We start from the raw sequence: 57,671 nt of genomic DNA on the forward strand, positions 1-57,671 counted from the left end.
TGGCGAAAAAGTTCGCGTGATTACGTTTGATCCGGAATATTCCGTTGAACTTTGCGGTGGAACTCATGTGGACGCAACAGGGAAAATAGGCTATTTTCGGTTTACAAATGAAACATCCGTAGCTGCCGGTATTCGTAGGGTAGAGGCTGTTGTTGGCCAAAGTGCAGATAAATTACTTCGTGAAGAGCATTTACTTGTTGAAAGCCTGAAAGGACTTTTGGGAGATCAAGCTGATCCAAAACAAAGCGTTGAGGAACTTCTGGAAGAAAAAAAGAGATTGGAAAAAGAACTCAAAAAACTTCAGCATCAAAAAGCAGCCGGAAGACTTGACGAAATTCTTGAAAACGGCCAAGGTGTAAATGGCATTAAACTGTTTACTGGACAGCTGGATGGCGGTTCAATGGACCAGCTCAAACAGTCTGGCTATGATGCTCTAAATAAACAGGATGAAAATAGTGTAATCGTTCTGGCTACCGTCAACGAGGAAGAAAACAAGGTTTATCTGCTGGCTGCAATTACGGATGATCTTGTCAGTAAGGGAATGAAAGCCGGGGAATTGGTGTCTGTTTTAGGCAGAACCGTTGGCGGAGGGGGTGGTGGACAACCGAATCTTGCCACCGCCGGAGGGCGTTTTCCTGAAAAAATCTCAGAAGCTTTAAAGGCAGCAAAAGAGTGGATAGAAGATCAGAATTTGTAAAAACCTGTATCAACGAGTCTGTAAACTTCTGAAATTTTGGGTATATTTTGCAACTAATAGAAATTAGAACAGGACATTTTTAGCGAACGTTATGGCGAAGAAAGAAAAGGAAGCTATTTTTGCGCCCGTAGGCCTGAAGAATAGTAACAACGGTAAAATAGACAAGTCAGTAGATCTGCCGGATGTCACAAAGAAAAAGCATGATGATTTAGGTCTATCTGATGACGATGTCGTAGAGATGTTCGAATTGATGTATTTGCAGCGTCGGTTTGAAGAACGGGCAATGCAGATGTATCAGAAGGGTAAGTTTGGAGGATTCCTTCACCTATATATAGGACAGGAAGCGGTTTCCACTGGAACTGTGTTTGCTTTGAATGACGATGACGATATTATCACCGCTTATAGAGATCATGGATGGGGACTTGTCCGGGGTGTGACAGCGAAAGAGGGTATGGCCGAATTGTATGGTAAAACAACAGGTTGTTCGAAAGGTAAAGGCGGATCGATGCACTTTGCCAAAGCTGAAAATCATTTCTGGGGTGGCTACGGAATTGTAGGAGGACATATTCCCATAGGTGGTGGAATTGCTTTTGCAAATAAATTCCAGGAAAACGACCGCGTAACTGCTTGTTTCCTTGGAGATGGCGCCGTTGACCAGGGTTCACTGCATGAAACGCTGAATATCAGTCAGCTGTGGAAATTACCTTGCATCTATGTTGTGGAAAATAATGGATATTCGATGGGAACAGCCGCCCGAAGACATACAGTGGGTGAGATTCATGAACGGGCTAAAGGTTATGGAATGAAAAGTGCTGTCTTTAACGGAATGGATGCCTTTACTGTATATGAAAATATAAAAGAGATAGCTGAAAATGTTCGAAAAGAGGGCGAACCATATTTTGTAGAGATCAGAACCTACCGATATCGCGGGCACTCTATGTCTGATCCCGGCACATATCGAACCAAAGAAGAGTTGCAGGAGTACCAAAATGTGGATCCGATTGAACGAATGAAATCTTATCTATTGGATGAAAAAATCGTAAAGCAGAAAAAAATTGATGAAATCCAGGATCGAATAGAAGACGAAGTTCTTGAAGCGATTGATTTTGCCGAGGAATCAGATCTTCCTGAAGATGAGGCACTTTATGAGGATATGTTTACGGGTACGCCTTACATTCATGACAGACAGTAATGTTCATTAATTAATTGACAGCTAACCAACGATAATTATTAAGAAATAACAGAATGGCCGAGTTACAATTTAGAGAAGCAATCCGTGAAGCAATTGATGAAGAGATGTCTCAGGATGAAAATGTATTCATCATGGGAGAAGAAGTTGCTGAGTACGATGGCGCGTATAAAGTTACGGAAGGCCTTCTCGATAAATATGGTTTAAAAAGAGTGATTGATACCCCTATTTCTGAACTTGGATTTTCAGGAATCGGAATTGGGGCAGCTATGAATGGTTTACGCCCTATTGTTGAGTTTATGACATGGAATTTTGCTGTACTTGCTGCCGATCAAATTTTAAATCACGCCTCAAAAGTAAAATATATGCTGGGTGGACAGGTGAGTGTTCCAATTGTTTTCAGAGGGCCTAATGCATCCGCCGGACAGCTTGGTGCCACTCACTCTGTAGCGTATGACTCCATGTATGCTCAATTTCCCGGATTAGCCGTGATCTATCCCTCTGAGCCTGATGATGCAAAAGGATTGCTGAAATCAGCTATTCGAAGTGATGATCCCGTAATTTTTATGGAATCAGAACAGATGTATGGTTTGAAAGGGGAGGTTTCCGAGGAGGATGATTACACCATTGAAATTGGGAAGGCAAAAGTGAAGCGTGAAGGTGATGACGTTACTGTAGTTGCCACCGGAAAGATGTACCACATTGCAAAACAGGCAGCAAATGAGTTGTCAAAAGATGGTGTGGAGATGGAGATCATCGATCCGAGAACAATCAAGCCGTTCGATATTGAAACGATTATTCAATCTGTTAAAAAAACCAACCGGTGTGTAGTTGTAGATGAAGCACATCCATTTGGCGGAATGGCATCAGAAGCTGGATTTTTGATCCAGCGCGAAGCCTTTGATTACCTGGATGCACCAGTACAACGAGTAACATTACCAGATGTAAGTGCCCCGTTTTCTAAAAAACTGTTTGATCTCTGGTTACCTGATGCCAAGCAAGTGATTGATGCCGTAAATGCAGTTACGTATCGGAATTAAATTTATCATATACTTAAAGGATAGCGCAAGCGTCTCGCTTGTGCTCCTTTCCAACTTTTTGTTTGGCAACAAGCGGGACGCTTACGCCATCAAGAAATAAATTTTGGGATATTATGCAATCATTCATACTCTTTTTGAGATTTGAGATTTGAGATTTGAGATTTGAGATTTGAGATTTTTTTCGTGTTTTGGTGTTTTCGTGGCTATAAAGTAAGCGATATGTGATTCCACTTATAAATTGGCACAAGCGGGACGCTCGCGCCATTAATAATTAACACTTTTCACTTTTGCCTTTTGCGTTTTCACTTAATATTGTACCAGAAGAATTTAACACTGAGTTTAAATCGATACTAAACCAAATTTGAAGAACGAATACTATGGCTGTAAAAATTGAGATGCCTAAACTTAGCGATACCATGGAAGAAGGGGTTATCGCAAAATGGAATGTTGAAGAAGGGGACGAAGTAAGTTCCGGGGATGTAATTGCCGAGGTAGAAACGGACAAAGCCACGATGGAAGTGGAAGTGTTCGATGATGGCACAATTCTCAAAATTCTTGCCAAAGAGGGGGATGCTATTCCGTTGGGCGGATTGATAGCCGTAGTGGGTGAAGAAGGTGAAGATATCAGCGATATTCTTGACGAGGCAGAAGGTGATAAAGAGCCTGAAAAAGCTGAAGTTGAAGAGGAGAAAGAAGAAGTAGATGAGAAGGAAGAAAAATCAGAGAAAAAAGAAGCACAGAAAGAAGAAAAAGCACCACCGGCACCTACAGGGAATGGACGAATTAAAGCCTCTCCGCTTGCACGAAAAATGGCTGAAGATAAAGGTATTGATCTAAATCGTGTGGAGGGATCAGGTCCCGAAGGGCGAATCATCAAACGAGATATTGAAGATTTTAAGCCGGCTGCTGCTCCTGCTACTCAGATACAGTATACATCAGAGGAGGATGAGGACGTGAAGATCTCTCAGATGAGGAAGACCATTGCTCGTCGTCTTGCTGAGAGCAAATTTACAAATCCGCATTTCTATGAGACAGTTGATATCGACATGGAGCATGCCATTCAGGCCCGGGATCGTCTGAATGAGATCAGTGAAGTGAAGATCAGTTTCAATGATATCGTTGTGAAAGCCTGTGCAGCTGCCCTTCGAAAACATCCATATGTAAACTCATCATGGATGGATGATGTAATTCGACAGCACGGCGATGTAAATATAGCCGTTGCCGTTGCAATCGAAGAGGGCTTAATGACTCCGGTGATCAATCATGCAGATAAGAAAAATCTGCGTCAGATCTCAACCGAAACACGAGAGCTTGCCGGCCTTGCAAAAGAGAAAAAATTGCAGCCTGAGCAGATGGAAGGAAGCACATTTACTGTAAGTAATCTCGGAATGTTTGGAATTGAAGAGTTTACTGCGATTATCAATCCACCGAATGTTTGCATTCTGGCTGTTGGAGCGATTCGGGATGTTCCCGTTGTGAAAGATGGAGAAGTGGTTCCCGGAAAACGAATGAAGGTTACCCTTTCAAGTGATCACCGGGTTGTGGATGGAGCCAAAGCGGCCGACTTTCTGAATACATTACGGGAGCTTCTTGAGAATCCGTTGAGTATGCTGCTCTAATGTACGCCGGACAGCCTGTCCGGCACCACATCTGTTGTTCTGGCAAAGAAGGAAGTTTGAGGGTTGATTGATATTCGGCCATCCTGATTCACACCCATCAATAGGCATGAGTTAATCAGTAACGGGCAAGCTGCCCGTTGTACATTGTACGCCGGACAGCCTGTCCGGCACCACGATCTGTTGTTCTGGCGAAGAAGGAAGTTTGAGGGTTGATTGATATTCGGCCATCCTGATTCACACCTATCAACAGGCATGAGTTAATCAGTAACGGGCAAGCTGCCCGTTGTACATTGTACGCCGGACAGCCTGTCCGGCATCACGATCTGTTGTTCTGGCGAAGAAGGAAGTTTGAGGGTTGATTGATATTCGGCCATCCTGATTCATACCCATCAACAGGCATGAGTTAATCAGTAACGGGCAAGCTGCCCGTTGTACGTACGGACAGCCTGTCCGGCACCACCATTTGTTGTTCTGGCGAAGAAGGAAGTTTGAGGGTTGATTGATATTCGGCTATCCTGATTTACACCTATCAACAGGCATGAGTTAAACAGTAACGGGCAAGCTGCCCGTTGTACTTTATTAAAACGGATTTAAAATAATTGTTGAAACCGTATCCGTGGCTAAACTTCCGAAAACTCCAATCCCCCCTTCAACATTATAGATCAGGTTGGGAATTTCTCCGGGGGAGAGGGTGGAGCCACCCAGTTGAACGTTCTGCGATCTCACGAGATCAGCAATATTTTTATCGACGGATTGTGTGACAATTCGGGTTTCGCCATAAAAGGCAACTCCTATCCATGGGAACTTCAGTCGTATTGTTTCATCATCATTTCGGGAAAAACTCTCTTCATTGATCAAACCGGAAGAATTTACCTGGAAATCTGAAAGTTCAACATTATCATCATCTAAAGCTGCAAAATAAAAAGGTGTCATGTTATCCAATCTTGCATGGAGAGCTATAGCAGTAAACACAAATATATTCTGTGGTTGTGTTTTTTCAGTGGGTGAGAGTACTAATTCGAACTGACTACCCTGATAGACGATCGTTTCGGGAATCTCATTGATCACCTCAAAATCATCCGGTATAGTTGTTGATGTCTGGATGACTTCAGGCCGGTCATCAAAACTAACATCCAGCCGATAGGTTCGGGTTGGCAACATTCTGTGATTCTGATTTAACGGTACATACTTTTCCTTTTCATTATTAAAGTTATATCCAAAAACCTCTTCATCTGAATCACTATCATCAAGCAGAACAATTTGAACATCGGCATTATTGAGTACCAATTCGGATGCATTATACTCTTGATCAGTTCGGGCGGTAGTTCGCACAAATACATCCGGCAGTGAGTCATTCGCCACTGCATAACTTTCTACCACCACATACTCTTTAAAAGAGTCCTGTTCGTACTGTTCACAGGCAGAAATAAGTAAAAGTAATGGTAGGAGTAAGTAAAGCTTTTTCATTTGTTTAAAAATTTACAGTGTATGAAATGGAGGGTAAAATAGGTAACAGGGTAACCTCTGTTCGTTCAAGTGGATTCTCATCAAAATCGTAATTGTAAAACCACACATTTCGTCTTGAGTAGACATTTATCACCTGGAATTGCCACTCTGCTTCTCCAAGATTAAAAAATGTTCCCTGCCGGCTGAATGAAAGATCGAGCCGATGGTAGGATGGGAGTCGCGACGCATTAATTTTTCCAACCACAAAAGCATCTCTGTCTGAATTATCCCAGGGGAGATTTGCAAATTGTGTTCTGCCGGTCGGTTCGGTATAAGCCTGTCCGGTTGCATAGCTAAATACCGCTGTTGCTTTCCATCTCGAAGAGAGTTTCATCGATCCTGATATATTCAGATCGTGCGTTCGATCGTATTTCGGTGGATAAAATCGGGCATTTGTCGGATCATCCAGCACGGGTGCATTAAATCCCGGAAATTTGCGTCTTGTAATTCCATACGTATAGCCCAGGAAACCGGTAAAACGGCCCACTTTCTTTTCGAAAAACAGCTCGGCACCATATGCATATCCATCACCAAATCGGAACAGGTCGGGATAATCCTGACCGGCTGCATCATTCAAAAAAGGATCCAGTTCAAAAAGATCCCGCATGGTCCGGTAATAAAGTTCTACATCCAGTCCATAGCCTTCAAACGGAATGGTTTTGGCACCCAGCACAAATTGATCACCATAAGCGGGTGCCACGTCATCGTCGGAGGTTAACCACAGATCAAACCCGGAAAATGCTTCATTGGTAATAAGCGTGAGATATTGATTGTATCGGCCATAGGCTGCCTGAAGTCGAATTCGTGATGTGGGTCTGTATTCTGCGGAAAGACGGGGTTCAAGCCGAACATAATCACCTTCTGAAAACGCATTGAGTCGCACCCCGCCATTAAATATCAACTGGTCTGAAGGCCTCCATTCATCCTGTATAAATGCAGACAGGTAATTCGATTCAATTCGTTCCCGAAAGGTATCCACATTGTCGAACCTGTCACGGAATTTCAGAGTCAGGTTACCGGCCCAAATTCCTGTTTTAAATGTATGTTTTTCATTTGGAAGATATTCCAGGTCTGCTTTAAGGGATAAGTCATTGATATTGTTATTTCGTTCAAAGGGTGTTCCGGCAATTTTAAATTCAGGTTGATTAAAATATCGTGAACCGGTTGCTGTGAAGGAGCCAAACAACTTGTCGTTAAAAATACGGCGCCATTTTGTAGTAAGTGTTTGATTTCCATACTTGAGAAAAATCTTAGCATCTTCCTGAAAGGGAATCGTAACATTGTCATTTCCCGTGTAGAAAGCCAGTGATAGCCGATCGTTTGGAGTAGCATCAAAGTTGATCTTTCCATTTATATCGTAGAAGTAAAATTTATCAGGAACATTATCTACGGTTTGCCGAAGAGCAGCTAACAGCGGCTCCAGTGTAGATCTTCGAACGGCCAGCATCCATGATCCCTTACTGTATGGACCCTCAATCGATGCCCTGGAAGAGAGCAGGCCCAGGCTGACCGATCCCTCCGTTTCATTTCTATTTCCATCTTTGTTGAAAATTGTCAGAACCGAACCGATTCTGCCTCCATACTCAGCCGGATAACCTCCTTTGTAGAGTCGAACATCTTTTACGGCGTCGGGATTGAAGGTTGAGAAAAAGCCAAAAAAGTGAGAGGGGTTATAAACGGTGGTTTCGTCTAACAAAATTAAGGTTTGATCGGGACTTCCGCCGCGAATGTACAAACCGCTTGAAAAGTCTGATGCCGCTTTCACACCGGGCAGGAGTTGCACGGAACGAAAAACATCCGGCTGCAGTACCGAGGGCAGTTCTTTTACCATCTCAATATCCACTTGTGCTGTACCGATATTGCGTTGTTCCTCCTGCTCTGCATCGGATTCTACATAGATCGCTTCCATTTCCACACCTTCGGGAATGAGTTCAATATCCAGTCGAAGGCTTTCTCCCGCTTCAAGTTCAATCTCCCGGTTAAAACGCCGGTACCCGATGTAGCTGGCCGATAGAGTATAGACGCCGGGCGGAATATTGGTAATTGTGTAATAACCGGAGGTATTTGAAGAAGTACCTCGATTGACCTCCATCAGAGCAACATTTGCCATGAGCAGTGTTTCACCGGTTTCGCTATCGGTAATATATCCGTTCACAGAAGCTGTTTCTTGTGCAGATGCAAATGCACACGGAATAAATAAAAATGTGATGAATAGCAGTGCTTTTAACTTCACGAAGGGTATTTATATTTAATTTAGATCAATTCTCTCACACGTTTTACAACATAAAAAGTTTTTAGATAGTATCTGATTATTGGAATATTAATATCAGCGATTTCGTTTCCTTTTTTAGGATTTGGTTAATGGTTATTGGTATAATTGTTAATTGGGAAGAAGATGTAGATCATTAAAAAAATACGAATATTCTATGATACGATTAACGATTACACTACTACACAAATAACCAAATTTCTGAATACGATTCTCCATTAAAAACCGTTATATTGTGCTATGTCAGAAAGGAAAATGAAGTATTCCGATTTCTGATATTGTTCATTGACATTTTGGGGGTGTACCGGATTCGACGGGTTGAGTACAATTGCAGGCTGCATGCCGAGATTGACCGATGAATCTCGTAAAACATTCATCATGGATAAAAAGTAGTTGACAACAATTACTCATATAGATTAGCTGCGTAAGCAGCTTTTCCGTTCCTTTGGGGACTTGCCAGTAGGACCCATCGCGAGCGCCGATAAAACTGGCTTTTCCGAAGCGCATGTCTGTTGCGTGGCTGGAGAAACTTAATACAGAATAGGTTGAAGTTGCTTTGCTATTGAGCATTGCTTCATCCGAAACCTAATCAATAGCTAAGCATGTAGATGCTTGACGATTTACCTTCCCGGACCGGGGTTCGACTCCCCGCACCTCCACTCATTTAAAAAGCCCTCGCCAATAGTGAGGGCTTTTTTTATATAAAAAATTTTTGAAGAAGGCTTTTTATATTCTACGCATCCGAATTTTTTCCTTTGTTATCGTAAAAAAAATCAAAGGGTTATTATCTCTTTCGTACATTTTTAATGCTTTTCTAATATTTTTAAAAATCTCCTTATAATCGTTTTTATGATATCTTAATAGTATCACGGAACAACTGCGAATGTTATGTGCGAATACCAACTCTCCGAAGTCTTTATCTTCAGTTAGTAAAATGGCTTTATTTTTTTCCACAACTTCAATGACTTCTCTGTCATTGATACCGGGACTGTGATCTCTGATTGAATAGAATTCGTACTCAAGTCCATTAAGCATATTAATGAGTACCTGATCAACATTTTCATCAATCACAATCATAGTTCATGAATAAAATAATGACTATGATACAAGAGTATCCTCATTGGCAATAATTTCTGCTGCGTACTCCAAGGCTGCTAATATTTGCTCTCTTTTTAGATGTGGATAGCTTTTGAGAAGTTCTTCAATATTGTATCCTTTAGCCAATTTTCTCATGATAAGCTCAACAGTAATACGGCTTCCCCTGATGGTGGGTTTTCCCAACATCACTTCAGGATCTCTGACTATGTATTTTTTATAATTCATGGCAAGAATATTTTTCATCAAAGGATCAAGTAGTCAAAATATACATAATCATTATCTGAATACAACAAAAGCTCAACGAGAAGTTACACCGAAATAACTGTGTTCTGTTCTATAAAATATATGAAATCAACTATTTATATAAATTAACAAGTGGAAATTGATAAAACAGATTTAATCTTTTGGTCCATTTTGGGTCAAGCCAAAAGAACAAAGAACATGCAATAAGTTTATATCAAAAAAATGGTGTAAGTCCACCATCTGAGAACTGTTGGATACGAATTTAAAAAACGTTAATTTATTTTAATTATTTATCAAAAATCCCTCTCTATAATAATACAACGTTGGCATGGACAATGTATCTTTAAAAAAACTGAATGCTATTTTTTCAGCTTTTCCAACGGCTCTGGTTATACTCAGAGCTGACGATCCTGATTTTACGGTTGTGGAAGTAAACAATGCCTTTCTTGAAATGACCGGAATGGAGAGGAATACACTTTTGAATAATCCTTTTCTCGAAACAGTTAACAATTATTCAGAAGGAAGATTTGAACCAAATCTGGGTGAACTTTCATCGGCAGTAAAAAAAGTAGTTACAGAAAAGAAACTGATTGAGACTGATATTTTTGAATTCAAATGGGATGGAACGCAAGATTCTGCGAAGAAAAATATCTATTTACAGTTTAAATGTTCTCCCGTTAAGGATGAATATGGGGCCATTGATTCTGTACTTCTGGTTGTTGACGATGTGACCGGTCTGCTCACGGATAGCGAAAAGAGAGTTTCCGATACTGGAAAAATTAAAACCCGGAAAGAGCTGCAGAATCAGAGTGAAGATCTGGAAAAGAAAGCTGCTGTAAACAAAGCTCAATACAAATCGGCCAGCGAGGAACTGGATGATTTCGTGTACTCCGTCTCGCACGATTTACGCGCTCCGTTAAGAAGAATTGATGGCTTCAGTCAAGAGATATTGAATGAGTATGCGGACAAACTGGATGAAACTGGTGCTCACTATCTAAATCGTATTCGACAAGGGGCGCAGGATATGGGTCAGTTAATTGACGACCTGCTCAAACTTTCACGGATTTCCCGTAAAAGCGTTGAAAGAGAAGAAATTGATCTGGGAAATATTGCAAAATCTGTTTTTGAAGAATTGATGGAGTTGGAGCCAGAGCGAAATGTTGATCTTAAGATTGATGATGATTTGATAATCAATGCAGATAAGGGACTGATTAAAGCGATGCTTTCAAACCTGATATCAAACGCTTTGAAATTTACTTCAAACAGGGAAGTTGCCGAGATTCAGATTGGGTCTAAAATGTTAGATGGAGATAAAGTTTTTTATATTTCAGACAACGGTGTCGGGTTTGATCCGTCCTATAAACATAAGCTTTTTAAAGCATTCAGCAGACTTCATTCTCAAAATCAGTTTAGCGGAACAGGAATTGGTTTAGCTACTGTAAAACGAATTATGACACTTCACGGTGGGATGGTTTGGGCTGAAAGTCCTGATGAGAATGGAGCCATATTCTATCTAAAATTTTAATACGTATGTAACATGAAAAAAAGAGAGAACTACATTTTATTGGTCGAAGATAATCCCGATGACGTGGAATTAACTCTCCTCGCATTCAAAAAGAATAATTTTGCGAACGAGATAAAAGTTGTTGAAGATGGTGAGGAAGCAATCGATTTTTTACTTAATGAAAATGAGGAGGGAGTTTCAAAATTTGGCTATCCGGAATTGATTTTACTTGATTTGAAGCTTCCAAAAAAAAATGGCCACGAAGTTTTAAAAGAGATTAAAAGTGAAGATAAAACAAAAAGGATACCCGTCGTTATTTTAACATCGTCTCAGGAAGAGGAAGATATTATAAAAGGGTATGATTTGGGGGCAAACAGTTATGTACGCAAGCCGGTTGACTACAAGGATTTTGTGGATGTAGTCAATAATCTTGGGGTGTACTGGCTTGCTGTTAATAAGAATACACCGTAGAGTTTGTATTCTTTTTTTTGAATATCGGTCACAATGTAAGTATGGAACAACCTTTTCAAATTTTGCTGGTTGAGGACAACCGGGATGACGTGGAATTACTGCAGCTTCAGTTGAAAAAGATGGAGTTGGAGTTTAGTCTTGATGTCGTTGATCAAAAAGCAGATTTTATAACCTACTTCGAAAATAATGAGCCAGATTTAATAATCTGCGATTACAACCTTCCGGGGTTTACAGGAGTAGAAGCACTGGAATATGTGCGGAAACAGAATTTCGAACTGCCTTTCATTTTAATCTCCGGTTATATTGGCGAGGAGAAAGCCGTAGATGCCATGCTAAAGGGTGCGTCTGACTATGTACTCAAAGATAATATTAAAAGGCTGGCCCCGGCAGTAAAACGTGAGATTATACATTTTTGGGAACATAAAAAAACCGAAACAGAACGCGACCAGGCAATTCAGAATCTCAAAGAGCGTGTAAAAGAGCAGAAATGTCTTTATAATATTTCAAGCCTGGACGAGCAAAAGTTGAGCATCAGCGATTTACTTCAAAAGGCCGTTCGCTATCTTCCCGAAGGCTTCACATTTCCGGAGATTACGGAGGCTTCCATTGAGTATGATGGCAAATCTTTTCAAACCCCAAATTATTCAGAAACAGAGTGGTTTTTTTCAGAAACAACCGATAAAACTCAAAATATTTCTCTTACCATAAAAGTTGTTTACCTGGAGGATAAACCGGAATCTGATATCGGTCCTTTTATCGGTGAGGAGCAGAATTTAATCAATTCTATCATTGAAATTCTCTCTTTGAAAATCAATCGGATTCTCGACGAGCAGAAGCTTGACAGAAAACAGGATCTTCTCGAAAAAACATACAATCTGGCCCAAATGGGGAACTGGGAAGTAGATTTGGTTCATTCAGAAATACATTGGTCATTTACAACTAAAAGAATTCATGAAGTTCCGGAAGATTTCGAACCTGACTTAGAAACCGGTATTAACTTTTACAAGGAAGGAAAAGACAGAAAAAAGATTCGGCATTTGATAAACCGTGCAATCGAGAAGGGAGAATCTTTCGATACCGAGCTGAGAATTATTACGGCAAAGAATAATGAAAAATGGATTCGGGTAATCGGTGAATCTGAATTTAAAGATGGCAAGTGTATCCGAATTTTTGGGAGCTTCCAGGATATTGATAATAGAAAACGGGCGGAAATAGCACTACAAGAGAGCGAACAGCGTTTTAAATCACTTGTTCAGGAAGGGCTTGACCTGATTGCAATTATTGATATTGATGGAAACTATAAATATGTAGCACCAACCAGGTACCGCATAGATGAAATGGGCATGCAGCCTGAGGAATACAGAGGAAAAAATGCATTCGAAATTTTCCATGAAGATGATCATGAAAGGCTCAAAAGAGCACTTCGATCGATTCAGCCCTATGAAAGCACAGATTTGGCACCATTCAGGTATAAAACCGATGAGGGAGAGTGGCGATGGATGGAATCAACAATTACAAATTTGACAGAGAATCCAGCCGTAAATGGATTTGTTACCAATTCCAGGGATGTAACGGATCGTATTGAACAGGAAAGAAAACTGCGTGATATTGTAGAACACAGCACGAACATGTTCTACCAGCATGATACAGAGGGCGTTTTAACATATGTAAGTCCGCAATCCAGTGATTTTTTGGGATATTCACCAGAGGAGGCGATTCGGAAATGGACAGATTTTATTACTGATCATCCGCTCAATAAAAAAGGGGAGCAGATAACTCAGCGGGCTATCGATACAGGCGAAATTCAGGAACCTTACGAATTACAATTAAAAACAGCTGATGGGCGGATTATATGGGTTGAAGTAAATGAAGCGCCATTGATTAAAGAGGGAAAAGTTCAGGGTATTGTTGGATCACTGACGGATATTACGGAAAGAAAAGCAGCTGAAGAACTGATTAAAAAGTCAAATGAGAAGTTGAACACGGCCCAGGAGATCGCCAAACTTGGATATTTTGAATTTTATTTTGAATCGGATGAGATCTACTGGTCTGATCAGTCGTACAAGATTTGGGAGTACGACCCCAATGAGATTGAACTCACACTGGATCTTATTTTTGAGAGAATGCATCCTGAGGACAGGGACTATTTTATTAAGCAGCATGAACAAACCGTGAAAACCGGTAAAACATTAAATCTGGAACACCGAATTCAATTTCCGGATGGAAGAATAAAATGGGTTCGGGTGATTGGTGATTTGAAGAGGTCTTCGGAAGGAAAACCTGTTGCAGTAGAAGGAACCGCACAGGATATTACAGATAAAAAATTAGCCGATCTGGAACTCGAAGAGGCATACAATGAGATAGAAACCATTCTTGAAAGTATCGGTGAGGCATTTTTTGCTGTGGATAAAAACTGGACTGTGACCTATTGGAATAATGTAGCCGAAGAGGTATTGCATAGACCCCGAAAAGAAATTCTCGGAAAAAATCTTTGGGATGTATATGAAGATGCCACGGAACTGGAATTTTATACCCAATATCATAAGGCTGTAAACGAAAAAATTACCGTACACTTTGAGGAATTTTATCCAACTCTTGGAAAATGGTTTGAAGTAAGTGCATATCCTTCCGAAAATGGATTGTCTGTCTTTTTCAGAGATATCACAGAGCAAAAGGAAAACCGTGAAAAAATAGAGCGTATTAATGAACGGTTTGAAAAAGTTACGGAAGCCACCAATGATGCGATCTGGGATTTTGATGTTATAGATGATAATCTCTATTGGGGCCGGGGATTTGAGACACTTTTTGGATATGACCTGGATGAAATTTCACCGGATATGGAATTTCTCATTAGCCTGATTCATCCGGAAGATCGTGAGCGAATTTCCCATAAAATTCAGAATTATATGAAGCCGGGTGGAGAACAGGACTGGTTTGAAGAATATCGATTTCAAAAAGCCGATGGAACCTATGCCTATGTGATGGACCGCGCCGTATTTATACGTAATAAAAACGGTAAGGTCACTCGTGTTGTAGGTGCCATGACCGACCTGACCCGTCAAAAAGAGATTGAAGAATCGCTCAAGCAACTCAATATTGAGTTGGAACAACGTGCTGAGGAACTGACTGCCTCGAATGCCGAATTGGAGCAGTTCGCCTATGTAGCTTCCCACGATCTCCAGGAGCCGCTGCGAATGGTTACCAGTTTCCTCACTCAGCTTGATAAAAAGTACAGTGGACAGCTCGATGAAAAAGCTAATCAATATATCCATTACGCCGTAGATGGTGCGCAGAGAATGAGGCAGATTATTTTAGATCTGCTGAACTATTCGCGTTTGAACAGAGATCAGCAGAAGCACGTAGAAACCGATTTGAATGAGATTTTTCAGGAGGTTCAGGCATTAGCACGTTCACGAATTAAAGAAACCGGGGCAACTATTGAATCAGACAGCTTACCGACCCTCGAAGTAAATCCCGTTGCAATCAAACAGGTACTGCAGAATTTACTGAGCAATGCGCTTAAGTACCAAGAGGGTGATACTACACCCCAAATCAATGTGCGTGCGGAGGAGCTGGACACCCACTGGAAGTTTAGTTTTGAGGATAATGGTATTGGTATCAATCCCGAGTTTAAGGATACCATTTTCCAGATTTTTCAGCGTCTGCATACCCGGGATCAATATTCGGGAACCGGAATAGGCCTTGCCATCGCCAAAAAGATCATTGAACGGCACGGCGGCGAAATTTGGGTAGAATCGGAAGAGGGAGAGGGGAGTACCTTCTATTTTACGATTGAGAAATAGTTAGGGAAAGATCCGAGGCTGTCCAAACAAGGATGTCATTCTGAACTTGATTCAGAATCTCCTGTCATTAATAAAGGCTGGAGATACCGGATCGGGGTCCGGTATGACAAAATTTGATTTTATATGCTTTTACTTGTTCCGAAGGTCTCCTTCGGAACACTGTTTTTGGAAGCTCTGCTTCTGATAAAATGGTTGGATTGCTGTTATATTGTTATGACGAGTGAATGGAAGCGGAGCTTCAGACCTGGCGTACCGAAGGAGGACCTTCGGTACGAGTAAAAGAAATCCCCTTAGAAGGGGGACTTTTAAAACTCTGAGAGCGAAAAAAAATTACGATTTACATCTATGAACCTATTTAAAAGAATATGGAATTCTTATCGGAGAACTATTATCCGAAACTGCACTGACTTTCAAGCTCCCAGTACGTCATTGGAGTACTGGCAGAACCGGTTGTTTTCGGCTTCGGTGATATTTTTAATTCCATTAAGTGTTGTTGCCGTTGTGCCGGGAATTTATATGGCATATATCACGGATCTTAAGGGCCTGATTGCTGTAGATTTTCTTGCCATATTTACAATACTTGGAATTGCATTCCTTCCGGGTTTAACCGTGTATCATCGAAAATTGATCTTCAATGGAGTTTTGTATGTAACATCGGTGACTCTTCTGCTATACCTGGGCACTGTTGGCCCCGGACTGCTCTATTTGCTTGGCATTACCATTTTTATTGTATTAAGCCTGGATAAAAAATTCGGATACCTGGCCGTTGGCCTAAATACATTGATCTGTATAGTGGTTGGATTTATGCTATATAATGAAATCGGAAATTTTTATATCATGGCAGAGTACGGACTGGGAAGCTGGATCGCCGTCTCTTCAAACCTGGTAATACTAAGCGCAATAACAGTTTTACTCATTCCCATTCTTTTTGAGGGACTTCAGAATGCACTTGTGGAGGAGAATAAGCTCAAATCTGAACTGGAGATTGAACAGAAAATACTGGGAGAGACCTTAGAAGAGCTAAAATCTAAAAACGATGAATTAGAGAGATTTGCCTATACAATTTCGCATGACCTGAAGGAGCCGCTGCGGATGGTTCGAAGTTTTATGGGACTGCTCGATAAGAAGTATGCACCTCAACTCGATGAAAAAGCAAAGAGTTATATTTACTATGCAGTAGACGGCAGCCGCAGGATGACTGAATCTATCGATGATCTTCTGGAGTACTCGCGGATTGGCCGGATGTATACAAATGCGGAGAAGCTGGACCTTAACGAAGTGGTGGAGGATGTTAAAAAGATCTTTTCGGGAGAGCTTGACCGTATGAATGCTGAAATTAATACAGCCAAACTCCCGGTGATAGAGGGCGTCCCCATTACCCTCAAGATGTTATTTCAAAATTTGATCTCCAATGCACTTAAGTACCAGCCGGAAGGAGGAAAACCCAATATTGAAATCGGCTATAAAGAACTCGATTCTCATTGGCAGTTTTTTGTGAAAGACAATGGAATTGGAATTGAGCAGGAGTATAAAGAGGAGATTTTTAGAATATTTCGCCGGCTGCATACCAATGACCAATATTCCGGAACCGGGATGGGGCTGGCCATCTGCAAGAAAATTGTAGAACAACACGGTGGTGAAATTTGGGTCGAATCAGAAGAAGAGGTTGGAAGTACGTTCTTTTTTACGGTTGAGAAATAGATTGGTAAGATCCGCGAAGTCTTTGAAAGACTTCGCGGATCTGGTAAACTGAGAACCTGATATATCTTACTTGAGGCTGTCCAAAAAGGATGTCATTCTGAACTTGATTCAGAATCTCCAGACTTTAACTATGTATGGAGATACCGGATCGGGGTCCGGTATGACAAAATGAGAATATTTGATTTCTCTCACATCCCTTTTGGACAGCCTCACTGCCATTGGAAGCTCTGCTTCTGGTAAAACGTTTACAGAGTATGGAGTACCGATATGCGATTGGAGATATACGGTCTCAGATATACGATCTGAACTTTTTTTAACGTGAGTTCGAGATAAAGATGAATCAACTGATGCCCCCGCCTGGCGCAAGTGTTAAGCGAAGCGTCACTTGTGCCACCTTTTCTTTGTAAAAAGCTTGGCACAAGTGACATCCTCGGCTTACTGATTGTAGAAAGAATTTTCCAGCAAAAGATTATCTAACTTTATTCCAAGTTATACTTTGAAATACCGGATTTAACACTTGCGCCAGTTTGGGGCTTCGATGCCGGTGTACGTGTCCTTAAGGGGGCAATGGGATGAACTCTTGTGCTTCAGAACCAAGGAGGACCTCCGGTACGAGTAAAAGACCAAATGGAAGATATTTATTACCGTCTGCTTTTCACGCCGGTAGGCAGATGCCTTTCGCAAGCTGACGGTATTGGAAGGCAGGAAAAAAGGGCTTTAGCCACATTAAGTTTAGGGCTAAAGCCCTACTAAGGTATCAGATTTTCTGCCGTTGTTTTGTGGTTTATGGAAGGATATTGTTATTTCAGACCATTAATCGTTTTGCCCTCACCCCTTCGCCTCCTCTCACCACGGGAGAGGGCTCTTCCAGCCGCTTGCAGGCTTGCTGATAGGTCGAGGCAGATACCTGGGGTTTCATCTGCCCCACCACCATTGCCGTTTTTAACATCCTGCGGAGTGATCCCAAAAATTCATTGCCTTGACCGGGATACTGATCATTGGCCTGACTGATGGCTTTCAGATGGTGTGCATAACATTTTTGCTGCAGTGGGTTCACATCATCATAAATATTCAGACAATCACTGATCAAGACTCCTTTATAATCGGTGCCGATCACCTGGTGAAGTTCCTCACGCCCGCGACTTCCGGCCACTTTATACAGCGTTTGATCGGGATTTGTAAACACCCATAACCAGCTTTTGGGGCTGCCCATATACCAGGAAGTCTCATCGCAGTGCAGATAATCGGACCCGCGGGCTTGTTCAAGCAACTGCTGATAGGTCTGCTGGCATTTCTGACTCATCCGCCAACACGCATAATGCCATCCGGCCGGGCTGGCCGACAGCCCACAAACCTGCTTCATGACCGCCTGAGTCTTACGTTTGCTCAATCCATACCCATAGTTGAGTTTCAAAGCAATGGCTTTGGCACGCGGACCCAATTGCACTTTCGCCGCTCCCTGCCCATCGGAGGTTTTCAGCGGATGGGTCGATTGAACAGACCCACACTGCGGGCACTGTCCACGATAGGTGGTCAGCTCATATCGGCGAGGGGTAATCGGTGGAATCTCTTCGATAATTTGTTCGATGGGGTGTACATTCCTTACAGGCCCTCCACAGCTCGGACACCCTTCTAATGGAACCTCAATCTGCTCGTCAATACAAGTTGGAGGCTGGCGCCATGTCCCTTCGTGGCCCGCCTTGCGACCCGGTTTGGTCGGTTTGGATACTTTTTTATCCGCTTTCCGCCGAAAAGGGGCTGCCTGACGATGCCCGCTGCGCTGCAACTGCTCGATCTGTTCGGTAAGGGTGGTGATTTGCTTGTTGAGCTGGTCCACCTGCTCAGTCAGTTGACTGATCCGCTCGGCCTTTGGGGAGAGGGCGGAAACAGCGGGCTGAGCCAAGAGAATAGCTTTTTACAATTGCCAGTTCGCTAAACACGTACGAAGCCAACGGTCATAGATATTATCGATACCTTTGGAAGATTAAAAAATTAAAACCCAATTAGATTAACATGCCATTTACAGCAATCAGTAAGTTTGAAGTTCGAAATAATATGGAGGATGAGGTTCGTGAAGCGTTCAAGAACCGTCCTCATTTAGTGGATGATGCCCCGGGTTTTATCGGCCTGCAAGTGCTTTCACCCAAAGAAAATGATGCAGAATTCTGGCTGATTACCCATTGGGATTCTGAAGAACATTTTCACGATTGGCACGATAATCACAGGAGCGAAGCGCACCAGGGAATTCCAAAGGGGTTAAAATTGGTTAAAAGAAGTTGGGAACTTACTTTTTATGACCTGATCACTACTTAGTGTCACTAAGAAAACGACAATCTCTGCGTTCCGCTTGTTCAAAAAATGCTCATGTACACGTAGTACACTGCGCTTTTTTGACCTTCGCGCGCCTTGATCTTGACGTTTTCTTAGGACACTATGAGTTTTCATACAAACACTACTTAAATTGGCTGATATGAATTCAGATCTTAATTTCGAAATTTTACAGCTCGAATCGAACCGGGAAAAACTGGCGGAGAGGATTACGGATCTGCACTTTAAGAATAATCCTGACCTGGAAAAACGATACGGTGAAAAAGGCCGGGATTACTGCTACGAAGATGCACTCTATCATCTCAATTACCTGATTGAATCACTGCGGATTGAAAGTCCCGATATGTTTAATCACTACCTGCAGTGGTCCTGGCATATGTTAAAGGCCCGCGAAATTCCTAAGAATGATCTGTTGCACAACCTGGATTACATGGAAGAAGCCATCAGGCAGGAATTGATGAATGCCGATATGGAAATTTCTATTGAATACATTCGAAAAGGCAAACATTACCTGGAGAACCTGAAGCCGGTCGAAAAACATTATCTGAAGACAGAAGAGCCGTTGTATGAAGAAGCCAAAGAATATCTGAACCTGTTATTAGACAGTAAGCGGCAACAAGCCGGACAATTAATTGATGAACTGGTGAAACAGGATATCCCTGTAAAAGATATTTATGAACACATTTTTCAAACCACACAATACGAGATTGGTGCTCTCTGGCAGCGAAATGAAATTACCGTAGCCCACGAACATTACTGCACAGCTGCCACTCAGTTAATCATGTCGCGTTTATACCCTCTGATCTTCTCGACCCCTAAAAAGGGGCAAAGGATGGTAGCCTGTTCGGTTTCCAGCGAACTGCACGAGATTGGCATACGCATGGTTGCTGATTTCTTTGAAATGGACGGATGGGATACCTATTACATGGGCAGCAATATGCCGGACAATCACCTCATTCAATCCATAAAAGAACACCGGGCGCAGCTTTTGGCCATATCGGTTACTCTGCCCATCCACATTCAAAAAGTAACATCGCTGATAGAAAAAATTCGGAATATGCCGGATATGGATGATCTGAAAATTATGGCAGGCGGTTACCCGTTTTCCATAATCCCCGATCTTCAAAACCGGATGGGTGCAGATGCCACCGCCGTGAATGCACGAAAAGCGATTGAAACCGCCAATCAGATTGTAAACTGAGATGACCGAACTGACTGAACATATCAAAAACGGGATTTACCTGAATTGTAATAAAGAGGGGAGAATCACGGATGTATTGTTTGATGATCTCGATTTGGTAGAAAAAGAAAAACTACCGTTACCATTTGCAGATATTGTTTCGAAAGAAAGCCTGGGAAAAGCCTCCGATTTCTGGGAGGATATTCGAAACCGCGACATTGTATTTGATTACGAATTGTATATCAAAACCGGCAATGAACCCATTCCTCTGAAATTCACGGCTGCGTGGTTCCGCAATAAGATCTGGGTAATTGGTGCCATCCGTAATGAGATGATGGAAAAGATGCTGGATGAGATGATGCTCATCAACAACGAACAGCAGAATCTGATTCGCCAATCTGAGAAGAAACTCAGTGACCTTGAAAAACAGGGAAAACGCCCGCCGATAGATGCATACGAAGAAATTTCGCAGGTAAATAACGAATTGATCAATGCCCAGCGAAAGCTCATCAAACAGAATGAAGAGATTTTAAGACTGAATAATGAGCTGAAGGAAACCAATCAGGAGTTAGAACAATTCGCATATTCGTTATCGCACGATTTAAAAGAGCCTCTCAGGATGATACGATCTTTTATGAGTCTTCTGGAGAAAAATTATGGGCCCGAGTTGGATGAAAGAGCCAAAGAGTATATCCATTATGCTGCAGATGGTGCGGAAAGAATGAATGGATACATTTCTGATCTGCTTGAATATTCCCGAATTGGGCGCAAAAATACTACGGTTGAAAAGATCAGCATCCGGAATGTGCTGGATAAAGTTATCAGGTTACATGCATCCCTTATTGATGAATCAAATGCAGATGTTGAAACAGGTGAAATGCCGACGATAAATTGTCAGCGAGTGCGGATTGAGCAACTGTTTAATAACCTGTTGGGAAATGCTCTCAAATACAGGAAACCGAATGTTGATCCAGTTATAAAAATTGAGGCCAGGGAAGAAGATGACGCCTGGTTATTTTCCGTATCAGATAACGGAAAGGGAATTCCGGAAAATCTGCATTCAGAGATATTCAACTTATTCAGCCGCGGTGAACCCGATAATACTTCCGGATCAGGTATGGGCCTGGCCATTTGTAAAAAAATTGTAGAACAGCATGATGGGAAAATTTGGGTAGAATCTGAGGAAGGAAAAGGAAGTACGTTCTTTTTTACGATTGGGAAATAGATTGGAAAGATCCGCGAAGTCTTTCAGAGACTTCGCGGATCTCGAACATAGAGAAACCAGCAGACCCCGCCAGATTGCGGACAAACCATCGGCTGGCGATTGCAGTTTTCGCCTGCCGAATCATTCGAGATCTACACAAAGTCGGTGAGCCGATGTGGGCTCGGCAGCCGATTTCGTTACGTAAATAGAAATTAAAAATGATGATTATTTTCATTATTTTTCTGCAAAATAAAAATATACAATTACAGGTTTTGCTGCTTGAGTTATAGATTTGTTAGCGGTGTCTTCCGAACAGCTACTCTAATTAAATGGGGCAAAAAAAGAAATCATAAAAATAAGGTAGCTGTATTTATATTTCTAAATACATAAAGCAATAAGAACCATTATGAATCCGGAAGAAATACAGATCCTGCTCGTTGAAGATAACGAAGGAGACATCGTACTGACAAAAGAAGCCTTTGAAGAGGGTAAAATTAAAAACAATATTTCTGTAGTACGAGACGGATGGGAAGCGATCCAGTTTCTTGAGCGGAAAGAAGGGTATGAAGGTGTTCAGTTACCGGACCTGGTGCTGCTGGATATCAACCTGCCAAAATTGAATGGTCATAAAGTGCTCAAACATATCAAAAACCACCCGGATCTGCGTTATATCCCCGTCATAATGCTCACTACATCTTCAGACGAAACGGATGTCATAAAATCGTACGATAATCACTCAAATTGCTACATTACCAAGCCTGTTGATATTAATAATTTTCTAAAAGTGATCTCTTCTATTGAGGATTTCTGGATCTCGATTGTTCAGCTTCCTCCACATAAAATGTAACGAGTATTCCAATGACAGCAATGCAAAAAAATCTCCGGATTCTGGTAATTGAAGATAATCCAGGGGATTTTGTGCTTATTCAGGAGTATCTGACTGAGGGCATGGAGAGTCCTGAAATTGATCGTGCAGATACATTTTCCGAAGCCAAAAAGAAACTCACCAACTCCACACAGTACGATTCTATTTTGCTGGACCTTTCTCTGCCCGATGTGAGTGGTGAAGAACTTGTAAAAAAAATTATATCGCTGGCCGGGAATACTCCGGTTGTGGTTCTGACGGGGTTTGAAAACCAGGAATTCGGGCTGAAAACACTTTCCTGGGGAGTCTCGGATTATCTTCTGAAAGATGAGAGTAACTCTTTTGTGCTTACCAAGGTTGTAACCTACAGTATTGAGAGAAACCGAATTCAGAAGACCGTAAAAACATCTGAAAAAAAATACCGCGATTTCTTCAATTTGAGTCCGATTCCCATGTGGGTATATGAACTGGAAACCCTCCGGTTCTTAGATGTTAACCAGGCAGCCATCGATCAATATGGGTATTCAAGAGAAGAATTTTTGAATATGACCATAGAGGAGATTCGGCCGAAGGAAGAGATCAGTACTCTTTGGGAAATCATAGAATACACAAAAGAAAATGATCTGTCTGTTTGGGAGGGAGAAGTGAAACATCAAAAAAAAGACAAAACAGTCTTCGATGTTCTCATTAAAAGTATTTTAATTGATCATAATGGCAGAGAAGGTGAATTAATCGTTGCCGAAGATATAACCGAACAAAAGTATTACAATCATCTTGAAAAGCTGGAGCGCGATATTCTGGAAAAGAATTCGCTGAATGAGTTGAATATAAAAGAGCTGGTTGAGGAATTTGTTTTAGGAATCGAGAATCTTCATCCCGGAACCCGATGCTCAGTTACAAAAATTGTCAATAACAAGCTGAACGAATTTGCATCTCCGTCACTTCCGGGTGAATTTTTAAAGATGCTGAATGGTGTGGAGATTGGTCCGAATGCCGGATCTTGTGGTACGGCCGCATTTCGGAAAGAGCTGGTAATATCGGAAAATATCTTTAAAGACCCATTATGGAAGAACTATAGATCTCTTGGAGAGAAGTTTAACTTTAGTGCATGTTGGTCTCAACCGGTGTTTAATAATAAGGGAGATGTTGTAGCTACGTTTGCTGTTTATTATGAACGTCCAAATAAGCCGTCTGACCTCGAAATAAATACCGTAGAGCGGGCAGCCCACATATTACGTATTCTGTTTGAAGGTCATGAAAAAGAGATAGCCGAAGAGAAGCTGGCACTCAGCGAGAGCAAATACAAAGCGATTGTACAGGATGGAGCAGAACTGATTGCTATTTTAGATGAGGAGGGAGTGTATAATTATGTATCACCAAATACACTCGAAGTGATGGGGATTCCTCCTGATGAATTTATAGGTGAAAATGTATTTCCATATCTGCATGATGATGACAGGGAACGGATTGAAAAATTACTTGGAACGTTAGATAAAGGTGAAAGAAAACAGATTAAACCTTATCGGTTTAAATTAAAGGATTACAAAGAGTTTTGGATTGAAACAACGGTAACCAATTTGTTAGACAATCCTTCGATTAATGGATACCTGGCAAATTCGAGGAATGTTACGGAACAGATTGAGAGGGAACACAAATTGAAAGAGCTCTCCCTGGTTGCTTCAAAGTCAACGGATATTGTTATTATTACAGATGAAGAAGGATATATAACCTGGGTAAATAAAGCCTTTGAAGAACTGACAGAATATATGCTTGATGAGGCTGTTGGAAGGAAACCGGGGACTTTGCTTCAGGGGCCTGATTCCGATCCCGAAATGGCAGAAAAACTTTCTGAAGCGGTTCATAATCACCAATCCATTGACACCACAATTCTGAATTATTCTAAAAGTGGCGATGAATACTGGATCAATATGAGCATTGACCCCATTTTTGATGACGAGGGAAATTGTACTCATTTCATTGCTATTGAAAGAGATGTAACGAAAGAGATTGAAAAAGAGAAAGAATTGAAAGAGAGCCTGGAACGGTACGATATCGTATCGAAAGCTACCAGCGATACGATTTGGGATCTGAACCTGGAAAACGACCAGATGGTGTACAACAGCAATATTTACACCATGTTTGGTTATAAAGAACAAGAGGTAAAAAATATTGGAAGTTGGTGGAGAGATAAAATTCACCCGGAAGACCTTGAAAAAGTAGAACGTGCACTGGCAAGTGTATTGAAAAAAGGTACAGAACGTTTCCAGATGGAATACCGCTTTAAAACAGCGGATGACACGTATAAATATATTCTTGACCGCGCCTTTGCTCTTAAAGATGAAGAGGGAAAGCCTGTGCGAATCATCGGGGCCATGCAGGATATTACCCGGCAGCGCGAGGAGGAAGAGAGGCTTAAACTTTATGAATCAGTGGTAACCAATACACAAGAGGCTGTCGTAATCATGGAAGCGGAACCTTCTGAACTGCCCGGCAGAAAAATACTATATGTAAATGAAGCTTTTACGGAAATGACGGGGTATGAGAAGGAGGAGGTTTTAGGAAAAACTCCCAGTTTTCTGAATGGTCCGAAAACCGATCAATCATTGAGAGAGAAACTGCGCCATTCAATGAACAAATATGAAACCGTTGAAGTTGAGTTCATTAATTATAAGAAGAGCGGAGAAGAGTTCTGGATAAACATCTCGATGGTTCCAGTAACCAATAATAAAGGAAATTACACGCATTGGGTATCAATCGGGAGAGACGTGACAGCACGGCGAAATTACGAAGAGGAGATTCAAACCTCACTTGCTGAGAAAGAGATGCTTCTTTCAGAAATTCACCATCGGGTGAAGAATAATTTAGCGGTTATTTCGGGTATGATGCAGTTGCAGGCGTTTGAATCGACTAACCCGGAATTACAAGAGAAGCTGTTTGATAGTGTCTTCAGAATTAAAACAATGGCAACCGTTCATGAGCTGCTCTATCAAACAAATAGTTTTTCAAATATTGATTTTACCAAAGCACTTACATCATTAGCCAAAAACGTATCAGATACTCTTGAATCGGATTCCAATGTGGAGATGAAAATCAACAGTATGCCGATTCGACTGAATATTAACCAGGCTATACCGGTTTCATTGATTGTAAATGAAGTGATTACCAATGCTTATAAGCATGCATTTGATAAGCAGAAAACAGGTTTGATTGAAATTGATCTGCAGGAAAAAGATGACCAGGTTGAATTGCATATTTCAGATAACGGGGTTGGCTTGCCAGAACATTTCGATAAAAATGATCTGTCATCTATGGGGCTTAAGCTCATTAATGTACTATCTGAACAAGTTGGTGCAAGCTTTGACTACAATGGCCTTGAAAGGGGAACTCAGTTTTCGATCTTTTTTGAAAAGGCTGAGATAAAAGGAACCGGTAATGTTCATATGGTTTAATCTAAAGTGGTTTAATTCCCCCTTTGAAGGGGGAAGCGAACGAAGAGAGCAGGGGGATGACTATTTGAGTCTTAAATTGATTATATGTTGGTTCTGAAGTATTACACCCCTCCCGGCTAAAGCCGTACTCCCCTCAAGGGGAGATTCATCATCCCCCATTGCCCTCCCGAAGCCACGGGACAGGCTCCTCGAAGGGGGACACTCACCAATATCCGCATACTTTATCAAAGAAATTATGGGTTAGTGGATACCTCGTGGGCTCTGCCCCAAGGTAGTTCATTGTTCAGTTGCGAACCATTTCTATCAACAAAACCCAATCTTCGCCTGGTGCTGATGGAACCGGTCCGGGCTCGATTTCCAATCCGCCTTCCACCGAGATTGATTCACCTTCAAATTCACCACTTCTTGGATTAAACCATCGCAGAGAAATCTCTCCGCTCAGATCACTGAGATCGATGGAACCCGTAGACTCTGATACCGGATAATAAACGGCGTAAATCTCTCCGGGTTTGGCAAAAACCTGTGCTCCCATTTCGGAGGTAACACCATCACCTTCGCCCACTGTTATCGTAGATTCATTTGATACTAAGTGATCCATCGGCTGCATTTCATGAAAAGGGAGATTCTCCTGCATAAACGACCTGGCATACCAGGTATAATCCCAAAGTGCATCTGCCTCCGGCTTTTTAAAACTATCCACTTCAAGAAATCCCTCGAGGATAAATTCAATCTGACCGCCAGACATATAGGTAGGCCACAATTTTTGTTTTCGCTGAAGATCGGCATCATCTATTGGAATCCAGGAACGATTGTCACCAACATCAACAGTAAACTCATCCATCGATGCGGGGATTGGACGGCCGGCTCCTGCTGTAGCGTTGCGAATGGCTTCTGTAACTTGATCAATTCTGCGCTGATTGAGTTGAACGGATGTAGTGCTGAAACGAGAATCTCCATAGATAAAAGCCAACTCTTCAACCGGATCACCTGCGGTATGAACGGTTATCGGGTGATTGTAGGGATCCGTCTGCTGAATATAGGCTGCAAACTCCCGAACCCTTTCAGGCCCTAAATCAAATTTCAGGTTAAATTCTTCGCTTATATTCCATTGAAGAGCAGGGTGGTGGGCAAAACGAGCTATCATCTCCCTGTAGAATAATTTTCGCTCCGTTCCAAGTTCGCCATTATCAAGTTCGCGTTTGTTGGCCTCTTCAGCCTCATTCAAAACAGCATGAAGTGCAATCCCTTTTTCCTGGGCGTATTTTAAAACAGTTTCCCACTGATCAAGTTTGCTAATATCGTAATGCAGGTTATCATTTTCAGGACTGCCGGAGGGATCAGGATTACCAATCCAGGGAAATACATCCTTGCCATCGCCGCCAATGTTTTGAAGCAAAAAATAGATACTGTTCACATTTTTTGATGAGAGATAATTTAAAGCACCAATAATTCCCTTGCCATCACCATCTCCCCAATCCGGATCGCCGGGTTGCCAGTCTTCCACATGGGCTGAATAGGTATGAAGGGCCGGCAGGCTTTCAAGACCATCGTAATTCTGAGTACTTCTCGTGGTATTATCGAAGCCATCGTAAGCCAGAAAATTCTCAGGACTATCCGCTCCTCCCTTTATCCAATAATCTCCATCATTAAATTTTAAATAGTGTTCACCAACATATTCCAGCCGGCCCCATTTGTAGAATCCATCGGCTGCGGAATCAGCGGGAGCCACCTCAAAACTTCCACCTGCACCATCAAAAGATATAGGTTCGCCTGCATCCATTGGATTTACAGCAATTTCTTCACCTTGTAAAAAATGTGCTCTGTAGAACCACGTTCCCGGTGCATCCGGTGAGAAATGGACTCTCCATATATTTCCTGTACCACTGCCGTTACCATCGCCGGCAAAAAATCCCGGTACAAGATATGTATTACCACCTGGGCCAATAAACTCAACTTCAAGACTGTAATCAAGAAAGGGGTTCGGACTACTTTGATGTTCTGAGGCCTGCGGACCTTTAAAATCAACTGTGACTTTATTCCATTTTTCAAGGGTTCCGCTAACTTTGCCGCTGGAACCAGTCTGACAGTTTGCAATTACAACAAGAAGAAAAATTAGAAACAATAACAGGGAAAAATTCTTGAGAGATTTCATATTGAGACTGTGTGTTATGTTTAGAGATCAACATATCATAAGAATATAAAGGTTAAAAACAACCCTGAGTAATGAGAAGTTACCTCTAAAATTATTTCATATGAACTATATGTTATTAATAATCAGATAGTTAACACTTTATATAAATGGAAATATATTTTTTCTTGTTTCACTGCTCTGCTGTGAAACAGAATGCAGGTAGTGCTCTTCTCCACCCTTTATTGGCTTAAACGGGCAGCAGAGCAGCCCAGACTACCATCTCGGAGCAGAGCAACGAGACGAGAGTAAGTTGCAGTTCGTTTTGTAGAGGGCTTTGCAAAACCGTGGTTATTGGTCAATCTGAACTCGATTCAGATTCTCCATTCGTCTTTATAGTCAGTATCTGGAGATCCTGAATCAAGTTCAGGATGACGGTCAGAGTTTTGCAAAGCCTTCTTGTATTAAAAATGGGATAAGTCCTCTTAGTAATATTTAGAAATATGGAATGGTCGAAATTCAACCCGCTATGAAAATGAGGAGAATCGTTTGTCTATCTATTCGCACAAAAATGATGTAAATAGCTTTAATATTGAACCCCATTCGGGGTTTCCATTTTGTTTGTTCTTTGTACCCCAACACGCGTACCTGTTTAGCGATCTGACAGAAAAAAAGCCAATCTATTGGCACAGAACGTTTTTCGCCCTCACCCCTTCGCCCCTCTCCCCGCGGGAGAGGGGTTGGGGGAGAGGGCGAAACGATGAATGGCCTGGAACAAGGAGTTCGCTCGTATTACTGAAAACGTGACGCTTGAAGGACTTTCGCTACGCTCCAGACGCTTCAAGGTCACTTTTCAATCGCTAAACAGATACCCACCCTCCGGTGGATCATGTTCTTGAATAGTTTTGCCGAACTCTTTATCAGCACCTCAAAATGAAAACCTGCCCTGATTAGTTTAAAGCGGTTATTCAGAATAGATATTTAAGAGATTTAAGTATTAAAATATCTTAATAATCACTATATTGAAAGTGTTGGCACAAAGAGAGGCAGTTTTAAATCATAAATCAATTCTAAAAAAGGATGTACAACATGAGTCAAACCGTTCGAATATTGTTAATTGGGGATGACAGCACTGAAAGGGAAAAAATTTCAGACATATTACAAAAACTCTATAGTAACGGCCGTGTTGACCTGATTGATAGTTTCAAAAGTCTAAAAGACTATCAAAACCTGAACGATTTCGATATTATCATCTGTGATTTTAACCTGTCAGATTACAATGGTATTGAAGTTCTCTTTTATGTGAGGGAGCGTGAGCTTCAGTTGCCCTTTATTTTTATATCAGATACAGTATGGGAAGATTCAACAATAGATACTCTGGTGCTGAACGGTGCATCAGATTATGTATCCACGGATAATCTGAAAGAGCTGGAATTTGTGGTAAGGAGAGAGATTAACCGCTACAATCATGTTCGAAATACGAAATTAAAATTACAAGCCACAGAGTATCGTTTTCGTTCGCTGGTTCAGTCAATTAATGGGATTGTTCGGGAAATTGACCTGAAGACACTAAAAAACGTTTATGTGAGTCCACAATCGATGAATATTTTGGGCTACCCGGCATCCGACTGGTTAGAAAACAGGCATTTTTGGCTGGAACAGATTCATCCTAAAGATCGCAATGGGTTGATATCAAAAGTAAATGAGATGATAATTAAAGGGGGTGATCATACCCTGGAATACAGAATGATTAGCTCTCAGGGGGATGTCGTGTGGATCAGGGACTTGCTAACTATACGCGAGGAAAATGGAGAACCGGTTAGTCTTGATGGATTAATGATCGACATCACAAAAGAGAAGGAGATTGAGTACCAGCGCGATTTTGCCATGGAAAGTGAAAAAAGACGCATGAAGGAACAGAAATGTCTTTGGAATATTACCAATCTTAACGAACAGGATTTTACGATTCCCCAGCTTTTACAGCGGACATTAATGCACATTCCAATCGGTTTCCAATTTCCGAAACTGATTGGGGCCCGAATTCAGTATGGAAATGAAGAGTTTTCAACCAGCAATTACGAAGAGACTGACCTATCTATATCGTCCCAAAATCTGAAATTGAAAAATGCTGGCCTCGAAATACAGGTTGTTTATTTAAATAGTGAGCCATTCCATAATGGCACAACACCATTTTTGAGGGATGAAAAACATCTGCTGGATACGATAATTGATATCCTGGCCGTAAAAATTGAAAAAAAACAAAGTGTCGACGATCTGAAGAAGCACGAGCAACTGTTGATAAATACCTATGAGCTGGCTCAGCTTGGAAGGACAATTTAGAGATCATCCATATTATTCAACTGTCCAGGTTTCCGGACCGCGAAGCAGTTCATCAAGATCTCCAACACCTTTTCTCTCAATCACTTCGTTTACCTGTGCATTCACGCCATCATCATAAGTAGGACGATCCACAGCAAACAAAACACCAAAGGGGCGTGGAAAATGATCTTCCGTTTCATCCCGAGGCTGATCAAAGAACCTGGAAAGGAGGTAGGCTTTTGTTTTATCGGTTTCATCATGAACCCAGAGATCGTCTTTGCTGTATTCTCCATCAGCAATAGATACAATTTCAGGCTTTAAACCATCCAGGCGAATTCCTTTATCATCGTCTTTTCCAAAAACAAGCGGTTCGCCATCTTCAAGATAGATCGCTTCGCTCGGGCGTGATTTTTTGTCCGTAAAGAGTTCAAATGCTCCATCGTTAAATACAATGCAGTTCTGATAAATCTCCAGCATGGAAGTACCCTGATGTTCATTTGACCGTTGCAACATCTTTTGAAGGTGTCGTGGATCTCTGTCCATTGTCCGGGCCACAAATGTTCCGTCTGCTCCCATACTTAAAGAAAGAGGGTTGAAAGGATGGTCAACAGACCCATATGGTGTGGATTTAAAGACCGAACCTTCCGGTGAAGTTGGTGAATACTGGCCTTTTGTCAATCCGTAAATCTGGTTATTAAAGAGCAATAAATTTACATTTACATTTCTTCGAAGTAATTGTACGAAATGATTGGCGCCAATGGATAAAGAGTCGCCATCACCGGTAATTATCCATACGCTTAGTTCGGGCCGTGAAACTTTTAAACCTGTGGCAATAGCCGGGGCACGACCATGGATGGAATGCATTCCAAATGTATCCATATAGTAGGGGAAACGGGCGGCACAACCAATCCCGGAGATAAATACAATATCCTTCTTTTCCACGCCGATTTTCGGCATGGTTTTTTGTACTTGTTTTAGAATGGTATAGTCACCACAACCCGGGCACCAGCGGACATCCTGGTCTGAAGAAAAATCTTTCCCGGAGTAATTCATCTCCTCCGGATCTCCATTTCCATTATTAATATGTTTGTCAATTTCTGTGATGAGTGACATTAAGATTCTCCGTTTGTATTGGATGAAATAGAAATAGCGTCGTTAATTTTTCGTTTTAGTTCGTCCACAAAGAAAGGCCGCCCCTTCACTTTGCTGATGCCAACAGCGGATATCATAAATTTATCCCGAATCAGCCGAACCAATTGTCCGCTGTTCATTTCAGGAATAAGAATTTTATCAAAGCTGGAAATAATCTCTTCAAGGTTTTTGGGAAATGGATTCAGGTATTTAATATGAGCATGCGAAATATCCAGTCCCTCGTCCCGAAGTTCTCCAACCGCTGTTCGGATGGCTCCGTACGTAGAACCCCAGCCCAAAACCAGGATTTCTCCTTCATCATTTCCGCTGTCTATGGTTTGAAGTGGAATGTTATCAGCAATTTTTTCGACTTTTTCCTGGCGGATCAGTGTCATTTTCTGGTGATTTTCAGGATCGTAGGAGACATCACCGGTCAGATCTTCTTTTTCGAGTCCGCCAACTCTGTGTTCAATTCCTTTTGTTCCGGGAATGGCCCATCTTCGAACCATCCGATCGTCTCGTTTATAAGGAAGGAACTGATCTGCTTCATCACCAGTTCTGGCTGGCTCAAAAGAAACATGAATTGATTCCAGATCTTTTTGCCGGGGGAAATTCCAGGGTTCCGAACCATTCGCCAGGTATCCATCCGATAGGAAAAATACGGGCACCATATGCTCAAGGGCAATTCGGCATGCTTCAAAAGCAGCGTCAAAACAGTCGGCCGGAGTGGAAGGAGCTACGATAGCCGCCGGACTTTCTCCGTTTCGGCCATACATCGCCTGCATTAAATCGGCTTGTTCTGTTTTGGTTGGCATCCCTGTTGAGGGACCGGCCCGCTGAATATTCAAAATTACGAGTGGGAGTTCCAACATCACTGCCAGCCCGATCGCTTCACCCTTCAGAGCTACTCCGGGACCGGAGCTGCTGGTAACTCCAAGACTTCCGCCAAAGGCTGCACCGATAGCAGAAGAGACAGCTGCAATCTCGTCTTCAGCCTGGAATGTACTCACACCAAAATTTTTTAATTTGGAGAGTTCATGAAGCACATCTGAAGCGGGCGTAATGGGGTAGGAGCCAAAAAAGAGGGGTAAGTTGCCTTGTCTTGTAGCTGAAACCAACCCTAAAACAGTGGCTTTATTTCCGGTGATACTCCGATACTCACCGGGGCCAATTTCTGCTTTGTGGACAGTATATTTTTCAGAAAATATCTCTGCCGTTTCGCCAAAGTGATAGCCTTCTTTCAGTACTTTTATATTGCCAGCGGCAATTTCGGGCTTGTCGGCGAATTTCTCTTCAAGAAACGATATGGTTGATTCAAGAGGCCGGTTGTACATCCAGTAGAGCAGGCCCAGGACAAACATATTTTTCGACCGTTCAACTTCTTTGTAGGATAGATCCGTATCGGATAAACTTTCCTTAGTAATTTTAGAAATATCAATTTCATGAACGGTATATTCGCTCAGAGTACCGTCTTCAAGCGGATTATTTTCTTCGCCGTATTTAGAAAGATTAAGATTTTTTTTATCAAAACCTGCAGTATTGACGATAACCGTTCCGCCTTTTTTTAACATCGAAAGGTTGGCTTTTAAGGCTGCGGAATTCATCGCCACAAGAACATCACAGGCATCGCCGGGTGTTAATATCTCCTTGCTTCCAAAATGTAGTTGAAAAGAGGATACACCGGGAACAGTACCAGCCGGAGCACGAATTTCAGCCGGAAACTCGGGCAGGGTTCGCAGATCATTTCCTTCAAGTGCGGTAGTATTTGTGAATAGAGAACCGGTGAGTTGCATGCCATCGCCGGAATCGCCGGCAAAACGGATGATTACCTGTTCACGTACAAGATTTTGTACATCCATTAGAGTATGTTACGGTATTGAATAGGTAGCATTAAGATAATAACGGATTCGTGTATCCGAAATATATTGAGAAATAAAATACTATGCAGTCTTTAAAGCCATCCTTTTCTTTTAAAATAGAATCCCATAAGAATCGAAAGAATTATCATAACCACCCATGTTGCAGGGTATCCATAATACCAGTTTAATTCCGGCATATTTAAAGGGCTTGTTTCGGGGTTAAAATTCATCCCGTAAATGCCGGCTACAAACGTTAGTGGCATAAAGATAGTGGCTATAATCGTCAGAACTTTCATCACCTCGTTCATGCGATTGCTGAGCCCGGACATGTACATATCGTAGAGGCCAAACACCATCTCCCTGTTGGTTTCAATGATATCAATCACCTGGATCAAATGATCATAAACATCCCTGATAAAGACTTTTACTTCCTCGGAAATAAGAGGAGATTCATCCCGAATGAGCGAGTTCAAACCATCACGAAGAGACCAAACCGACTTTCTGAAATGCACCAGGTTTCGTCGCATCGCATGAATTTTTTGCAGATGTTTCTCTTCCGGTTCTTCAAGAATCATCTCCTCTAACTCTTCAATGGTCTCGCCGATCAAATCCAGGGCGTGATAATAGTGATCGACTATAGTATCGATAAGGGCATATGCAAGATAATCGGGGCCAAGCTTCCTGAGCCGGGTGCCTTCCATTTCCAGCCGTTTAATGATCGGATCGAAAACGGGGTCATCACTCTCCTGGAATGACAGTACATAGTTCTTTCCTAATACAATACTGATCTGTTCTGTCTGCAGATTCGGTGAGTTTCCGTTTTCATTTCTGCTTGTAATCATTCGCATAACTACAAAAACAGCATCGTCATACTCCTCAATTTTAGGGCGCTGAGACATGTTTACGATATCTTCCTGGATCAGCGGATGAAGTTCAAAATAATCCCAGACTGTTCGGAGTTTTTCAACATCATGCAGTCCCTGAATCTGGATCCATGTTTTTGATTCAGACTGCAGGTAAGACTCTGAAGATTCAATTTTATTAATTGGGATGACATCATGATGTTGTTCATCAAAATCATGAACAGTCATCTTAACTTCATCCAGTTTTTGTACTCCTGTATAAACGGCTGTACCAGGTTTTTGTCCCGGCGGTTTATGGTAGGAGCGTTTAAATGGATTTTGAACGATGGTACTTTGAAGTTTTCTGGCTACATTTTTTGCCCGTTCTTTCATAGACTATTTTATTAGATTAGCTAAATGATCTATTCTTTTAAACAACGAACAGATCGTCCAAACGCCTTATTTCCCGCAAATGTATTGCTTCCCTCACCGATTGTTAGTACCTCTCCGCGTTTGTTACTGAATTGATCGGAGGCCCAGTAATTCCCGGATTCACCGCGAAGTTGCAACGAACCATCGAATGATTGCAGGTTTCCGGCAGCATGAAGTTTTAACTTGCTGTTAAATGCAGATGTCCTGTTCCCGTCGCCCATACCGCCTTTGTCAATAGGTGCCGACATGAAAGCACGAAGTTCTTCAACTGTCGGCAATCTCCAGGAATCTCCCAAAAGAATCCGGCAAGGATCATTTTCAATTCTCCATCCCGAATCCTCTATAATTTCATTTGTAGTCCAACTGGGTGTTAAATTCGATCCGTTGTGATAAAAAGCTTGTTTCCGGTTGAATTGAAAATACCAGCCTGCACTGTCATTGCTGTCGTCAACTGAGTTTTCAGGCGGTGCTGATGCCCCCAAATTTACGGCAAGCCAGATCTTATCTCCTCCGGGCCCGTTCCAGTTTGCCTGTACCGTTGGATAGGTGCGCTCATTATAAAGTGTTGCGTTTGAAGGTGTAACACCCTGAACATAACTATGGGATACAAGTTTTGGGCCATCATAATCTCCCAAAAACCATGAGCAGGAAGCGAATACAAAGAGCCCAAAGCCAATAAAAAGTGCATTAAATAATCGTTGCATACGTACTATCAGAAACTATTCTAAAAATTTCTTTAAAATAGGCAGATCGCAGGTGAAATCACAGATTCCTGAAAATATTCATACATCTGTGCAAAACGTATAAAATCCCTTTCAGGGGTTTGAGTTTTCCCTCTAATAAATATCTTCTTATAAGAGGGCTTTGCAAAACCGTGGTTACTGGTCAATCTGAACTCGATTCAGATTCTCCATTCGTTTTTATAGCCTGTATCTGGAGATCCTGAATCAAGTTCAGGATGACGGTCAGAGTTTTGCAAAGCCTTCTATAAAGATGTAGAAGACAGATCTGTTCTCTTTTTTAAATGTTTTGGACAGTTTTGCTCTGTTATAATTCTTATTCTGTCTATTAACGCATTTACCGGTTATCCTAAAAGTGTCCTTGAAGCGTCTGAAGCAAGCGTCACGTCTTCTTATAGCAAATACCCAAAAAGGACGCTTCCCGCGATCGATCACTTTGGGGAAGGACCTTTAACCGGTAAGCGGAAATTTGTGTAAAACGGTGATAAGTAATAAAATTGATTCAGTATGTATCAGAAAAAAAATTATATAGAAGAAGATGATTCAGCTATTTTTGATTTTATAAATGAGCATCCGTTTGCCACATTTGTACTGAAAGGAGATCGATTACTGGGGACACATATCCCGGTTTTAACTGAAGGAGATTCCAACCAATTCAGGCTATTTGGGCATATTTCGAATCATTTTAACGAACAAAAAGAATATTTGACCGATGATGCAGAAGCATTGCTGATATTTCATGGGCCAAACGCCTACATCTCATCATCCTGGTATGAAAAGAAAAGCATTAGTACGTGGGATTATTCAGCAGTTCATGTGAACGCCCGAATTAAAGTACAAACAGATCAGGAGCTTGAGAGATCACTGGAAAAATTGGTCCATCATTTTGAAAAGAATCAGGAAAAACCTCTCTATTACGATAAGATTCCCGAAAAAAAGATTGAGAATCAGTTCCCTCATATCACCGGATTCTGGGCTGATCCGTTTCATATCGAGGCGGTTGCAAAACTACACCAGGGATATAAGAAGGAAGATGTTGAATCCACAATCAGGCATTTGGAAAAACAGGATGCCCCTGAAGCCCAACGATTAGCTGAATTGATGAGAAAGGAGCATAAGAAATCCGGTTAACCTCAGATCCGCGAAGTTTCTGTACATGTTTAGCGGTTTGAGTCAAACAACCTGACAGAGCACCGCGCTTTTCGGTTCCTGTCAGAGTTGTGGGATAAGGCATTCCCCTCAAAAACCGACCCACGCGACTCTGGCAGGAGCTATCGCACTCTGCCAGGACGCTAAACAGATACAAGTTTCTAAAACTTCGCGGATCTTCAAGATATCATCACTTCTCCGACTTTCTTTTCCTATTTTTCAGATATCCATACAAAAATTCATCTTAACTATTACTTGTAACATTATGCGTACCAATTGGCTTTCTCTGTTTCTCGTACTTTGTCTCTTACCTTTATTCTCAAATGCCCAACCACATCCTGACCAAGTCTATGAACCGGACTTTCTCCCATTTTCAGTTTGGTACAGCGGGGGCGATGCACGGGCTCCGATGCTTTCTGAGATTACTCCGGAATCAGAGGAACAATGGCGGGAAGATCTCCAACAGATTAAAGATTTGGGGTTCAATACCGTGCGGACTTGGGTAGAATGGCAGCGGGTTGAGCCGAGAGAAGGGGAGTATCATTTTGAAAATTTGCGTTTGCTGATGAGGCTGGCGGATGAGGTGGGTCTGAAAGTTTTTATCCAGGTGTATGCGGATTCAGCTCCTGAGTGGCTTGGGAGGCAATATTCGGATGCAAAGTTTACAACTCAGAGCGGTGTTCAAGTAGAACCCCAAGCGGCCCCGGGGTATTGTGTGGATCATGCCGGAGTGCATGAGGCGATGATGAATTTTTATACAGAGACTGCCAAAGTTGCCAACGAATACGACAACTTTTACGGCTGGGATCTGTGGAGTGAACCGCACATCATCAACTGGTCGAATATTGATTATGTTCAGAATGCACAGTTCTGTTACTGCAGTTATACACAGGAGAGATTTCGAAACTGGCTGAGGGATAAATACGATTCGCTGGAACATTTGAATACTGCATGGCATCGAAGTTTTAACTCATGGAATCAGGTCAGCCCTCCGCGATTCAGCACCATTTTGAGCTATACAGATTACATTGACTGGAAGACATTTATTTATGAGAAATTACAGCAGGATCTGGCGGATCGATACAATGCAGTTCGCCGGGCCGATATGACCAATGTAATTACCTCTCATGCAGCTGTTTCGTCGATTATCATTTCGCCGCATATGGGATTAGGTGCTACGGACGATTTCCTGATGGCTGATGCTGTGGATTATTACGGAGTGTCGATCTATCCGAAACACAATCACCCTGAACGGCACTGGCCGGCCTGGCGTGTGATGAACATGATGGATTTCTCCCGAAGTGCCAATATCGACAATAATGGCTGGTATGTTGGTGAGATGCAAGCCGGGAAAGGGACAATTGCACTGCTTGTTGGTGATCCTGTGACGCCTGGCGATCACAACGTTTGGGCGTGGACAGCGATCTCAAAAGGAGCCAGGGGAGTGAATATTTATGCCTATCACCCGATGTCATCCGGGTATGAATCGGGCGGATACGGATTGATCAACCAGGATGGCAGCCTGACGGATAGAGCTTATAATGTTGGTGAAATTGCTCAAACCGTAACGGAGAACATGGATCTGTTTTTGAAATCCAAACCGGTTCCCGCGGAAGTAGCGATTGTGTATAATCCTCTGTCTCAGATGGTGGGCGGTGCACAGCGTCGATCCGATTATCCCGGAGGACATCATGATTCTTTGATCGGATACTACCGCGTGTTTGCTGAGAATAACATACCGGTTGATTTTATCCATCGACAGGATCTGGCAAATAAAGATCTTTCACAGTATAAACTGGTAATTTTACCCTGGTCAATGATGCTGACCGATGATGCTTCTGACGGGCTTAAACAGTTTGTAGAGGAGGGCGGTTATGCTGTAGCTGAGGCTCGAACGGCGTGGAATGATGAAAGAGGATATGCCTCCGAACGAATTCCGGGAATGGGACTGGCCGAAGTGTTCGGCGTGTACGAAGACCAGGTTTGGATGCGCGAAGAGGATCTGGATTTCCCGGTGATCGATCGGCAGCATCCAGCAACTCAACTACTTCAGGCCGGACGAAATCTGACCGGAACTCTCTATGGAAGTAGCTTTAAACCCTATTCAGGATCAGAAATCCAGATCCTTGGTACGTTTGGCATGACAGGAAAACCGGCCATCACCGTTCACAAATATGGGGAAGGCGAAGCGATGATGATTGGAACCTTCTTAGGATTAGCGAACTATCCGGATCTCAAAGAAGGAAACTCATCATTTATAAAAGGACTGGCGGATTGGGCTGACGTTGAACGAAAAGTCACAAGTTCTCACGACGGCAGCGACTCTGCTATTGTGGATATCCAACTCCAGGAAAATGAGGGTGGCTATTTGCTGTTTGCCATCAATCATGCTGAAACGGAAGAAGTGGTGAGTATTTTCTTACAGGTTGATGAGGACGGAAGTTATTCTTTGATAGAGCTTACCCACGAGAAAGAATCAACTCTGGAAGCGGAAGATGGAGTTTTGGTGATTGAGACAAATCTGCCTGGACGAGATGCGAGAGTTTGGGAAATAGAGAAATAATTCTACCTTTGAGTGGAGTCTACGATTTATCGGTGGGGGTGTAATTCCTCTTGGCTACTCGACTCCAGGAATATTTTCTCACAGATTTGCTTAAATGAATAACAGAGTTTCGCTGATCAGTGAGATTTATTGAAGGAGTTTTAAGAGCTTTTAAAATAGACTATAGCCTGAACAATTATCCAATGATTTTTCACAGATTAGATTTACAGATTCATAAGGGGAGATTTTAACGATTAAATCATAAACTATTTTTGCAGTAATTCCCAGAATCCTCTTGGTGAGATAATCTTGAGCTTTGAAACGTTTTTTGAGATATCCAAAAGGTCTTTATCACCTGTAACTAATATATCAGCTTTTGCCTTTATAGCTGATTCCAATACCCATCGGTCATCTTCATCTCTGACATGTATCCGGGAAGGTTCGTCCGGGATCGGTTCTATATAATGTTTGCGAAGAAATTGAATAACAGCGGCAACTTTATTTTCAGGAACATTAAGCTTTTTGGTCAGCACTCGTTGTAGTTCTTGCAGTACAAATTCACCCGTCATTAATTGGTGATCTGCAAGGATTACTTTAAGCAGATCCGCACAAAGTCCTCTTGCCGTGAAAGCGCTGACCAGAACATTTGTGTCAGCAAAAATCTTCATGTGATTTCACTAAAAACATCTTCATCTGTCAGCCATCCCTGTGCTTCGCCATAGGGTAGAAGTTCTTTTCGCAACTGCTGAAATGATTCGATGTTTAATTGTCGTTTTAAAGCCTGTCTGACCAACTCACTTTTAGACCGGCCGGATCGTCTTGCTGATTCTTCAAGAAGTTGTTCTAACTCTTTGTCAATTCTAATTGTGAGAGTTGTATCCATAGCAATATTTTTACTTTACTGTGTTGCAATGTAATACAATTAAAACGATGGGACAATTATAATCGTATGTTGATTGAGCAATTCGGTCTCGATTCTGATAACAGGAGAGTAAAACACATTGCTGTCATCGAGACCAATTCCCTGTGCAAGATATTTGAATTTTGGAGCTTAGATAATATTCTACACTCGTGGGAGGTGTGTTCACGTATTCGAAGCAAACCACCCCACGCTAATCTACTAAAAGCAGTTTAACTTTACCCACCCAAAAGGGAAAATTAAAAACTCTGCGAGAAGAAATCAGGCTATTCCCGAATAAGCCCACCCGGATAAGAAATCACACTTTCGTACCCATTTTTTCCAACGGAGGAAACGCCAAACAGGTAGTTGTCAATGACGATTCCTTCCAGAGTAAATTCACTGACATCTCCAACAAATCTTGAATTCGTCCAGAGCGGTTCCGTCGTCATGCGCCAGTAGATTTTGTACCCTTGCACCAAGTCACTGTCCGGGTTTTCCCAGCGGAGAGTTGTGGAGGGCTGAACGGCACCGCCAATTTCTACATTTTGTGGGGCAGGCGGTGCTTTCGCTAACGATGCCAGCGCAACCGCATTGACCGCCGTCAGTTTTTTGGCGTATTCAAAGTTCACTTCTTCGATCATATCTCCATACTCAATACCGTTTTCTGTTCGAATATCCTGGTGCTGTTCGGTGTAATCTTCGTGGGCTTCCATGATTCGCACACCCGCAAAACCTGCTTCGTTGAATGGCCGGTGATGTCCGCCGCGTCCAAACCGGTCCAGTCGATAAATAAGCATCGGATTCATCTCCGGCATATAGGCTTCTGTCGTTTCATAAATATACCGCGCAAGCTGACGAGAAATGCCGTCATTCTCTCCGCCATAAAATCGTTTCAGTTGGAGTTCTCTTTCCGTAGCCTGGGCGGAATAGGGTTCTGAAAAAATTCGAAATGTCCGATTGTCAATCACACCGTCCACTCCTTCGATATTCCCGATCATATCATTGTTCAGCACACCAATAATCTCCCAGCCTTCCTCGACAGCTTTTTCTGCGAGGAATCGTCCACCGTACAATCCTTGCTCTTCGCCGGAGAGTCCCGCAAAAATGATGCTGCTACCAAACTCATACTGCGAAAGAACACGTGCGGCCTCAATCGTTCCGGCCATTCCCGAGGCATTATCATTGGCTCCGGGAGCATCGATCGTTTCATCCATCACATCTGAGGCTCGGCTGTCAATATCCCCGCTCATAATCACATATCGATTCGGATGCTTGGTGCCTCTCAAAATCGCGTATTCGTTTACTACCCAGGTATCCTCATCAATTCGGGTTGTTGAATCACCTTCGACAAGTGTTCGTTGTTCATACACTTCCAGGCAGCCGTTGCATTCAGCACTGATCGATTCAAATTCCTCTTTAATCCACCGCCGCGCCGCGCCAATTCCTCGCGTGGCTGATGTAGTATCTGACATTGTATGCCGAGTTCCGAATCCGGCCAGAGTTCGGATGTCTGCTTCGATCCGATCTGCACTGACCGAGTCGATGATTGCGTACATTTGAGGATCATCGGGCATCTCCTGTGCGTTTGCAATGACAGTGAAAAGGAGGGCGCATGCAAAGAGTAAAAGTTGTTTCATAAGAGGTTTTGGTTATTGGTTGTATGAATTTATCGGCGGAAACTTTTTAAAAGATGGCGTTATTTCAACTGCTGACTTGATTCAGGTGGGTTTTGCCGAACGTGCCACACGGTTTGAATATAAACAGCATTTTCTTCTTGCCGAACTCTGTAGATGATTCGATAGTTGCCATAAATAATTTCTCTCAGTGTTGGCTCATCATACTCTGGAACTACGCGACCAGAATCTGGCTGATCGATCAATTGATCTGTCCTTTCAATCAATTTCAGCGCCCAACTCTCGGCGGTTTTATAATCATCCCGGGCAATATAATCGACAAACTTGTTCAGCTTTCTAACAGCTTGATTCGTCCAGATTACTTCCACTTGGCGAGATTTTCTTTAATCTGCTTTTTTGCTTCTTCATTTGAAACAATTTCTCCCCGTGCTATTTGTCGCTCAGCCTCAATCAATTCCTCCATCAAATCAATTTTGTCGATCATGCGCTGATATTCTGATACATCAACCAAAACAGCGGCACTTTTGCCGTGCTGTGTTAACACAATGGACCGCTTTTGCTTTTTAATGCGCTCGATAAAATCCGCAGCATGTTTTCTAAATTCGGAAAGAGGTTGGATATCTTGGTCTAATTCTATTCGTGCATTGGGCATAATCAGTACATTAAAATTACTTTATTGTGTATTGAAAATATACAAAATTAATACAAACCGAGTTTAGAAAAGGGGATGTGGTTCGAGTGTATATACGCAAATGGATTTATGAATCGATAAATTTCGATTAAAAAACGAAAGTCTGATTTGAACCTTTCTCACAGTCATATTCATAGGCTGATATTTATTTATTCCGATTTCTCATACAACCGAAGAGTATTAGAATGGCTGTTCTCCAGAAAGAAAAGTGAACGCTGTCGTTGATTCCCTTTTCTCATTTAGCCCAGTAATCCACCACCATCACATCTTCAAGATGAGGCTGTAATATCTCACCAAACTCTTTATGAGCCGGATGAGGCAGGTAGGTAGCTCGTCCCTCTTCGCTGTCAAATGTGAGAAGAAAACAGTGAGTAAACCCTTTATTCAATCCTTCAGGGCTATTATTCAGTCCCCATTCAAAATCTTTAATCGTCTCTATCTTTGAGGGCAATGCTAAAAAAGCTTCTTCAACCTCTTTAATATCAGCTTCGGTCGCTGAATCTTTAAACTTAAATAGTACCACGTGGCGTAATTGCTCAGACATTTCTTGTACTTCGTTGTTATTGGGAGTGTTGTTTTCAGCCGTATCTGAATTTGAACAGCTTGTAAATAATAGGAATGAGAAGAGTATCAGGAATATATATTTCATGCTTGAATACTTTTATTTTAGTTAGTTTCGAAGAGAAATAACAATAATTTTGGAGAATTAGAAAATCGCTTATCTATTTTAATTTCAAAGTTGTTCAGATTATCAATTATATACAAGAGGGCTTTGCATTACTGCCCGTCTGCACGCTGTATGTGCGGGCTGACGGGTTGGGGACACCCATCAGCCGGTAAAAACAACCGACAGATGGGTATTTCAAAGCCTCCCACAAGATTAAAATGGTGTTTATATCCACTTATGACCTTAACTTTTTATCCGGTTATGTAAAGAAGTGACCTTGAAGCGTCTGGAGCGTAGCGGAAGTCCTTCAAGCGTCAAGCCATTACCAGCAAAAGAACGCTTCAAAAACCTAATGGACGCTTGAAGGTTCTTAAACCGAAAAATGCGTTAATATCTTAATCATTCTTTTTAAGAGGCGTCTTCAACATTCCGCCAACGGTCTGATCTTTCTCATCATCGTACTCATCCAGTCCCAATTCAATCTCTTCCGGTTTTTCTCTGAGGCGGAAAGTTTTGGCGATACGATCCCAAAACGAGAAGAGTGAGCTATAGTTGGAATCGGTCTCCGGTTGCCAGCGGGAGTGGTGAACGCGATGCATATCCGGTGTAACGATAATCGCACGCAGCATTCGGTCTATGTTGTGAGACAGGCCAATATTTGCATGGTGGAATTGAACGACCGTAAACATCACAATTTCGTAGAGAACCAGCTCCCAGAAGTAGATGCCAAACAGGGCAATAATTGCGATTCTGAAGAGCTCCAGAGAAGAAGATTTCTCCAAAATGAAACCGGCTGGCGGTGGTGACGTCCATCTTATTATCGGTGTGGTGGACTTTATGAAATCTCCAGAAAAACGGCACTTCATGATTGATGCGATGCCAGGTGTACATCCAGGCATCAAACAGTAAGATAGCGCCAATGGCATGAGCCCAGGTGGGGAGAGCCAACAGATCCTGCAGCCAGTGCATCAATCCAAAGCGGGCTTCATCAGCCCAAACCGAAACGGCCAGCCAAAGTGTAGCGAAGATCAGGCTTCCGATCAGTGCATTGATGATCCCCATAACCAAATTTCGAAAAACATGCTTCCCGCGATCTTTCCCTCTTCCTTTAAAAAATTCATAAAACGGGTGAAACGATTCCCAGGCAAAGAGAAGAACCAGCACGCCGAGCATGGCGATGACCTGTGTTTGTTCTAATGAGGCGATGAGTGCATCCATGGGCATAATTGAATTACATGATATGGTTACCCTGTAAACTACACAGAATTAGAAATAGTTTACTATTTAAGCTGGATATAGAATTAAGAAGAAAATACTCTCTTCGAAGGATTGTTATACCTGCTTTTGTTTAAAAGCATCTTTTACAACATCGGCAAACGAACCCTGATCTTCCAAAATATCTTCCGGTTGTAAAACCTCCAGTTTTCGTGATCCGCGATAAAAAAAGTAAAGGCTGATTGCCATAACGGTATGAGCCAGATCAAGATGATTAAACCATGTGTGCAGGCCAATTTCAGATGTATAAAAAAAGGCGGCCAGTGTGGCAAAAATAACGGATAGAAAGATAATACGGCTTCCCTCGTTTCGGGATTTCCAATACACCCAAAAATGGAGTGGGAGCACAATCAAACCTAAACCGTATGCAGAGTGAACCTGGATGAAGAAAAAGTTGAGAGTGTAGAATGATATAACGGCAAAGGTGAGAAGCTCAATGATGTTCGCCACACCTAAAAACTTCGCAAACTTCTTGTTGATGATAGGGGCTGCATGCATGATGGACGCGCGTTCGATTGACATTACCGAAAGCATACTGATGAGCCAACCGGGGAGTTTCCATGAGAGCCCAACAGCATATTGAAAAGCATGCCCCAAAAATCCACCCAAAAAAGTTGCCAGCGCCATGATGATAAAATAGTAGCGCATCAGCCGGTGCACTTTCCCTTGTTTATCGAGTTTTACGAGCTTTATAAATGCATAGACGCAAACGGCGGTAATCCAAAGGTCGGTAAACGTAACCATCGGTTCCATGACGGTAACGCCGAAGATCTCGATGGATGGCTGAGTGGGTGTAGTAGATGTCTGCATAAGTGAAGCTAATACACCAATTTTCAGGGAAAGAAGCAATTAGGAATTGGTTAAGATTCCACTGAAGAACGGAAAATCAAAGAAGATTTTATTATAGAGAGTAGATTTGAGACTTCTTAAAGAATGAACCCAAACAGTGATTTATAACTACAGCAAAAATGGTTTTCAAGGTGAATACAATATTATGCCTTTGTGAGCTTCTTTGAAATGGTTTTGAGGAAGATGCTGGTATCCCCAACTTCTGGAGACGTTGGTATGTTGTCGGTTTTTTTTAAAAACTGTATCAAGAGTTTATTAAAGATAAGTTTTATCGGATTCTCCTTTAACCGGACCTACAATTTCATCGGTAATCCATCCTCCATAAAATCCACCGGGTTGCGGTCTTACCTTTTTACCATCAACAAAACATTGCACTTTTTTAGGGTAAAAACAGAAATATCCTGCAATATCTTTGTAATCATCAAATGGGTCTTGGTATGACCAGGCCGCATTGATAATTTTATCCTCATTTAAAAGAATATCCCAATACATAGCTTTTCCTTTCCATTCGCATCGGCTGGTTTTATCTGTTTTTATCAATTTATCGAGATTGACATCCTGGGGTGGTATATAAAAAGTGGGTGGACTCGCTGTCTCCAACAGACGAATCGTTCTTGAGCTGTTTGCTATAATACTATTATTCCATTTCACAACTACATCTCTTTTATCAGGGTCAAGAACGGGGGGACGGGGATAATCCCAGACTGATTCCTGACCTTTTTTCGGTTCTACAGCAAAAGATGGACGTTTTTGTCCTCTGTATTCCCATTTGTCTCTGTGATTAGCCGCCCAATTGGGTAAATTCTTCATATTTGATTGATTTTCTGTTGATATGGATTTTTTTAACAAGAAATGAGATCACTTCTCTCCCGATAATTATTTAATTACTTGAAGGCTTTGCAAAACTCTGACCGTCATCCTGAACTTGATTCAGGATCTCCAGATACTGGCTATAAAGACGAATGGAGAATCTGAATCGAGTTCAGATTGACGCATACCCACGGTTTTGCAAAGCCTTCTACTATTTATTTAAATTTTATCGAATCTGAAAGATTCATCGTGAGCCTGAGACTCTAATTTTTCTAAAAGACTTTCAAGATTGTCTTCAAATAGAGCTTTCAATTTTGGCCGATCTGTTTCAGAGTTGAACTCTACAGGTTTTCCAATTTTCAAAAACAGTTCCGGTTTATCATAATTTGCTGTAGTAAAATAAATTCCAATGGGTACCACATCAGCGTCCTGTACACGATTTGCAATCCATGCAAGACCGTCTCGAAATTGAATATTTTTTGTTGTAAATGGATAAATTTTTCCTTCGGGGTAAATAAAAAGTGATGAATTTTCACGTTTCATCGATTCAGCCGCATAGCGAAGAGATCGAACCGCTGACCTCGGATTTTCGAGATTGACTGAAAACGCACCAATTCGCTTGAAGAGTCCGTGCTCCCGCATCTGCTTATCCTCCATCATCGCGCGGGCATTTTGCCGAAACAGTTTTCTGTTGAGCAGGAGGGGAATCAGGCCATCCCACCAGGAGGTGTGATTTAGATAGTAGATCGTTTTACTGGTTTTTGATGGTTGATATTCCTGGTCTACCCAAACGTTTTTAAATCTTCGCCAGAATAGCGAACGCATGTACAGGTCAAAAATAAAAATGAACCAACGTGATTCCTGCGCCGGTATGAATTCGGTTTTGGATTGTTTCAAAAGTTAAATATCTGTTAAGATCTAAATGAGTTTTGTCATTCCGGCCTTGAGCCGCTCATTTTTTGAACGCGAAAGCGAAATCGCCAATTGTGAAGAAGTTAGGGGATTCTGAAACAAGTTCAGAATGACTTAAAATCTTATATTTGGTACAAAGTCATCTTAAAATAAAACATGAAATTGATAAACAGAGAAATAGCAGAATATACAGAATCGTTCACATCCAAAGAGTCAAAAACACTAAAAGAGCTGGTTCGGGTTTCTGAAAAAGAACTGGAATTCATCGATATGCTCAGTGGCCCTCAGGTGGGAAAATTATTGAATATGTTGGTTCAAATTTCTGGTGCGAAACGAATTCTGGAAGTCGGAACATTCACCGGGTATTCGGCGATTTGGATGGCTGATGCTCTTCCAGACGATGGCACATTAATCACTCTTGAGATGAATGAACGATATCGGGATATCTCAAAACCATTCTTTGAACGGGAATCCTATCAAAATAAGATTAAACAGAAGATGGGAAATGCTCTGGAAGTGATTCCAACACTCTCAGGGAAATTTGATTTGATCTTCCTTGATGCTGATAAAATCAGTTACCCGACTTATTACGAAATGCTCAAACCAAAACTGAGATCGGGTGGAATTCTTGTAATTGATAATGTGCTTTGGGATGGCTATGTGCTACGGCCTTCATCTGAAAAATCCAGAGCTATTCACAAACTGAATAAAATGGTTCGGGATGATAAAGATGTGGAACAGGTGATGATTCCGGTGCGAGATGGAATTACGATTGTGAGGAAGAAGTAGAGCCACGAAAACACGAAATCAGAAAAATTTCAGTGATTTCTTGGCAAATGGAAAGGTTCGAAAAACTCACTGCCAGAATCGTTGAGTTAATTTTTGTGAATTTCACTGAATGGAAGCGGAGCTTCCGATAATTCATTGCGAAGGAGACCTTCGCAACGAGTAAAGGAAAAAATGAAAAGAAGCAGAGCTTCATGACTTGTTATTTCTTCGATCCCTTATACAGCTCATACTCCAACAAACGGCACTCAATTGTGGAATTGAAAAATGTGGTTCTTGAAGAGGCTCTGAGTCCAACTTTTTTGGTGAGTTTGTTATTGGCCGTGAAGACATATCCCATCTTACCGGGACATTTAGACTTCAGGAAATCACCGATACCTTTGTAGAGAGAAATATGATCATCTGGTGAGCCGATTCGTTCTCCATACGGAGGATTGAATACAACAACTCCCTCGCCATCGGGGACCGGAGTTTCTGAAAAGTCACAGGTTTGAAAGTCGATCATATGATCCACGCCGGCCGTCTGAGCATTTTTCTTTGCGCCGATAATGGCATTGGGATCGTTATCGGTCGCTATAAATTTTCCTTCAATATCTTTCTCTACACCGCGCCTGGCTTCATCCCTAACAGATTGGTAGTATTCCTCATTAAACCCACGGATATGCATAAACCCGAAATTATTTCTCAGTGAGGCGGGTGCCCTGCGGGTCGCTTGCATTACGGCTTCAATAGCAAGAGTTCCGCTCCCTGTCATAGGGTTGATAAAATGTTGTCCAGGCTTCCATTTTGTTGAATTGATGATGGCCGCAGCCAGAGTTTCCTGCATTGGTGCGAAGGCACCGGATCCCCGGTAATTTCTGCGTGAGAGTGACTCCCCGGATGTATCAATAAAAATTCTTGCAATCTTCTTATCCCAATAGAGAAATAAAACTGTTTTTTGGAGATCCGAACCGCTGTCAGGACGCTGATCTTTTTTAAACCGGATTCGATCGGCTACGGCATCCTTCACCATAAGATTTGCGTATTGGTCATTCTCAATAGTAGGGTGATCTACTCTTGAAGTGACGGAGAAAAATCCATCTTCATCAATCCAATCTTCCCAGTGCATCTTCTTGATCCAGACTTTCAATTGGTCGGGTGATTGAATTCTTTTTTCATCCATGAGAAAATGCACGCGGTGAGCCGTTCGAAGCCAAAAATTCAGATAGATACAATCATTAAGAGAGGCCTCAATTTCAACTCCGGTTTCACGTGTTTCAGATACTTTAAAACCATGTTCTTCAATCTCTTCTTTTAACAGGGGAGAGAGTCCAAGCGGACAAGTTATACTAACGGTACTTTTCTTTGTAAAATCTGCCATAAATTTCTAAGAGGATTCTGTTGTAAGAGAATCAATATTTTGTGTTGTAATCGTCATGCTGAACTTGAGTCAGCCTCTCCATTCTTGATACTTGTTGGAGGAAATGAATATTCTTAGATAAATTCGAAATGTTTTTAATTGAGTTTATCAATTGTTATCAGAAAAAAATAGGCCGACTACTTAACAGCAGTCGGCCGATATTACTTTTAATTTTATATGAATTAAGCTACTTCAAGTAAATCAATCTCAAACGTCAGGTTTTTACCTGCAAGCGGATGATTGGCATCGAGTACCAGTTCTTCATCTTTTACTTCGGTAATTCTAACAGGAATAGGCTGACCATTTTGTTGATTAACTTGTAGCTGCATTCCAATTTCCGGTTCAACATCATCAGGAAGTTGATCTTTGGGTACATTTATAACCAGATCTTCACGAACTTCTCCATATGCTTCATCACTGGGGATGTCAACCTTGGTTGAGTCTCCTTCACTCATCCCGATTACTGCTTTTTCAAAGCCGGGTATAAGCTGACCTTCACCCAGTTGAAATTCAAGAGGTTCTCGTTCTTGTGATGTATCGAACACTTCACCGTTCTCAAGTGTGCCGGTATAGTGAACTTTAACGGTATCTCCGTCTTTTGCTTTAGACAAAATTTTCCTCGTATTTTTATTATCAATTTAACGTAATTAAAGATAACCTTTTTTTTACACAATCGAGAATTGAAACCCTCTATACAGCGCATGAGCCATGTCTATTGAACAAATCATAAATTCAACAAAAACAATTGCTATCATAGGGTTGTCATCTACTCAGTACAGAACAAGTCATCAAATTGGAAGATATCTTTTTGATGAAGGCTTTACGATTATACCGGTAAATCCCAATGAGGAATCCGTTTTTGGTTTGAAGAGTTACAAATCGTTGGCAGATCTCCCCAATGATCTTGTGATTGATATAGTTGACATTTTTAGAAACAGCCAGTACACAGCTGACATGGTGAGGGAGATTATTGAATGGTCGGAGGATACTGGTCAAAAACCGGTGATATGGACTCAAATAGGAGTGAGTTCAGATGAGGCGAAAAAGATAGCTGAGGAAAATGACTTCAGGTATATTGAAGATAAATGTCTGATGGTTGAACATCAGCGTGTGGGTTAATCTTCCTGATCTAAAAGCCGCTGTTTTCGTTCTTCGAAATATTCATCCATTTTTGATTTCAGGATTAATTCAATCTCTTTTCGTTCAAGCGGCGGAATGGCCGTGGAAAACTCTTTGATTCGTTCATCGTATTTTTCCTCCTCTACCAGGTATTCAATACCAAGAACATCTTCGCTGACCCAGTGCCATGCAATCACTTCTTCCCAAAGAATATACCGGTCCAGCAGAAGAACACCTTTCGAGCGAAACTCCGGGACAACCTTTAATGTCCAGGTAAAGATCCCAAAGCTAATCAAAGAGATACCAGACGTAACGCGGATACCGGTGATTATCGAATCAGTTAATACTGCGGTTCTGTAGAGGCCAAAAATAATAATGGCGATTGCTAATAGATTAGGTGCATGGTCAACCCAAAAGGAATGATGTTGGTACAGCATCTGCCCGGAGTCTTTACGCAGGTTATAGAGACGCCCTGCATAGCCAAAGAAAAAACCGCCAATAAAAGAATATAAAAACATCATGAACGGAGCGGCAATGGATTGAGGAAAGAGGCCGATCATGTAAAGGATCATCAGAATTGTAAATAGCAGAAGAATTGCCAGTGAACCGTTAAGAACTATATTTTTATTTAAACGGTCGAACTGAAACCATGGCTGAAAGCCCAGGTATCCGCCGCCAATTACTGTAAGAAAGAGAAATAGATTTAAAATCCACATGGTTTGAACGTATTTTTCAACATGATATGTTACTAACCCAAATAGCGAATAGCAATCCGATATCTATTATGAATAAAGAACATAAACCAGTTTCTGTTGATATTGCAAATTCCGACCAAAAACTGACAATTGAATGGGCGGATGGTCACGTTTCTGAATTCCCATTATTTGGACTTCGAAAAAATTGTCCATGTGTAGAATGCAGGGGTGGCCACAGTCAAATGGGCCAATTTGAACCACAGCTCTTTCTTGTTGAACCGACACGAACTTTTAAAATTGTGTCGGCAGAGCAGGTAGGAAATCATGCTTTAAAAATTACCTGGGATGATGGACATAATTCCGGAATGTATCGCTGGGAACTACTTCGGCAAATGGACGAATCGGTTCAAAAACTGAAGGAGAGATCTGAGAACTAATTAAACCAAGAATGAGGTTGCCACGAAAACACAAAACCACTAAAGGATGAAATGGAAATTTTGGTTTACTCGATGCGAAGGTCCTCCTTCGCATCGCACCGTAGGAAGCTCTGCTTCATTTTAACCTGAGTTCGATTCTTAATCTGTATCAAAGTTCCTCAAAAGTCCCCTCCTTGCGAAGTGAAGGAGGGGAGCCTCTTTTATTGATTTTTAGAATCGAACTGAGGTTTTTATTTAATAGAACCCTCTTCAAATCAAAAAACGTTGAAAAATTTTACTTCCTCAACAATCCCACTAATCCTGCAATCGAGGCAGCGGCTCCGCCAATCAGCATCCAAAGTGCCCGGTTGCTTGGTGACCCTGTGAAAAACTCTTCAACCTCGGAACTTATGGATTGATATTCCTGGTAACCAAAATAGAGGAGTAATAGACCGGCAATAAAAAGACCCGCTGAGATTGCTTTTTTCATGTTAATCTTGTTCTTGTTCTTCTTTTGATTTGTAAAAATCTTCACGAGCATCAAGCAGTTTTAAAATGCGTTCCATACTCTTTTTCTTTTCGATGATATCACGTGTATAAAAAATGGTTGATATAATGACAAATATCCATGAAGTAATTCCAAGCCATAGACTTATACTATTTCCGGTGTTTCCATAATTAATAAAGTGATAAACGCTGATGATCGAAAAAATAAGTATTGAAAAAATTACAAATCCTCCCATCAACCTTGCCTGCCGCAGACCTTTTTCAGCGAGCTTGCTATATTTACCCTCTTTCAACCATTTTTTTTCATTATACCGAAAATAGTGGTTAAACTGGTTGATCTCCTCCTTGATCATCGCCATAAAAACATCATCTTTCGTCATGGAACCGGTAATTATTTATTACTGATATCTATTTTGACAATACTAATTTGCAAGCTTTGATTCCACAATAATCGATCTATTCCTGTGACAAAAACACAACTATTCATCCATATTGATTTAGACGGGTAATACAGGAAAAGGTACATCGAGTTATAAAGGCTATAAGAGAGCTTTGCATTACTACCCGTCTGCACGCTGTATGTGCGGGCTGACGGGTTGGGGACACCCATCAGCCGGTAAAAACAACCGACAGATGGGTATTTCAAAGCCTCCTATAAACGAGATTATACCCTTCGTGTCGACGGTAAACCGGATATACATGGCTCATCGGATCTGTCTTTTCATGGTGACAAAAACGATATAAATGAAGAGAGATTAAGCGTCCTGTAGTTGTTCATTTACCCGAATCCAACCCTCTTTGTGATGAACCGGCTTGAACAAGTGAGGATGAAGGATTTCAGCCAATATGCGGGTAGAGTCAAAAATTGAAGGGCCGGGCCGATTGAAGTATCGGTTTCCATCAAGAATATAGACCTCGTTACTTTGTACAGCTTTTAAAGTATTCCAATCTTCATTTTGAGTGAGAAGGTGCATTTCATTCGTTGTTTGTTCAATATTATACCCACATGGCATGATGAGGATTACATCAGGATTTTCATTCAAAAGATCCTCCCATTGAATCCACGGAGAGTGCTTTCCCGGTTCAGATAAAAGATACTCGGCACCAACAATTTCCAGTAGTTCGGGAATCCAGTTTCCACCGGTCATCAGTGGATCGATCCACTCAAGGCACACAACCCGTTTTACAGGTTCACCAATCACAGTATTCCGGATGATATCCATTCGTAGTTTGAGCTGGCTTACCAACTGTTTTGCCTTTTCTTCAGCTTGCAGCACTTGTCCGATTTTGTAGATCGATTGCGCAATCTCATCGAGATTTGTGGGAGAGAGGGATACAACTTCTGTGCCTTTTCCGCAATGTTCCCGTACCGCTGATTTTACATCCTTTAGTGAAACTGCACAAACTTCACAGTGATCTTGTGTAAATACAATATCCGGATTGATTTCGGCTAATAGATCGGCCTTAACACTAAATATTGAGAGTCCATTTTCGAGCAGCGATTTAATATTTTTATCAATTTCGATACTCTTGCCCGTGTTTTTTACAGTAGAATTGGTTAGTACCGGCAGCTCTGTGATCGATTTTGGATAATCACATTCATGTGATCTTCCAACAAGCTGATCCTCAAAACCCAGTTTACAAATAATTTCGGTAGCACTTGGTAAAAGGGATAAGATTCGCATCACAAAAGGCTTACTTCAATTTCGATGTCACAATTCAATTTCTTGTAAGATCATTCACTTACGGTAACTGACCCAAGGGAATCTGAAGGTGCAAACGGTTCAAATGGATATCTGTCGGGGGTTACCACCACACCCGTTGTTTGTTTGAAGGGAAGATCGGAATCAGCATTGTAGGTTGCTTCAACAAACCAGGCTGTAAATCCATGATCCGGAGAGTCAATCGAAACTGTCAGATCTCCATCTTCTGGTATCTGAATATTTTTAGCAAGCCAGATTCTATCAATTACATAGAGCCTGAAATCGCGTGCTTCGGGGTTATGAGCGTTCCAAAGCCGAAGCTCATCAGGCAGATTATTGGAATCCATCTGGATTTGAAAACCGGTGGTATCTGCACTCCACGAAAATTCAGGAATAGATCTGTTATTGATGATATGATTATAAAATGCAATTAAACTTTGTGATGCATCCGTATTTTCTAAACCATGCCCGGCATTTGGAACATATCGAAGATATTTGGGGTCGGGGAGATCGTCCCAGTAAAACTGCCAGCTGTCAGGCAGGAAAAATTCATCACTGGCGGCGTTCATAATATATTTTGGCATATCCAGGCTGTCTTGATAAGAGAAAGGATCCACAAGCTCACGAAGGCGGTCGTACTCTGCAGAATATTGCCACTCCATAATCTTTTCATCTTCATAGTCTTCAATGGCGGGGGACCATTCGCCATATGCCTGCCAGTGATGCTGAAATGATGGCTCAAGATTTAACAGGTCAATTACAACCGGTGCGATAGCCACCACACGGTCATCAAATATACCGGTTGTCCACGTAGTCCAGCCCCGTTTAGATGCACCGGATACCACAAAACTGTCAACCGTTGCAGATTGCCGGGTTTGCATGAAATCGGTGATGGTATCCATTGCTCTCTGAGCAGCCGCAGTCATTGGAAGTCTGCTTAACCATATCGCTTTTTCATCTGTTGCTCCGCCTTCCAGGAATTGACGCCAGCCGTAGGATATAAGTTCATCTTCTTTTCTTTCATCCATTCTTTCATCATTCAAAAATGTAAGGGGTTGAAAGGGGACGTTATGAAGGTTTGCTGTGACTGAATTTGTAGCGAGTGATGCATTCAAAACTATTGGGTTGACCGATTCCGGGGCAGGGTCATCCCGGTCACCCCCGCCAATCCAAAGAAATCCTGTTGTGTGATCGACCTGATCGGGTACAACAATTGTCAGCCAATGCCACCATTCAGATTCATCCACAACATCTTCAGTCAGCCATGTTTGCGAAACCATTCGAATAACGTATGCTTTGTAATTTTCTCCCTCAATAGTTTTCTCAAGCTCATAATTGTAAGCCGGATCAACTTCAGAGAGGTATGCTTCAAACGGATTTTCCGGTTTATTTTCCTCGGTGCTGCAGGAAAGAAAAAGAAAGAATAAACTGAGTATGTAAACTGATTTTAAACGCTTCATAGTCTGTTTTTTTTGAATCTGAATCAATTATGAACTTACATAATTTTTGATTGAGTTTGTCACCACGGCAGATTTTCAAGATCTACATTCCCGCCCGTAAGAATAATTCCAACTTTTTTGCCATTTAAATCTAAATCTCCATCCAATAAGGCCGAGATTGGAACTGCACAGGAAGGCTCAATAATAATTTTCATGCGTTCCCACACTCGTCTCATATCCCGAACAATTGATTCTTCTGATACGGTAATAATTTCATCTATATTTTCTTCTATGATTTGAAAAGTGAGTGAACCCAAAGATGTTCGTAGTCCGTCTGCAATAGTATCAGTTCGTAATACCGGTTGAATCGATCCGGCTTGAAATGATCTGTAAGCATCATCTGCCAACTTCGGCTCGGCTCCATAAACTTGAATATCAGGATTGATTGCTTGCGAAGCGATGGCCGTACCGCTCATCAAACCACCGCCTCCAATCGGTGTAATAATGATATCCAGGTCGGGTACCTCTTCAAGTAACTCTTTTGCTGAGGTTCCCTGACCGGCAATCACATCTGCATTGTTGTATGGATGAATAAATGTGGCTCCGGTTTCTGAGATGATTTGATCTGTTGTATCCTGCCGTGATTCTATCGTGGATTCACAGAACACAATTTTTGCACCATAATCGCGAACAGCATTTACCTTCACTTTTGGAGCATTTTCAGGCATCACAATCGTGGCTTTATACCCATTCATTTTTGATGCCAGGGCAACCGCCTGTGCATGATTTCCAGAGGAGTGGGTGATTATTCCTTTCTCGCCCTCCTCTGTGGAAAGTTTAGAGATAGCGTTAAACGCTCCCCGGAATTTAAATGCCCCGACCTTTTGAAAATTTTCACACTTGAAGAAGAGTTCGGCACCGGTCAGATGATTGAAATACGAAGATTGAAGTACAGGCGTTTTGTGAGCATGCCCAAGAATTCGTTTGGAGGCCTCTTCAACATCTTTGTATACAGGAATATCACTCATCAGTAATCCAGTCCGGGTTGGGTAATTTCGTAATTTATTTTCTCTTTTGATTCATTTACTATCTCTTCAACATCATCGAGAAGCTGCTGGGCATCGTAAATAATACCGTCTTTTATGGTGTATTTAATTCCTCCAACCCGAACAGCTTCATTCTCAGCATTCACCCGTACAGCACCGGTTCCATAGAGTACTTTCAGGTTTTTCTGTGGATTTTCATCAACAAGTACTAAGTCAGCCAGTTTGCCAATTTCAATGGTTCCGAGTTGATCATCAACTCCCAGGACCTCGGCCGCCTTCAGAGAAGCTGATTGAAAAATTTCAAGTGGGTGAAATCCGGCTTCCCGCATCAATTCCATCTCACGGATGTATGCAAATCCGTACAGTTTATAAATATAACCCGCATCAGAGCCGAGAGTTACCGTACCGCCACGATTTTTGTATTCATTCACAAAATCCATCCACAACCGGTAGTTTTCTTTCCATGCTACTTCCTGCTCGGTACCCCAGTTAAACCAATAGGAGCCATGGGCTTCTCGGTTCGGTTTGTAAAATTCCCAAAGCGAAGGAAGAGTGTATTTTTCATGCCACTCCGCACGGCGTGCTCTCATCAGATCGCGGCTGGCTTCGTAGATAGTAAAGGTTGGATTGATCTCAAAGTTGCGATCCAACAGTGTATTCATTACTTCATTCCAATGGTCACTGCCCGGCTCTGCGGCTTGTTTCCAGAGTTTGCCTGCTTCCTCAAAACGGTGTTGTTCGTTGCTGTAATTATAATCCAGCGGGTAATCCTGGATAACCTGATCCGTGAAAAGAGCTTCCGGCAGGCCGTACCAGTGCGTCATCCCTTTCAGGCCCATTTCGGATGTATCTAAAACATTTGCATAGACCACACGGGTTTGGGCGTGATGAGTCATCGACCCAAGTCCTCGTTTGTTAGCTTCATCCAGTGCTGTTTCCCAGATTTCCGGACGGGCACCAAAAAATTTGATACCGTCAGCTCCTTGTACATCAATCTTTTGAACCCAGTTTCGTGCCTGTTCGGGAGTGGTAATCGGTTTTTCAGATCCCATCCCGAAGCCGGCGTATGCAAAAATTCGGGGAGCCGTTATTTCATTATCTGCACTTCTCTGTTTATGGCGAAGTGTCCATTCTAAACCATTAAAGGAACCGGGTTCGCGAATAGAGGTAATTCCATGTGCCAACCACAGTTTATAAACATATTCCGGGTTGGTTCCCTGCGCTTGTCCGCCTGTGTGTGCATGCATATCAAAAAAGCCGGGCAGTACGTACATGCCAGATGCATCGAGTTCCCGGGTGTTGTTATCTGCTTCAGGGCGGTTATCTTCATCAATTGGCACGCCGGGATATCCAACAGTTTGAATATCTGTAATTCTGTTTTCAGAGATCACAATATCAACAGGACCAACAGCGGGAGAGCCTGTGCCGTCAATCATGGTAACACCTCTTATGATAAGCCGATCATAAGGTCCATCGCCTTCAGATCGATTCGGTGCATCGTGCATTTGAGCAGA

49 protein-coding genes, 1 other RNA gene and 1 pseudogene (2 of these 51 only partly in view) are annotated in these 57,671 nt (G+C 41.9%); 20 read left to right on the plus strand and 31 right to left on the minus strand.

Features of this window, described 5'->3' with window-relative positions; all coding sequences use genetic code 11:
- The 4 genes from alaS to U5K72_09590 all read left to right on the plus strand — a co-directional run.
- A protein-coding gene (alaS, locus tag U5K72_09575) for an alanine--tRNA ligase (GenBank protein ID MDZ7719052.1) crosses the window boundary here: on the plus strand, positions 1 to 697 show its 3' portion. Its footprint begins 1,964 nt before the window's first position; 697 of the gene's 2,661 nt are visible here — the last part of the coding sequence; its start codon lies beyond the left edge, outside the window; its stop codon occupies positions 695 to 697.
- Between the two features lie 91 nt (positions 698 to 788).
- A complete protein-coding gene (gene pdhA / locus U5K72_09580) occupies positions 789 to 1,889 on the plus strand; it encodes a pyruvate dehydrogenase (acetyl-transferring) E1 component subunit alpha (protein MDZ7719053.1) in 1,101 nt (366 codons plus the stop codon).
- A gap of 53 nt (positions 1,890 to 1,942) precedes the next feature.
- Positions 1,943 to 2,926 (plus strand): pyruvate dehydrogenase complex E1 component subunit beta, encoded by a 984-nt coding sequence (locus tag U5K72_09585; protein ID MDZ7719054.1) that lies wholly within the window; start codon positions 1,943 to 1,945, stop codon positions 2,924 to 2,926.
- 377 nt (positions 2,927 to 3,303) lie between these two features.
- On the plus strand, positions 3,304 to 4,545 hold the full coding sequence (locus U5K72_09590; GenBank protein ID MDZ7719055.1) for a pyruvate dehydrogenase complex dihydrolipoamide acetyltransferase: 1,242 nt from the start codon (positions 3,304 to 3,306) through the stop codon (positions 4,543 to 4,545).
- A gap of 261 nt (positions 4,546 to 4,806) precedes the next feature.
- Here the strand turns inward: U5K72_09590 and U5K72_09595 are convergent, their stop codons facing one another.
- From U5K72_09595 to U5K72_09605, 3 genes are all read right to left on the minus strand, one after another.
- On the minus strand, positions 4,807 to 4,935 hold the full coding sequence (locus U5K72_09595) for a hypothetical protein (GenBank protein ID MDZ7719056.1): 129 nt from the start codon (positions 4,933 to 4,935) through the stop codon (positions 4,807 to 4,809).
- A gap of 189 nt (positions 4,936 to 5,124) precedes the next feature.
- The gene (locus U5K72_09600) at positions 5,125 to 6,012 is read right to left on the minus strand and encodes a DUF4249 family protein (GenBank protein MDZ7719057.1); all 888 of its coding nucleotides are present in this window, start codon (positions 6,010 to 6,012) and stop codon (positions 5,125 to 5,127) included.
- Between the two features lie 4 nt (positions 6,013 to 6,016).
- Positions 6,017 to 8,284, minus strand: coding sequence for a TonB-dependent receptor (locus U5K72_09605; protein ID MDZ7719058.1), 2,268 nt, complete (start codon positions 8,282 to 8,284; stop codon positions 6,017 to 6,019).
- A 331-nt stretch (positions 8,285 to 8,615) separates the two neighbouring features.
- Between U5K72_09605 and ssrA the strand changes: the two genes are divergently transcribed.
- Positions 8,616 to 8,982: a transfer-messenger RNA gene (gene ssrA, locus U5K72_09610) on the plus strand.
- A gap of 64 nt (positions 8,983 to 9,046) precedes the next feature.
- Here the strand turns inward: ssrA and U5K72_09615 are convergent.
- Both U5K72_09615 and U5K72_09620 read right to left on the minus strand, forming a co-directional pair.
- Positions 9,047 to 9,397, minus strand: a complete 351-nt coding sequence (locus U5K72_09615; protein MDZ7719059.1) for a DUF5615 family PIN-like protein — start codon at positions 9,395 to 9,397, stop codon at positions 9,047 to 9,049.
- Between the two features lie 21 nt (positions 9,398 to 9,418).
- Positions 9,419 to 9,661, minus strand: a complete 243-nt coding sequence (locus tag U5K72_09620) for a DUF433 domain-containing protein (protein ID MDZ7719060.1) — start codon at positions 9,659 to 9,661, stop codon at positions 9,419 to 9,421.
- A 328-nt stretch (positions 9,662 to 9,989) separates the two neighbouring features.
- Here U5K72_09620 and U5K72_09625 point away from each other — a divergent pair, with 328 nt between their 5' ends.
- The 4 genes from U5K72_09625 to U5K72_09640 all read left to right on the plus strand — a co-directional run bounded on the left by U5K72_09625 (position 9,990) and on the right by U5K72_09640 (position 17,140).
- A complete protein-coding gene (locus tag U5K72_09625) occupies positions 9,990 to 11,186 on the plus strand; it encodes an ATP-binding protein (protein MDZ7719061.1) in 1,197 nt (398 codons plus the stop codon).
- A gap of 12 nt (positions 11,187 to 11,198) precedes the next feature.
- A complete protein-coding gene (locus U5K72_09630; protein ID MDZ7719062.1) occupies positions 11,199 to 11,636 on the plus strand; it encodes a response regulator in 438 nt (145 codons plus the stop codon).
- A gap of 41 nt (positions 11,637 to 11,677) precedes the next feature.
- A complete protein-coding gene (locus U5K72_09635) occupies positions 11,678 to 15,439 on the plus strand; it encodes a PAS domain S-box protein (GenBank protein ID MDZ7719063.1) in 3,762 nt (1,253 codons plus the stop codon).
- A 345-nt stretch (positions 15,440 to 15,784) separates the two neighbouring features.
- Complete coding sequence (locus U5K72_09640) at positions 15,785 to 17,140, plus strand: ATP-binding protein (protein ID MDZ7719064.1); 1,356 nt, start codon at positions 15,785 to 15,787, stop codon at positions 17,138 to 17,140.
- Between the two features lie 805 nt (positions 17,141 to 17,945).
- Here the strand turns inward: U5K72_09640 and U5K72_09645 are convergent.
- Positions 17,946 to 19,043, minus strand: a complete 1,098-nt coding sequence (locus U5K72_09645; GenBank protein ID MDZ7719065.1) for a transposase — start codon at positions 19,041 to 19,043, stop codon at positions 17,946 to 17,948.
- A gap of 110 nt (positions 19,044 to 19,153) precedes the next feature.
- Here U5K72_09645 and U5K72_09650 point away from each other — a divergent pair, with 110 nt between their 5' ends.
- The 5 genes from U5K72_09650 (at position 19,154) to U5K72_09670 (ending at position 26,166) form a co-directional block, all read left to right on the plus strand.
- Complete coding sequence (locus U5K72_09650) at positions 19,154 to 19,453, plus strand: antibiotic biosynthesis monooxygenase (GenBank protein ID MDZ7719066.1); 300 nt, start codon at positions 19,154 to 19,156, stop codon at positions 19,451 to 19,453.
- A gap of 157 nt (positions 19,454 to 19,610) precedes the next feature.
- Positions 19,611 to 20,669 carry a cobalamin-dependent protein gene (locus tag U5K72_09655; GenBank protein ID MDZ7719067.1) on the plus strand — a complete coding sequence of 353 codons (1,059 nt, stop codon included), beginning with the start codon at positions 19,611 to 19,613 and terminating at the stop codon, positions 20,667 to 20,669.
- A 1-nt stretch (position 20,670) separates the two neighbouring features.
- A complete protein-coding gene (locus U5K72_09660; protein ID MDZ7719068.1) occupies positions 20,671 to 21,873 on the plus strand; it encodes an ATP-binding protein in 1,203 nt (400 codons plus the stop codon).
- Positions 21,874 to 22,258: 385 nt separating this feature from the next.
- Positions 22,259 to 22,699, plus strand: a complete 441-nt coding sequence (locus U5K72_09665; GenBank protein ID MDZ7719069.1) for a response regulator — start codon at positions 22,259 to 22,261, stop codon at positions 22,697 to 22,699.
- 11 nt (positions 22,700 to 22,710) lie between these two features.
- Positions 22,711 to 26,166 carry a PAS domain S-box protein gene (locus U5K72_09670; GenBank protein MDZ7719070.1) on the plus strand — a complete coding sequence of 1,152 codons (3,456 nt, stop codon included), beginning with the start codon at positions 22,711 to 22,713 and terminating at the stop codon, positions 26,164 to 26,166.
- Between the two features lie 283 nt (positions 26,167 to 26,449).
- Here U5K72_09670 and U5K72_09675 read toward each other — a convergent pair whose 3' ends face one another.
- On the minus strand, positions 26,450 to 28,318 hold the full coding sequence (locus U5K72_09675; protein MDZ7719071.1) for a DUF5060 domain-containing protein: 1,869 nt from the start codon (positions 28,316 to 28,318) through the stop codon (positions 26,450 to 26,452).
- Between the two features lie 1,065 nt (positions 28,319 to 29,383).
- On the opposite strand from U5K72_09675, the gene U5K72_09680 reads away from it, so the two are divergent.
- Entirely contained in the window at positions 29,384 to 30,634 is a 1,251-nt protein-coding gene (locus U5K72_09680) for a PAS domain-containing protein (GenBank protein MDZ7719072.1), read from the plus strand.
- Positions 30,635 to 30,646: 12 nt separating this feature from the next.
- On the opposite strand, the gene U5K72_09685 is transcribed toward U5K72_09680, so the two are convergent.
- The 4 genes from U5K72_09685 to U5K72_09700 all read right to left on the minus strand — a co-directional run bounded on the left by U5K72_09685 (position 30,647) and on the right by U5K72_09700 (position 35,581).
- Positions 30,647 to 31,726, minus strand: coding sequence for a 2-oxoacid:ferredoxin oxidoreductase subunit beta (locus tag U5K72_09685; GenBank protein ID MDZ7719073.1), 1,080 nt, complete (start codon positions 31,724 to 31,726; stop codon positions 30,647 to 30,649).
- Positions 31,726 to 33,603, minus strand: a complete 1,878-nt coding sequence (locus U5K72_09690; GenBank protein MDZ7719074.1) for a 2-oxoacid:acceptor oxidoreductase subunit alpha — start codon at positions 33,601 to 33,603, stop codon at positions 31,726 to 31,728. Before U5K72_09690 ends, U5K72_09685 begins: the two co-directional genes overlap by 1 nt.
- Before the next feature lie 92 nt (positions 33,604 to 33,695).
- The gene (gene corA / locus U5K72_09695) at positions 33,696 to 34,838 is read right to left on the minus strand and encodes a magnesium/cobalt transporter CorA (protein ID MDZ7719075.1); all 1,143 of its coding nucleotides are present in this window, start codon (positions 34,836 to 34,838) and stop codon (positions 33,696 to 33,698) included.
- Between the two features lie 29 nt (positions 34,839 to 34,867).
- Positions 34,868 to 35,581, minus strand: coding sequence for a hypothetical protein (locus tag U5K72_09700; GenBank protein ID MDZ7719076.1), 714 nt, complete (start codon positions 35,579 to 35,581; stop codon positions 34,868 to 34,870).
- A 543-nt stretch (positions 35,582 to 36,124) separates the two neighbouring features.
- Between U5K72_09700 and U5K72_09705 the strand changes: the two genes are divergently transcribed.
- Positions 36,125 to 36,748 carry an FMN-binding negative transcriptional regulator gene (locus tag U5K72_09705; protein MDZ7719077.1) on the plus strand — a complete coding sequence of 208 codons (624 nt, stop codon included), beginning with the start codon at positions 36,125 to 36,127 and terminating at the stop codon, positions 36,746 to 36,748.
- A gap of 283 nt (positions 36,749 to 37,031) precedes the next feature.
- The gene (locus tag U5K72_09710) at positions 37,032 to 39,329 is read left to right on the plus strand and encodes a beta-galactosidase (protein ID MDZ7719078.1); all 2,298 of its coding nucleotides are present in this window, start codon (positions 37,032 to 37,034) and stop codon (positions 39,327 to 39,329) included.
- Positions 39,330 to 39,574: 245 nt separating this feature from the next.
- On the opposite strand, the gene U5K72_09715 is transcribed toward U5K72_09710, so the two are convergent.
- From U5K72_09715 to U5K72_09765, 11 genes and pseudogenes are all read right to left on the minus strand, one after another.
- Positions 39,575 to 39,976 carry a putative toxin-antitoxin system toxin component, PIN family gene (locus tag U5K72_09715; GenBank protein MDZ7719079.1) on the minus strand — a complete coding sequence of 134 codons (402 nt, stop codon included), beginning with the start codon at positions 39,974 to 39,976 and terminating at the stop codon, positions 39,575 to 39,577.
- Positions 39,973 to 40,191: a type II toxin-antitoxin system VapB family antitoxin gene (locus tag U5K72_09720; GenBank protein MDZ7719080.1), complete on the minus strand. Its 219-nt coding sequence runs from the start codon at positions 40,189 to 40,191 to the stop codon at positions 39,973 to 39,975. The genes U5K72_09715 and U5K72_09720 overlap by 4 nt, the downstream gene beginning before the upstream one ends.
- Positions 40,192 to 40,493: 302 nt before the next feature.
- Positions 40,494 to 41,846, minus strand: a complete 1,353-nt coding sequence (locus tag U5K72_09725; GenBank protein MDZ7719081.1) for a M28 family peptidase — start codon at positions 41,844 to 41,846, stop codon at positions 40,494 to 40,496.
- A 59-nt stretch (positions 41,847 to 41,905) separates the two neighbouring features.
- Positions 41,906 to 42,211: a type II toxin-antitoxin system RelE/ParE family toxin gene (locus tag U5K72_09730; GenBank protein ID MDZ7719082.1), complete on the minus strand. Its 306-nt coding sequence runs from the start codon at positions 42,209 to 42,211 to the stop codon at positions 41,906 to 41,908.
- Positions 42,202 to 42,495: a type II toxin-antitoxin system Phd/YefM family antitoxin gene (locus tag U5K72_09735; GenBank protein ID MDZ7719083.1), complete on the minus strand. Its 294-nt coding sequence runs from the start codon at positions 42,493 to 42,495 to the stop codon at positions 42,202 to 42,204. Before U5K72_09735 ends, U5K72_09730 begins: the two co-directional genes overlap by 10 nt.
- Positions 42,496 to 42,769: 274 nt before the next feature.
- Positions 42,770 to 43,183: a Dabb family protein gene (locus U5K72_09740; protein ID MDZ7719084.1), complete on the minus strand. Its 414-nt coding sequence runs from the start codon at positions 43,181 to 43,183 to the stop codon at positions 42,770 to 42,772.
- A gap of 413 nt (positions 43,184 to 43,596) precedes the next feature.
- Positions 43,597 to 44,127 carry a sterol desaturase family protein gene (locus U5K72_09745; GenBank protein ID MDZ7719085.1) on the minus strand — a complete coding sequence of 177 codons (531 nt, stop codon included), beginning with the start codon at positions 44,125 to 44,127 and terminating at the stop codon, positions 43,597 to 43,599.
- Positions 44,015 to 44,425 (minus strand): annotated as a pseudogene (locus tag U5K72_09750) (sterol desaturase family protein). The gene U5K72_09745 and the pseudogene U5K72_09750 overlap by 113 nt, the downstream one beginning before the upstream one ends.
- A 108-nt stretch (positions 44,426 to 44,533) precedes the next feature.
- Entirely contained in the window at positions 44,534 to 45,325 is a 792-nt protein-coding gene (locus U5K72_09755; GenBank protein MDZ7719086.1) for a hypothetical protein, read from the minus strand.
- Positions 45,326 to 45,580: 255 nt separating this feature from the next.
- Positions 45,581 to 46,135: a DUF427 domain-containing protein gene (locus U5K72_09760; GenBank protein ID MDZ7719087.1), complete on the minus strand. Its 555-nt coding sequence runs from the start codon at positions 46,133 to 46,135 to the stop codon at positions 45,581 to 45,583.
- Positions 46,136 to 46,354: 219 nt separating this feature from the next.
- Positions 46,355 to 47,032, minus strand: a complete 678-nt coding sequence (locus U5K72_09765; GenBank protein ID MDZ7719088.1) for a lysophospholipid acyltransferase family protein — start codon at positions 47,030 to 47,032, stop codon at positions 46,355 to 46,357.
- A gap of 171 nt (positions 47,033 to 47,203) precedes the next feature.
- Between U5K72_09765 and U5K72_09770 the strand changes: the two genes are divergently transcribed.
- On the plus strand, positions 47,204 to 47,836 hold the full coding sequence (locus U5K72_09770) for an O-methyltransferase (protein MDZ7719089.1): 633 nt from the start codon (positions 47,204 to 47,206) through the stop codon (positions 47,834 to 47,836).
- Between the two features lie 199 nt (positions 47,837 to 48,035).
- Here U5K72_09770 and U5K72_09775 read toward each other — a convergent pair whose 3' ends face one another.
- Complete coding sequence (locus U5K72_09775; protein MDZ7719090.1) at positions 48,036 to 49,193, minus strand: class I SAM-dependent RNA methyltransferase; 1,158 nt, start codon at positions 49,191 to 49,193, stop codon at positions 48,036 to 48,038.
- Positions 49,194 to 49,414: 221 nt separating this feature from the next.
- Entirely contained in the window at positions 49,415 to 49,843 is a 429-nt protein-coding gene (locus tag U5K72_09780; GenBank protein MDZ7719091.1) for a peptidylprolyl isomerase, read from the minus strand.
- A gap of 97 nt (positions 49,844 to 49,940) precedes the next feature.
- On the opposite strand from U5K72_09780, the gene U5K72_09785 reads away from it, so the two are divergent.
- Positions 49,941 to 50,351, plus strand: coding sequence for a CoA-binding protein (locus tag U5K72_09785; protein ID MDZ7719092.1), 411 nt, complete (start codon positions 49,941 to 49,943; stop codon positions 50,349 to 50,351).
- On the opposite strand, the gene U5K72_09790 is transcribed toward U5K72_09785, so the two are convergent.
- The gene (locus tag U5K72_09790; protein ID MDZ7719093.1) at positions 50,348 to 51,067 is read right to left on the minus strand and encodes a hypothetical protein; all 720 of its coding nucleotides are present in this window, start codon (positions 51,065 to 51,067) and stop codon (positions 50,348 to 50,350) included. The genes U5K72_09785 and U5K72_09790 overlap by 4 nt on opposite strands.
- A 68-nt stretch (positions 51,068 to 51,135) precedes the next feature.
- Here U5K72_09790 and U5K72_09795 point away from each other — a divergent pair, with 68 nt between their 5' ends.
- Positions 51,136 to 51,483: a DUF971 domain-containing protein gene (locus tag U5K72_09795; protein ID MDZ7719094.1), complete on the plus strand. Its 348-nt coding sequence runs from the start codon at positions 51,136 to 51,138 to the stop codon at positions 51,481 to 51,483.
- 274 nt (positions 51,484 to 51,757) lie between these two features.
- Here the strand turns inward: U5K72_09795 and U5K72_09800 are convergent, their stop codons facing one another.
- The 6 genes from U5K72_09800 to U5K72_09825 form a co-directional block, all read right to left on the minus strand.
- Positions 51,758 to 51,952 (minus strand): DUF3185 family protein, encoded by a 195-nt coding sequence (locus U5K72_09800; protein ID MDZ7719095.1) that lies wholly within the window; start codon positions 51,950 to 51,952, stop codon positions 51,758 to 51,760.
- 1 nt (position 51,953) lies between these two features.
- The gene (locus U5K72_09805) at positions 51,954 to 52,349 is read right to left on the minus strand and encodes a hypothetical protein (GenBank protein MDZ7719096.1); all 396 of its coding nucleotides are present in this window, start codon (positions 52,347 to 52,349) and stop codon (positions 51,954 to 51,956) included.
- A gap of 375 nt (positions 52,350 to 52,724) precedes the next feature.
- Positions 52,725 to 53,654 carry a cobalamin-binding protein gene (locus U5K72_09810; protein MDZ7719097.1) on the minus strand — a complete coding sequence of 310 codons (930 nt, stop codon included), beginning with the start codon at positions 53,652 to 53,654 and terminating at the stop codon, positions 52,725 to 52,727.
- A 50-nt stretch (positions 53,655 to 53,704) separates the two neighbouring features.
- Complete coding sequence (locus U5K72_09815; GenBank protein ID MDZ7719098.1) at positions 53,705 to 55,132, minus strand: PhoPQ-activated pathogenicity-related family protein; 1,428 nt, start codon at positions 55,130 to 55,132, stop codon at positions 53,705 to 53,707.
- A gap of 59 nt (positions 55,133 to 55,191) precedes the next feature.
- A complete protein-coding gene (locus U5K72_09820; GenBank protein ID MDZ7719099.1) occupies positions 55,192 to 56,139 on the minus strand; it encodes a pyridoxal-phosphate dependent enzyme in 948 nt (315 codons plus the stop codon).
- Positions 56,139 to 57,671: the 3' portion of an amidohydrolase family protein gene (locus U5K72_09825; protein ID MDZ7719100.1), read on the minus strand. It continues 57 nt past the right edge of the window; 1,533 of the gene's 1,590 nt are visible here — the last part of the coding sequence; the start codon falls outside the window, past its right edge; its stop codon occupies positions 56,139 to 56,141. Before U5K72_09825 ends, U5K72_09820 begins: the two co-directional genes overlap by 1 nt.

Source organism: Balneolaceae bacterium (assembly GCA_034521495.1).
In the GTDB taxonomy this organism is placed as follows: Bacteria; Bacteroidota; Rhodothermia; order Balneolales; family Balneolaceae; genus Rhodohalobacter.

Coding starts and splice junctions, on each gene's coding strand:
- pdhA (MDZ7719053.1), top strand. CDS start 789: ATGGCGAAGAAAGAAAAGGAAGCTATTTTTGCGCCCGTAGGCCTGAAG.
- U5K72_09585 (MDZ7719054.1), top strand. CDS start 1,943: ATGGCCGAGTTACAATTTAGAGAAGCAATCCGTGAAGCAATTGATGAA.
- U5K72_09590 (MDZ7719055.1), top strand. CDS start 3,304: ATGGCTGTAAAAATTGAGATGCCTAAACTTAGCGATACCATGGAAGAA.
- U5K72_09595 (MDZ7719056.1), bottom strand. CDS start 4,935: ATGGGTATGAATCAGGATGGCCGAATATCAATCAACCCTCAAACTTCC.
- U5K72_09600 (MDZ7719057.1), bottom strand. CDS start 6,012: ATGAAAAAGCTTTACTTACTCCTACCATTACTTTTACTTATTTCTGCC.
- U5K72_09615 (MDZ7719059.1), bottom strand. CDS start 9,397: ATGATTGTGATTGATGAAAATGTTGATCAGGTACTCATTAATATGCTT.
- U5K72_09620 (MDZ7719060.1), bottom strand. CDS start 9,661: ATGAAAAATATTCTTGCCATGAATTATAAAAAATACATAGTCAGAGAT.
- U5K72_09625 (MDZ7719061.1), top strand. CDS start 9,990: ATGGACAATGTATCTTTAAAAAAACTGAATGCTATTTTTTCAGCTTTT.
- U5K72_09630 (MDZ7719062.1), top strand. CDS start 11,199: ATGAAAAAAAGAGAGAACTACATTTTATTGGTCGAAGATAATCCCGAT.
- U5K72_09635 (MDZ7719063.1), top strand. CDS start 11,678: ATGGAACAACCTTTTCAAATTTTGCTGGTTGAGGACAACCGGGATGAC.
- U5K72_09640 (MDZ7719064.1), top strand. CDS start 15,785: ATGAACCTATTTAAAAGAATATGGAATTCTTATCGGAGAACTATTATC.
- U5K72_09650 (MDZ7719066.1), top strand. CDS start 19,154: ATGCCATTTACAGCAATCAGTAAGTTTGAAGTTCGAAATAATATGGAG.
- U5K72_09655 (MDZ7719067.1), top strand. CDS start 19,611: ATGAATTCAGATCTTAATTTCGAAATTTTACAGCTCGAATCGAACCGG.
- U5K72_09660 (MDZ7719068.1), top strand. CDS start 20,671: ATGACCGAACTGACTGAACATATCAAAAACGGGATTTACCTGAATTGT.
- U5K72_09665 (MDZ7719069.1), top strand. CDS start 22,259: ATGAATCCGGAAGAAATACAGATCCTGCTCGTTGAAGATAACGAAGGA.
- U5K72_09670 (MDZ7719070.1), top strand. CDS start 22,711: ATGACAGCAATGCAAAAAAATCTCCGGATTCTGGTAATTGAAGATAAT.
- U5K72_09675 (MDZ7719071.1), bottom strand. CDS start 28,318: ATGAAATCTCTCAAGAATTTTTCCCTGTTATTGTTTCTAATTTTTCTT.
- U5K72_09680 (MDZ7719072.1), top strand. CDS start 29,384: ATGAGTCAAACCGTTCGAATATTGTTAATTGGGGATGACAGCACTGAA.
- U5K72_09685 (MDZ7719073.1), bottom strand. CDS start 31,726: ATGTCACTCATCACAGAAATTGACAAACATATTAATAATGGAAATGGA.
- U5K72_09690 (MDZ7719074.1), bottom strand. CDS start 33,603: ATGGATGTACAAAATCTTGTACGTGAACAGGTAATCATCCGTTTTGCC.
- corA (MDZ7719075.1), bottom strand. CDS start 34,838: ATGAAAGAACGGGCAAAAAATGTAGCCAGAAAACTTCAAAGTACCATC.
- U5K72_09700 (MDZ7719076.1), bottom strand. CDS start 35,581: ATGCAACGATTATTTAATGCACTTTTTATTGGCTTTGGGCTCTTTGTA.
- U5K72_09705 (MDZ7719077.1), top strand. CDS start 36,125: ATGTATCAGAAAAAAAATTATATAGAAGAAGATGATTCAGCTATTTTT.
- U5K72_09710 (MDZ7719078.1), top strand. CDS start 37,032: ATGCGTACCAATTGGCTTTCTCTGTTTCTCGTACTTTGTCTCTTACCT.
- U5K72_09715 (MDZ7719079.1), bottom strand. CDS start 39,976: ATGAAGATTTTTGCTGACACAAATGTTCTGGTCAGCGCTTTCACGGCA.
- U5K72_09720 (MDZ7719080.1), bottom strand. CDS start 40,191: ATGGATACAACTCTCACAATTAGAATTGACAAAGAGTTAGAACAACTT.
- U5K72_09725 (MDZ7719081.1), bottom strand. CDS start 41,846: ATGAAACAACTTTTACTCTTTGCATGCGCCCTCCTTTTCACTGTCATT.
- U5K72_09735 (MDZ7719083.1), bottom strand. CDS start 42,495: ATGCCCAATGCACGAATAGAATTAGACCAAGATATCCAACCTCTTTCC.
- U5K72_09740 (MDZ7719084.1), bottom strand. CDS start 43,183: ATGAAATATATATTCCTGATACTCTTCTCATTCCTATTATTTACAAGC.
- U5K72_09745 (MDZ7719085.1), bottom strand. CDS start 44,127: ATGCCATTGGCGCTATCTTACTGTTTGATGCCTGGATGTACACCTGGC.
- U5K72_09760 (MDZ7719087.1), bottom strand. CDS start 46,135: ATGAAGAATTTACCCAATTGGGCGGCTAATCACAGAGACAAATGGGAA.
- U5K72_09770 (MDZ7719089.1), top strand. CDS start 47,204: ATGAAATTGATAAACAGAGAAATAGCAGAATATACAGAATCGTTCACA.
- U5K72_09775 (MDZ7719090.1), bottom strand. CDS start 49,193: ATGGCAGATTTTACAAAGAAAAGTACCGTTAGTATAACTTGTCCGCTT.
- U5K72_09785 (MDZ7719092.1), top strand. CDS start 49,941: ATGTCTATTGAACAAATCATAAATTCAACAAAAACAATTGCTATCATA.
- U5K72_09790 (MDZ7719093.1), bottom strand. CDS start 51,067: ATGTGGATTTTAAATCTATTTCTCTTTCTTACAGTAATTGGCGGCGGA.
- U5K72_09795 (MDZ7719094.1), top strand. CDS start 51,136: ATGAATAAAGAACATAAACCAGTTTCTGTTGATATTGCAAATTCCGAC.
- U5K72_09800 (MDZ7719095.1), bottom strand. CDS start 51,952: ATGAAAAAAGCAATCTCAGCGGGTCTTTTTATTGCCGGTCTATTACTC.
- U5K72_09805 (MDZ7719096.1), bottom strand. CDS start 52,349: ATGACGAAAGATGATGTTTTTATGGCGATGATCAAGGAGGAGATCAAC.
- U5K72_09810 (MDZ7719097.1), bottom strand. CDS start 53,654: ATGCGAATCTTATCCCTTTTACCAAGTGCTACCGAAATTATTTGTAAA.
- U5K72_09815 (MDZ7719098.1), bottom strand. CDS start 55,132: ATGAAGCGTTTAAAATCAGTTTACATACTCAGTTTATTCTTTCTTTTT.
- U5K72_09820 (MDZ7719099.1), bottom strand. CDS start 56,139: ATGAGTGATATTCCTGTATACAAAGATGTTGAAGAGGCCTCCAAACGA.